The 55916-nt window shown below is 48.5% G+C and carries 61 protein-coding genes and 7 pseudogenes (1 of these 68 running past the window's edge); 30 read left to right on the forward strand and 38 right to left on the reverse strand.

What is annotated here, in order from left to right:
* The 3 genes from M3G15_RS06155 to M3G15_RS06165 all read left to right on the forward strand — a co-directional run.
* A partial coding sequence (locus M3G15_RS06155) for a potassium/proton antiporter (protein ID WP_260070385.1) occupies window positions 1-1332 on the forward strand: 1332 nt, incomplete at its 5' end.
* 189 nt (window positions 1333-1521) lie between these two features.
* The gene (locus M3G15_RS06160) at window positions 1522-1881 is read left to right on the forward strand and encodes a hypothetical protein (protein WP_260070386.1); all 360 of its coding nucleotides are present in this window, start codon (window positions 1522-1524) and stop codon (window positions 1879-1881) included.
* A 225-nt stretch (window positions 1882-2106) separates the two neighbouring features.
* Window positions 2107-2523, forward strand: a complete 417-nt coding sequence (locus M3G15_RS06165; protein WP_260070387.1) for a hypothetical protein — start codon at window positions 2107-2109, stop codon at window positions 2521-2523.
* Window positions 2524-2958: 435 nt separating this feature from the next.
* On the opposite strand, the gene M3G15_RS06170 is transcribed toward M3G15_RS06165, so the two are convergent.
* Genes M3G15_RS06170 through M3G15_RS06175 form a run of 3 tightly spaced genes read right to left on the reverse strand, consistent with a single transcriptional unit; the run spans window position 2959 to window position 3838 of the window.
* Complete coding sequence (locus tag M3G15_RS06170) at window positions 2959-3288, reverse strand: alpha/beta hydrolase fold domain-containing protein (protein ID WP_311202261.1); 330 nt, start codon at window positions 3286-3288, stop codon at window positions 2959-2961.
* A 12-nt stretch (window positions 3289-3300) separates the two neighbouring features.
* Window positions 3301-3561: an alpha/beta hydrolase gene (locus tag M3G15_RS21625; RefSeq protein WP_397376594.1), complete on the reverse strand. Its 261-nt coding sequence runs from the start codon at window positions 3559-3561 to the stop codon at window positions 3301-3303.
* Entirely contained in the window at window positions 3515-3838 is a 324-nt protein-coding gene (locus M3G15_RS06175; RefSeq protein ID WP_260070388.1) for a hypothetical protein, read from the reverse strand. Before M3G15_RS06175 ends, M3G15_RS21625 begins: the two co-directional genes overlap by 47 nt.
* Before the next feature lie 35 nt (window positions 3839-3873).
* On the opposite strand from M3G15_RS06175, the pseudogene M3G15_RS06180 reads away from it, so the two are divergent.
* Both M3G15_RS06180 and M3G15_RS06185 read left to right on the forward strand, forming a co-directional pair.
* Window positions 3874-4177, forward strand: a pseudogene (locus M3G15_RS06180) (ATP-binding cassette domain-containing protein); the annotation flags it as partial.
* 284 nt (window positions 4178-4461) lie between these two features.
* Window positions 4462-4647: a hypothetical protein gene (locus M3G15_RS06185; RefSeq protein ID WP_260070389.1), complete on the forward strand. Its 186-nt coding sequence runs from the start codon at window positions 4462-4464 to the stop codon at window positions 4645-4647.
* A 162-nt stretch (window positions 4648-4809) separates the two neighbouring features.
* On the opposite strand, the gene M3G15_RS06190 is transcribed toward M3G15_RS06185, so the two are convergent.
* The gene (locus M3G15_RS06190; RefSeq protein ID WP_260070390.1) at window positions 4810-4953 is read right to left on the reverse strand and encodes a hypothetical protein; all 144 of its coding nucleotides are present in this window, start codon (window positions 4951-4953) and stop codon (window positions 4810-4812) included.
* An 809-nt stretch (window positions 4954-5762) separates the two neighbouring features.
* Here M3G15_RS06190 and M3G15_RS06195 point away from each other — a divergent pair.
* From M3G15_RS06195 to M3G15_RS06215, 5 genes are read left to right on the forward strand one after another with little or no spacing between them, the layout of a single operon-like run.
* Window positions 5763-6473 (forward strand): lantibiotic protection ABC transporter ATP-binding protein, encoded by a 711-nt coding sequence (locus M3G15_RS06195; RefSeq protein WP_260070391.1) that lies wholly within the window; start codon window positions 5763-5765, stop codon window positions 6471-6473.
* A gap of 1 nt (window position 6474) precedes the next feature.
* A complete protein-coding gene (locus M3G15_RS06200; RefSeq protein WP_260070392.1) occupies window positions 6475-7206 on the forward strand; it encodes a lantibiotic immunity ABC transporter MutE/EpiE family permease subunit in 732 nt (243 codons plus the stop codon).
* A gap of 1 nt (window position 7207) precedes the next feature.
* A complete protein-coding gene (locus M3G15_RS06205; RefSeq protein ID WP_260070393.1) occupies window positions 7208-7972 on the forward strand; it encodes a lantibiotic immunity ABC transporter MutG family permease subunit in 765 nt (254 codons plus the stop codon).
* A 33-nt stretch (window positions 7973-8005) separates the two neighbouring features.
* Window positions 8006-8665 carry a response regulator transcription factor gene (locus tag M3G15_RS06210; RefSeq protein WP_036644107.1) on the forward strand — a complete coding sequence of 220 codons (660 nt, stop codon included), beginning with the start codon at window positions 8006-8008 and terminating at the stop codon, window positions 8663-8665.
* A complete protein-coding gene (locus tag M3G15_RS06215) occupies window positions 8656-10053 on the forward strand; it encodes a HAMP domain-containing sensor histidine kinase (RefSeq protein WP_260070394.1) in 1398 nt (465 codons plus the stop codon). The genes M3G15_RS06210 and M3G15_RS06215 overlap by 10 nt, the downstream gene beginning before the upstream one ends.
* A 400-nt stretch (window positions 10054-10453) precedes the next feature.
* Here M3G15_RS06215 and M3G15_RS06220 read toward each other — a convergent pair whose 3' ends face one another.
* Window positions 10454-10846, reverse strand: a complete 393-nt coding sequence (locus M3G15_RS06220) for a hypothetical protein (protein ID WP_260070396.1) — start codon at window positions 10844-10846, stop codon at window positions 10454-10456.
* A gap of 12 nt (window positions 10847-10858) precedes the next feature.
* Window positions 10859-11854, reverse strand: coding sequence for a helix-turn-helix domain-containing protein (locus M3G15_RS06225; RefSeq protein WP_260070397.1), 996 nt, complete (start codon window positions 11852-11854; stop codon window positions 10859-10861).
* 175 nt (window positions 11855-12029) lie between these two features.
* Between M3G15_RS06225 and M3G15_RS06230 the strand changes: the two genes are divergently transcribed.
* The 4 genes from M3G15_RS06230 (at window position 12030) to M3G15_RS06245 (ending at window position 14272) form a co-directional block, all read left to right on the forward strand.
* On the forward strand, window positions 12030-12365 hold the full coding sequence (locus tag M3G15_RS06230; RefSeq protein WP_009223475.1) for a helix-turn-helix domain-containing protein: 336 nt from the start codon (window positions 12030-12032) through the stop codon (window positions 12363-12365).
* Window positions 12366-12402: 37 nt separating this feature from the next.
* Window positions 12403-12747, forward strand: a complete 345-nt coding sequence (locus M3G15_RS06235; RefSeq protein ID WP_260070398.1) for a helix-turn-helix domain-containing protein — start codon at window positions 12403-12405, stop codon at window positions 12745-12747.
* 146 nt (window positions 12748-12893) lie between these two features.
* Window positions 12894-13034, forward strand: a complete 141-nt coding sequence (locus M3G15_RS06240; RefSeq protein ID WP_157273302.1) for a hypothetical protein — start codon at window positions 12894-12896, stop codon at window positions 13032-13034.
* Window positions 13035-13039: 5 nt separating this feature from the next.
* Entirely contained in the window at window positions 13040-14272 is a 1233-nt protein-coding gene (locus M3G15_RS06245) for a hypothetical protein (RefSeq protein ID WP_009223473.1), read from the forward strand.
* A 113-nt stretch (window positions 14273-14385) separates the two neighbouring features.
* On the opposite strand, the gene M3G15_RS06250 is transcribed toward M3G15_RS06245, so the two are convergent.
* The 9 genes from M3G15_RS06250 to M3G15_RS06290 form a co-directional block, all read right to left on the reverse strand.
* Window positions 14386-14718, reverse strand: coding sequence for a nucleotide pyrophosphohydrolase (locus M3G15_RS06250; protein WP_009223472.1), 333 nt, complete (start codon window positions 14716-14718; stop codon window positions 14386-14388).
* Window positions 14719-14897: 179 nt separating this feature from the next.
* Window positions 14898-15362 (reverse strand): DoxX family protein, encoded by a 465-nt coding sequence (locus M3G15_RS06255; protein WP_036644103.1) that lies wholly within the window; start codon window positions 15360-15362, stop codon window positions 14898-14900.
* 41 nt (window positions 15363-15403) lie between these two features.
* Window positions 15404-15865, reverse strand: coding sequence for a DUF2269 family protein (locus M3G15_RS06260; protein WP_009223470.1), 462 nt, complete (start codon window positions 15863-15865; stop codon window positions 15404-15406).
* Window positions 15866-15871: 6 nt separating this feature from the next.
* Window positions 15872-16486, reverse strand: a complete 615-nt coding sequence (locus M3G15_RS06265) for a TetR/AcrR family transcriptional regulator (protein WP_009223469.1) — start codon at window positions 16484-16486, stop codon at window positions 15872-15874.
* 217 nt (window positions 16487-16703) lie between these two features.
* Complete coding sequence (locus M3G15_RS06270) at window positions 16704-17090, reverse strand: retropepsin-like aspartic protease (RefSeq protein ID WP_009223468.1); 387 nt, start codon at window positions 17088-17090, stop codon at window positions 16704-16706.
* A gap of 2 nt (window positions 17091-17092) precedes the next feature.
* On the reverse strand, window positions 17093-17335 hold the full coding sequence (locus M3G15_RS06275) for a hypothetical protein (RefSeq protein WP_009223467.1): 243 nt from the start codon (window positions 17333-17335) through the stop codon (window positions 17093-17095).
* 114 nt (window positions 17336-17449) lie between these two features.
* A complete protein-coding gene (locus tag M3G15_RS06280) occupies window positions 17450-18340 on the reverse strand; it encodes a LysR family transcriptional regulator (protein ID WP_036644101.1) in 891 nt (296 codons plus the stop codon).
* A gap of 49 nt (window positions 18341-18389) precedes the next feature.
* A complete protein-coding gene (locus M3G15_RS06285; RefSeq protein ID WP_009223465.1) occupies window positions 18390-19601 on the reverse strand; it encodes an MFS transporter in 1212 nt (403 codons plus the stop codon).
* 73 nt (window positions 19602-19674) lie between these two features.
* On the reverse strand, window positions 19675-20334 hold the full coding sequence (locus tag M3G15_RS06290) for a type 1 glutamine amidotransferase domain-containing protein (protein ID WP_009223464.1): 660 nt from the start codon (window positions 20332-20334) through the stop codon (window positions 19675-19677).
* Window positions 20335-20878: 544 nt separating this feature from the next.
* On the opposite strand from M3G15_RS06290, the gene M3G15_RS06295 reads away from it, so the two are divergent.
* The 8 genes and pseudogenes from M3G15_RS06295 to M3G15_RS06330 all read left to right on the forward strand — a co-directional run.
* Window positions 20879-22108 (forward strand): IS256 family transposase, encoded by a 1230-nt coding sequence (locus M3G15_RS06295; RefSeq protein WP_260070399.1) that lies wholly within the window; start codon window positions 20879-20881, stop codon window positions 22106-22108.
* A gap of 264 nt (window positions 22109-22372) precedes the next feature.
* Window positions 22373-22658, forward strand: a pseudogene (locus tag M3G15_RS06300) (nucleotide pyrophosphohydrolase); the annotation flags it as partial.
* 5 nt (window positions 22659-22663) lie between these two features.
* Window positions 22664-22777, forward strand: a pseudogene (locus tag M3G15_RS06305) (HPr(Ser) kinase/phosphatase); the annotation flags it as partial.
* A 66-nt stretch (window positions 22778-22843) separates the two neighbouring features.
* The gene (locus M3G15_RS06310; protein WP_260070400.1) at window positions 22844-23254 is read left to right on the forward strand and encodes a hypothetical protein; all 411 of its coding nucleotides are present in this window, start codon (window positions 22844-22846) and stop codon (window positions 23252-23254) included.
* Window positions 23255-23714: 460 nt separating this feature from the next.
* Entirely contained in the window at window positions 23715-24083 is a 369-nt protein-coding gene (locus tag M3G15_RS06315; protein ID WP_260070401.1) for a hypothetical protein, read from the forward strand.
* Window positions 24055-24462: a hypothetical protein gene (locus M3G15_RS06320; protein ID WP_260070402.1), complete on the forward strand. Its 408-nt coding sequence runs from the start codon at window positions 24055-24057 to the stop codon at window positions 24460-24462. Before M3G15_RS06315 ends, M3G15_RS06320 begins: the two co-directional genes overlap by 29 nt.
* A 61-nt stretch (window positions 24463-24523) precedes the next feature.
* A complete protein-coding gene (locus tag M3G15_RS06325) occupies window positions 24524-25045 on the forward strand; it encodes a hypothetical protein (RefSeq protein ID WP_260070403.1) in 522 nt (173 codons plus the stop codon).
* Window positions 25046-25133: 88 nt separating this feature from the next.
* Window positions 25134-25406: pseudogene (locus tag M3G15_RS06330) on the forward strand (transposase); the annotation flags it as partial.
* 159 nt (window positions 25407-25565) lie between these two features.
* Here the strand turns inward: M3G15_RS06330 and M3G15_RS06335 are convergent.
* The 6 genes and pseudogenes from M3G15_RS06335 to M3G15_RS06360 all read right to left on the reverse strand — a co-directional run.
* Complete coding sequence (locus M3G15_RS06335; RefSeq protein WP_311202262.1) at window positions 25566-26447, reverse strand: IS3 family transposase; 882 nt, start codon at window positions 26445-26447, stop codon at window positions 25566-25568.
* On the reverse strand, window positions 26426-26716 hold the full coding sequence (locus M3G15_RS06340) for a transposase (RefSeq protein ID WP_035300391.1): 291 nt from the start codon (window positions 26714-26716) through the stop codon (window positions 26426-26428). Before M3G15_RS06340 ends, M3G15_RS06335 begins: the two co-directional genes overlap by 22 nt.
* A gap of 279 nt (window positions 26717-26995) precedes the next feature.
* The gene (locus M3G15_RS06345) at window positions 26996-27445 is read right to left on the reverse strand and encodes a hypothetical protein (protein WP_260070404.1); all 450 of its coding nucleotides are present in this window, start codon (window positions 27443-27445) and stop codon (window positions 26996-26998) included.
* Window positions 27446-27522: 77 nt separating this feature from the next.
* On the reverse strand, window positions 27523-28335 hold the full coding sequence (locus M3G15_RS06350) for a hypothetical protein (RefSeq protein WP_260070405.1): 813 nt from the start codon (window positions 28333-28335) through the stop codon (window positions 27523-27525).
* A 1045-nt stretch (window positions 28336-29380) separates the two neighbouring features.
* Entirely contained in the window at window positions 29381-30601 is a 1221-nt protein-coding gene (locus M3G15_RS06355) for an IS256 family transposase (RefSeq protein ID WP_260070406.1), read from the reverse strand.
* A gap of 359 nt (window positions 30602-30960) precedes the next feature.
* Window positions 30961-31239 (reverse strand): annotated as a pseudogene (locus M3G15_RS06360) (ATP-binding cassette domain-containing protein); the annotation flags it as partial.
* Window positions 31240-31843: 604 nt separating this feature from the next.
* Here M3G15_RS06360 and M3G15_RS21630 point away from each other — a divergent pair.
* A pseudogene (locus tag M3G15_RS21630) lies at window positions 31844-31936 on the forward strand (IS3 family transposase); the annotation flags it as partial.
* Window positions 31937-32094: 158 nt separating this feature from the next.
* Here the strand turns inward: M3G15_RS21630 and rbsB are convergent.
* The 6 genes from rbsB to M3G15_RS06390 are packed head-to-tail and all read right to left on the reverse strand — an operon-like array spanning window position 32095 to window position 37915.
* A complete protein-coding gene (rbsB, locus tag M3G15_RS06365; RefSeq protein ID WP_009223461.1) occupies window positions 32095-33045 on the reverse strand; it encodes a ribose ABC transporter substrate-binding protein RbsB in 951 nt (316 codons plus the stop codon).
* 34 nt (window positions 33046-33079) lie between these two features.
* A complete protein-coding gene (locus M3G15_RS06370; RefSeq protein WP_016314441.1) occupies window positions 33080-34039 on the reverse strand; it encodes an ABC transporter permease in 960 nt (319 codons plus the stop codon).
* Entirely contained in the window at window positions 34029-35537 is a 1509-nt protein-coding gene (locus M3G15_RS06375) for a sugar ABC transporter ATP-binding protein (protein WP_009223459.1), read from the reverse strand. Before M3G15_RS06375 ends, M3G15_RS06370 begins: the two co-directional genes overlap by 11 nt.
* 16 nt (window positions 35538-35553) lie before the next feature.
* Window positions 35554-35949: a D-ribose pyranase gene (gene rbsD, locus M3G15_RS06380; RefSeq protein WP_016314443.1), complete on the reverse strand. Its 396-nt coding sequence runs from the start codon at window positions 35947-35949 to the stop codon at window positions 35554-35556.
* 3 nt (window positions 35950-35952) lie between these two features.
* A complete protein-coding gene (gene rbsK, locus M3G15_RS06385) occupies window positions 35953-36891 on the reverse strand; it encodes a ribokinase (protein WP_260070407.1) in 939 nt (312 codons plus the stop codon).
* 37 nt (window positions 36892-36928) lie between these two features.
* Entirely contained in the window at window positions 36929-37915 is a 987-nt protein-coding gene (locus M3G15_RS06390) for a LacI family DNA-binding transcriptional regulator (RefSeq protein WP_009223456.1), read from the reverse strand.
* A 235-nt stretch (window positions 37916-38150) separates the two neighbouring features.
* Here M3G15_RS06390 and M3G15_RS06395 point away from each other — a divergent pair.
* Window positions 38151-38345 (forward strand): annotated as a pseudogene (locus M3G15_RS06395) (LacI family DNA-binding transcriptional regulator); the annotation flags it as partial.
* 75 nt (window positions 38346-38420) lie between these two features.
* Here M3G15_RS06395 and M3G15_RS06400 read toward each other — a convergent pair.
* From M3G15_RS06400 to M3G15_RS06420, 5 genes are all read right to left on the reverse strand, one after another.
* Window positions 38421-38831 (reverse strand): hypothetical protein, encoded by a 411-nt coding sequence (locus tag M3G15_RS06400; RefSeq protein WP_009223454.1) that lies wholly within the window; start codon window positions 38829-38831, stop codon window positions 38421-38423.
* Window positions 38832-38897: 66 nt separating this feature from the next.
* Window positions 38898-39815, reverse strand: coding sequence for an HPr(Ser) kinase/phosphatase (gene hprK / locus M3G15_RS06405; RefSeq protein ID WP_260070448.1), 918 nt, complete (start codon window positions 39813-39815; stop codon window positions 38898-38900).
* 20 nt (window positions 39816-39835) lie between these two features.
* On the reverse strand, window positions 39836-40630 hold the full coding sequence (locus M3G15_RS06410; RefSeq protein ID WP_260070408.1) for an AAC(3) family N-acetyltransferase: 795 nt from the start codon (window positions 40628-40630) through the stop codon (window positions 39836-39838).
* Window positions 40627-41448, reverse strand: coding sequence for a sugar phosphate isomerase/epimerase family protein (locus M3G15_RS06415; RefSeq protein ID WP_260070409.1), 822 nt, complete (start codon window positions 41446-41448; stop codon window positions 40627-40629). The genes M3G15_RS06410 and M3G15_RS06415 overlap by 4 nt, the downstream gene beginning before the upstream one ends.
* Window positions 41449-41510: 62 nt before the next feature.
* Window positions 41511-42080 carry a TetR/AcrR family transcriptional regulator gene (locus M3G15_RS06420; protein ID WP_009223450.1) on the reverse strand — a complete coding sequence of 190 codons (570 nt, stop codon included), beginning with the start codon at window positions 42078-42080 and terminating at the stop codon, window positions 41511-41513.
* Between the two features lie 227 nt (window positions 42081-42307).
* Here M3G15_RS06420 and M3G15_RS06425 point away from each other — a divergent pair, with 227 nt between their 5' ends.
* Window positions 42308-43756: an MDR family MFS transporter gene (locus tag M3G15_RS06425; RefSeq protein ID WP_260070449.1), complete on the forward strand. Its 1449-nt coding sequence runs from the start codon at window positions 42308-42310 to the stop codon at window positions 43754-43756.
* A 32-nt stretch (window positions 43757-43788) separates the two neighbouring features.
* Here the strand turns inward: M3G15_RS06425 and M3G15_RS06430 are convergent, their stop codons facing one another.
* Window positions 43789-43971, reverse strand: a complete 183-nt coding sequence (locus tag M3G15_RS06430; protein WP_260070410.1) for a hypothetical protein — start codon at window positions 43969-43971, stop codon at window positions 43789-43791.
* Between the two features lie 207 nt (window positions 43972-44178).
* On the opposite strand from M3G15_RS06430, the gene M3G15_RS06435 reads away from it, so the two are divergent.
* The gene (locus M3G15_RS06435) at window positions 44179-46413 is read left to right on the forward strand and encodes a bifunctional 2',3'-cyclic-nucleotide 2'-phosphodiesterase/3'-nucleotidase (protein ID WP_260070411.1); all 2235 of its coding nucleotides are present in this window, start codon (window positions 44179-44181) and stop codon (window positions 46411-46413) included.
* A gap of 92 nt (window positions 46414-46505) precedes the next feature.
* Here the strand turns inward: M3G15_RS06435 and M3G15_RS06440 are convergent, their stop codons facing one another.
* From M3G15_RS06440 to M3G15_RS06450, 3 genes are all read right to left on the reverse strand, one after another.
* Window positions 46506-46997, reverse strand: a complete 492-nt coding sequence (locus tag M3G15_RS06440) for a pyridoxamine 5'-phosphate oxidase family protein (protein WP_009223445.1) — start codon at window positions 46995-46997, stop codon at window positions 46506-46508.
* A 342-nt stretch (window positions 46998-47339) separates the two neighbouring features.
* Window positions 47340-48290 (reverse strand): SMI1/KNR4 family protein, encoded by a 951-nt coding sequence (locus M3G15_RS06445; protein ID WP_260070412.1) that lies wholly within the window; start codon window positions 48288-48290, stop codon window positions 47340-47342.
* 97 nt (window positions 48291-48387) lie between these two features.
* The gene (locus tag M3G15_RS06450) at window positions 48388-49308 is read right to left on the reverse strand and encodes a PadR family transcriptional regulator (protein ID WP_260070413.1); all 921 of its coding nucleotides are present in this window, start codon (window positions 49306-49308) and stop codon (window positions 48388-48390) included.
* A 417-nt stretch (window positions 49309-49725) separates the two neighbouring features.
* Between M3G15_RS06450 and M3G15_RS06455 the strand changes: the two genes are divergently transcribed.
* Both M3G15_RS06455 and M3G15_RS06460 read left to right on the forward strand, forming a co-directional pair.
* Window positions 49726-50355 carry a TetR/AcrR family transcriptional regulator gene (locus M3G15_RS06455; protein ID WP_050769687.1) on the forward strand — a complete coding sequence of 210 codons (630 nt, stop codon included), beginning with the start codon at window positions 49726-49728 and terminating at the stop codon, window positions 50353-50355.
* Window positions 50356-50543: 188 nt separating this feature from the next.
* Window positions 50544-50780: a hypothetical protein gene (locus M3G15_RS06460; RefSeq protein ID WP_260070414.1), complete on the forward strand. Its 237-nt coding sequence runs from the start codon at window positions 50544-50546 to the stop codon at window positions 50778-50780.
* Here M3G15_RS06460 and M3G15_RS06465 read toward each other — a convergent pair.
* The gene (locus M3G15_RS06465; RefSeq protein ID WP_260070415.1) at window positions 50728-52674 is read right to left on the reverse strand and encodes a heavy metal translocating P-type ATPase; all 1947 of its coding nucleotides are present in this window, start codon (window positions 52672-52674) and stop codon (window positions 50728-50730) included. The genes M3G15_RS06460 and M3G15_RS06465 overlap by 53 nt on opposite strands.
* A complete protein-coding gene (locus tag M3G15_RS06470; protein WP_260070416.1) occupies window positions 52658-52897 on the reverse strand; it encodes a heavy-metal-associated domain-containing protein in 240 nt (79 codons plus the stop codon). The genes M3G15_RS06465 and M3G15_RS06470 overlap by 17 nt, the downstream gene beginning before the upstream one ends.
* A 991-nt stretch (window positions 52898-53888) precedes the next feature.
* Here M3G15_RS06470 and M3G15_RS06475 point away from each other — a divergent pair.
* The gene (locus M3G15_RS06475; protein ID WP_260070417.1) at window positions 53889-55142 is read left to right on the forward strand and encodes a saccharopine dehydrogenase family protein; all 1254 of its coding nucleotides are present in this window, start codon (window positions 53889-53891) and stop codon (window positions 55140-55142) included.
* A gap of 1 nt (window position 55143) precedes the next feature.
* A protein-coding gene (gene nspC / locus M3G15_RS06480) for a carboxynorspermidine decarboxylase (protein WP_260070418.1) crosses the window boundary here: on the forward strand, window positions 55144-55916 show its 5' portion. Its footprint extends 355 nt past the window's final position; only the first 773 of its 1128 coding nucleotides appear in the window; it begins with the start codon at window positions 55144-55146; its stop codon lies off the right edge, out of view.

Here is a 55916-nt window from a genome sequence, read left to right on the forward strand (position 1 = left end):
AGTAAATTTATTTACTATGACAACGCCGTGATCACCCAGCTTTTTGGCATCATGGCACTGATTGTCATCTTGTTTGAAGGCGGGCTGCAGACCAAATGGCAGAACGTCCGTGGAGTGTTGGCTCCTTCCTTGTCACTGGCGACCCTCGGTGTTGTTTTGACCACGCTTGTCATCGGGGCCTGCGCGAAATACATCCTGGATGTCAGTTGGCTGGAAGGCATGTTGTTTGGCTCGATCGTCGGTTCGACGGACGCCGCGGCTGTATTTGCGGTACTAGGTGAGAAAAATATCAAGCAAAGGCTCACCTCCACCCTTGAAGTCGAATCCGGGTCGAACGACCCTATGGCCGTCTTTTTAACCGTCTCGGTCATCCAACTGATCCAATCACCGAACGCCAGTATGTTCACGATGATTTTGAGTTTTTTCTGGCAGATGGGATTGGGGCTAGCGATGGGCTTGCTCTTAGGAAAAATCGCGGTTTGGTGCATCAACAAAATCAACCTCGACTCCTCTGGGCTGTATCCCGTGTTAGCAATGGCTTTTGCGATTTTCACCTACAGTTCCACGTCTCTGCTCAAAGGGAGCGGACTCCTTGCCGTCTATGTCATGGCGATGTGGGTTGGCAATTCAGATCTCACCTACCGCCACTCCATCTTCCGGTTTAACGAAGGCTTTGCTTGGATGATGCAAATCCTCATGTTTATTCTGCTAGGACTTCTGGTCTTCCCCTCTGATCTCATTCATATCATCTGGCAAGGCATGGCGTTATCCATCTTATTGATGTTTGTCGCCCGGCCGATCGGTGTCTTCCTCAGTACGATGTTTATGCAATTTAACGTGAAGGAGAAGATTCTGATCTCTTGGGCCGGACTACGCGGCGCAGTGCCGATCGTGCTGGCCACCTATCCACTCATTGCCGGCATTGAAGATGGGCACCTCTTTTTCAATGTCGTCTTCTTCGTTGTGTTAACCTCCGCTTTGATCCAAGGAGCGACAATTTCCCCTTTAGCGAATCTTCTGGGCCTGTCCGAAGGCAAAAAAACCATTGTTCCTCATGCGCTAGAGCTTGTATCCATGGGGAAAACCAATCACGAAATTGTAGAAATCCAAGTGAGCGAACATTCCGCCGCAGACGGACAAGAGCTCAGGCAGCTTAAAATGCCGCAAGATTCGCTGGTCAACGCGATTATCCGCGACCAGAAAATGATCACCCCAAGGGGCCACACCCGCCTGCAAGCCGGTGATACCTTGTACGTTCTGGCGCGAAAAGGACAAACCGAGGAAATCAAAGCGCTGTTTCACGAGCAGGTGCTATTGCAGGAGAATAGTTGAAGAGGGAGAGGGGACAGACACGGCCCTATTGGACAGGTCGAAAGCGCAGCCTCCGGTGTTCCGGGGGCTGTTTTTTTGCTTGTACCGAGGCCCGAAGAGATGGAACGCCTGTGAAGAAATGACTTGGTATCCATTATCCATTGCCTTATACTAAATTTAGTTGCTAATATTTAGGAGGTCATAGGTCGAATGCATAAATACAGTAATATCATTTGCAGCCTGATTCTCGCTGCTGCTTTTTTAGGAGGATGTTACATCTTAGCTGAAAGAGGAGAAGACAAGTCAGAGCAGGAGGTTCATGCTAAGACGGTTATCGGGAATAAATCGATCCTAACCGAAAGCGAATTAGCCGATTATTTAGGCATTACCATGAGTGATTTGCAGGACCTCCTGGAGTTGGATCGGAAGAAAAGAGAGAATTTACAGGGAGCACGCTCATATGATACCTACTCGATTTTGCCTAGTATGGAGCTTCCTAACCGGAGTCACCTTTTTTTGAAGAGCGAAGTGGATAAGTGGGTGGAGTATCAAGTCATGCACGGATTGTGAGGCGGGAATTATGAGGAGAGATAAGAGCGTTGACGTTTTTCTTAGCATCATCCTCGGTATTCTTACGGGATTAATGCTTGGAACCAGCGAAAATTATGGGGTCACCATATTGTTAGGGTGCATTTTTTGGTTGCTGACTTTTATTTATGCGAAGCTTCCCACTTCAAAGGCCTCAAATGATCCAACAGAACAGAGAAGAAAAACGGGCACGAAGGAGCACGACACATGAAACGAAGAACCATGCTGCTCTTGATTCCCCTTGTGATTCTCGCCATGGTAGTGCTTTTCCTCAACCTGTATCCCACGCTGGTCAGAAACACGAAATATGATCTTCAAATTGGATACACTCAAAATCAGGAATTTCCTAAAATAAACGATCATTCGGATCATTTTAAGAACAACGCCGGGCTCATCGCTATGGCCATCTACCCGGATAAGAAGGAAAGTCTGCGCCAGGCTCAGTTATATGTCACCAAACGCGGAGACAGCGAAATTCTTCAAGTTGAGAAAATGAGAGAGACAGCTGACTTAGCGGCTTTTGAAATGCGGCTGAAAAATCTGCAGTGGGAACCTGGAGAGTACACGTTATACTTCAAACGCGGATCGGATATTCAGATGAAGCTTGATTTTACGTTGGAGTAAATCAAGCTATCACTTTTAAGTTACAACTATTGCAAATCTGTTCCATCATACCCATGTACTAGATTTGTTGATATAATATGGTTGTACAACAGACTTGGGTGGGGAAGTATTGCCTCCAGAGCGGGGGTGATGCTCATGCAATTTTCGTTATCAGAAGTGCTTATGCTTGGCATGTTCGTGCTAGCTTTGCTCACTTACCTGCATAAACGAAAATAACCCGCCCAGGTTAGCGCCAAGGGTGCGGGTTATTGATCCAAACACTTTGGAGGTTTCCCACCCAAAATGTTGTACCGGGAGTCGGATGGCCGTCCGGCTCCTTATTTCTATCCTAATCATATCACGGCTGTTTCATTCCTGCAATTTACGAGTTAGCCAGTGCCGTTCTATTAGTGAACTCCACTTTCGAAGAAATCACATGAGGAAATCACCGTCAATTTAATTTTTATACACCCTGTCCAGTGCATCGAATATCATTTTTTCCGCTTCTTCAAATTGGTCATCCCGGCTCACTACAAAACCATGGCTGCTATCGGTCATTCTTCTTGCCGTCACGGGTACACCTGCCTGTAATATCCTGTACGCATACTTTTCCGCATCTTCTCCACGGTAATCATCCCAGCAAGAAATAATTAAAGCTTCAGGTAACCCAATCAGCATTTCGTCCGGTGCAAAGATCAGAGACGCGGTGGGGTCCAGTCTGTAATCCTCGTCAATATAAGCGTCGTAATACAGTTGAGACAGTCTGCATACGCCGTCGATCGAGATCCTTTTCCTCGTCTACAAGAGCACTGTTATACAGGCTGGCAATGGAGAGCGGAACATTCTCCGGGTCTTTATACGCATTGCGCTTAAGCGGCTGAGGGGTATACAAATTAAGGGAAGGGTAATCAAGGATTTGCAGTGCAATCTTAAAATTACGTTGTTCAAAAGGGTAATTGCAGCAGCAAGGTTCCCGCCGGCACTATGTCCGCACAATACAATTTTCTCCGGATCAATGTTCAATAATTTTACTGTTCTTGGTGATAAACCCTCCGCCATGGATGTTGACAAAAAGGGGATACGGGCCTTTCTGATCGGAATCAGGATAATAGACGTAAATATGGGTTTCCCCGTCACGTGTCGGAACCATCATTTCTTCCGTCTTACCGACCTTGTATTTATTCATCAACTCTTCGCTGACTTTATCCTCATCGCTTCGCAACATTTTGACTAGCCGTTCTTGTTCCTTCGATAGCGTGGACGTACCCGCATAGGCCGTTACTGAAGGCATACTCAACAAGAAGGTCAATAATAGGATAGAAACACTTAATTTCACATTCCTTTTCTTTCTAATAAGGGAGACCTTGAGCGCGAACGGATTTAACCCAAATCGGCGTCCTGATTGAGTCCCCTCCGCTTTACGAGAAGAGAGAACCTTAGGGTGCGGACGACGCTTCTCCGCCTGCCGGACTCACGGATGAACGAGGTTCTGCACATCGTCGGATTGATCAACATTGGGAGAAAACGCTCCGGCCAGTTCTCCATGGGGATGAAGCAACGGCTCGGCATCGCCATCGCCCTGTTTAACCACCCCAAGCTGCTGATTCTGGACGAGCCGACTAACGGTCTCGATCCTATCGGCATTCAGGAACTTCGGGAGCTGATGATGATTTTTCACGTATTGATATTCCGTCCATAACTACACAGGACTGTCCTAATCATACTTAAGGCCGGCAGACAGTTGGGGAAGGGCTTGCCCGCCTTGATGATTATGAGTTAGCGTAAATATTATTTGCAAAAGAGCGAGTCGATAAAGGATTCGATTTCTTTATCGAAGGAATGAAGAAATTATCCCGAAACGCTCTCAATCTATCAAAATTCATGACATTATCCCCAAATTTGTTAATTAATTAAATTATTGTTATAATGAATCGAGTTATGAACGGGGAGGGAACTTTCATGATTGACGATCACGGAAAACCTTTTTCTGATTCTGCTGATCCACACGGTGCTAAAGCTAATTTTGACACAAATGAAAAAAAGTTGCATTCTCATGGTGTTCCTGGACTTGGGAGACAAATTACAAATTTATTGATTTTAGTTGGTGTAATTGCAGTAATTATTCTGCTGAGCAAAATCTTATAATTACTATATTTTATTTTGTTTCTATGGCAGGAAGGCAAATCCTTGAGGTCTCATTTGGTGATTACCTGGATAATAGGTACATGTTGCTTCTGGCATAAATCAACAACTCCTTTTTTTTTTGATAACATTTTGCTTTTGGGTATTAAAAAAACTTTAGGGCCACTATCTTTTTAAACAAACATATTTGATCTCCCCCTCCCACTGGAGCGTTCCCATCTTGATCACTTCGCCGACCAGCAACCAGACGATCTTTGTGAACGTCGAATACAGATGGAGCGTGCCGTCGTCCTTCCATTCGGAGCTCATCCCCGCTCCATGGGTCAGCCCCTCTCAGTGACAACGTCGGCAAACAGCCCCCGTATAACTGCTCCGCCATGTCATAGGCTGACTTCCGACTGCTGTCGCCGGAAAGGACAAAATGCACGGTGACCGAAAACCTCCGCTTGAAGCAGCGATTAAGCTCGCGGTTCTACTCCGACTTCAACAGCCGCACGAATAGACTCGGCGAAGACAAACCTTCAGAGCCCCGCTCGGTCTATATCGGCAGCTCCACTCGGCCGTCTCTCTTTTCGACGAGTCCTCCGATTGTCCACTGTTCACACGCCTTTCCCATATAGCACCTACCTAGTCTCATCAACCGATGCAAGGGGCTCGTCCGAAGCAATAACTGGCTGTATGATTTCTGAAACTGGCGAGAAAAAAGCAGGACCGAGAAAGTCTCATTCACGGCCCTGCTTAAGGATGAAGATTTATCTTTCGACACTATCATTGTATCTCAGTTCAGCGACCGTCATCGGCCTTTAAGCGGACAAACAACGGAACGAAAGAGGTCGGATAGAGGTCAGGAAAAGAGTAAAAAATGGTCGATTGGTACCTTCCACCTCTATGTATTGAAAGAAAACCCAATCCCTAATCATTTAGTAATCTCCCTCCTCCAATTTGGATCTTCCTGTACTGCATAAACCCATCTTAAAGTACATATCTAAACTGCCAAGTTAAAAGATATAAACAATTCATAAAATAGTTCTGTATGAAAAATAACCGCAATTCCTTATCAAATTCTTAGAATTGCTTTATAGACTTGGTTCCAGAATGAAAGAAAAGGATGAAGAAGCATGAACAACAACCTTATTCTGCAGACTCGGAACCTAAGCAAAACCTTTAGAGGCCAGCAGGCGGTAAACAACGTTTCCCTCTCCATTCAGGAGAACTCCGTTTACGGGCTGCTTGGTCCCAACGGGGCCGGAAAATCCACCCTTCTTAAAATGCTGACCGGCATGCTGCGGCCGACTTCCGGCGAGATTGACTTTTTAGGCGCCCCCTGGTCACGCGAACATTTATCCCAAATTGGCGCTCTCATTGAGTCGCCTCCGCTCTACGAAAACTTAACCGCCCGCGAAAATCTCAAAGTACGGACTACACTTCTTGGTCTACCGGATACTCGAATCGACGAAGTGTTGCAGACGGTGGGTTTAACGAACACCGGGAAAAAACGCGCCGGCCAGTTCTCCATGGGAATGAAGCAGCGACTGGGAATCGCCATTGCCCTGCTCCACCGCCCCAAACTGCTGATTCTGGACGAGCCGACCAACGGTCTCGACCCGTTTGGCATTCAGGAGCTGCGCGAGCTGATTCGCTCTTTTCCAAAGATGGGGATTACGGTCGTCTTGTCCAGCCACGTCCTGTCCGAAGTGGAGCAAATCGCGGATCACATCGGCATTATTGCCGGAGGCGTGCTGGCTTATCAAGAGGCAGTTACTCCGGGAGAACATCTAGAGTCCCTGTTCATGCAAATTGCTCGTGAGCACCAGAAAGGAGACGAATAAGATGCAAGCATACCTCCGTGCGGAATTTCTTAAAACCAAACGAACTTTTACGAGAAAACTAACCTGGTTGGCTCCTCTGCTAACCTTGTTGCTATGCACAGGATTGATGGCTGGGCCGTTCTTTCAAATCGCCAGCTACAACTGGTGGTATACCCTTTTGCTTCCCGGAGCGCTCACTTTGATGTGTACGGGTGTTATCCAAAAGGATAGCAAAAAGCTGAAATACCGGGCGATCTTCGGATTGCCGGTGTCTCTGTCGAAGGTTTGGCTCGGTAAAATCGGGGTTATCGCTGGGCTGCTTCTTGCTTCTTCGGTCATTTTAATGCTCGGAGTTGCGCTCAGCGGTCTGGTCTTCCCTGCTGGATTGACTTTGGCGGATCACGCCTTGGCCAGCTTGTTGCTCTTTCTGACCTTCCTATGGCAGATTCCGCTCTGTCTGTTCTTAACCGACCGTGTCGGAATGTTTGCTACGATGATTCTTAATGTGCTGGGAAACATCGCCTGCAATATTCTGTTTGCTACTACAGCGTTCTGGTGGGCTGTCCCTTATGCGATTCCGTCTCGGCTGATGTGCGCCACGATCGGCGTGCTTCCTAACGGACTTCCGGTCCCCGAGGGCGATGCCTTGTGGGATAAGAGCGTCATTTTGCCAGGGGTGCTGATCACGCTTGGTCTGTTCTTCCTGCTATGCATCCTGACGATGCGATCCTTTCGCCATCGGGAGGACAAATAAGATGAGCACCTATTTCCGTTGTCTCCGATCTGAATTCATCAAGCTCAAAAGGCAACCAACCCTGTGGGTGCACTTGCTCGTCCCGCTGGCCGGGATTGTGATTTTCTTAGGTTATTACGCCTATACTCCGTTTACGCCGGCTTCTAAAGTGAGCGCTTATTTGCAGGTGCTTGCGGTTTCTTTTCCAACAATTATAGGTATCGTCTGTGCCATCGCTGCGGACCAGGAAGCTGCTGCCGGAAATTATCAACAGCTTCTCACCCTGCCGAACCGCCTCATCGCCCTGGCTGGTAAGCTGACCGTACTTCTACTGCTGGGCTTGGGCAGCACAATTCTGGCTTCGGTGGGGTTCGGAGTGGGCTTCCTTTATCTTTTGTCTCAATCGCCCTATGGGCTCGGGTTCTATTTAGAAGCTGCTTGCCTCCTGTTTGGAAGCAGTCTGTTTCTCTATGCCTTGCACCTCTACGTGAGTCTGCGATTTGGCAAAGGCGCATCGATCGGTCTTGGGATTCTGGAGAGCCTCGTGTCTGCCCTCCTGCTGACCGGCCTTGGGGAAGATAACTGGATCTATATCCCTTGCGCCTGGGCTGCCCGGTTCGTTAGCCTTTGGATGCAATTCGGGTACGCAAATGCTGCCTCCCTTCCGATCCCGGCGGACTCTTTGCTTGAACCCGGAATCCTTGCCTGCGTCACAGGGACCTTGGCGATCATGGTATTATTAGGAGTGTGGTTCCGGCGATGGGAAGGTACGAAGTCGCTGGAGTAAACTCAGATCTCATCAATAAAGAAGGGATAGAAGATGGCCCATATTCTTGCGGTAGATGATGATCCGGCCGTGCTGACCTTAATTCGGAATATTTTGCAAAAAGAAGGACATCTCGTCACAGCTCTCTCCTCTCCTTCTGAAGTGTTGGCGCTGCAATTGGGAAGCTATGACCTGATCTTGCTGGACGTGATGATGCCAGAGCTGGACGGGTTCACCCTCTGCCGGCAAATTCGCAGCAAGGTCGACTGCCCAATCCTGTTCCTGACCGCCAAATCCATGGAGAATGATCTGGTGGAAGGCCTGAGCATCGGGGCGGACGATTATATCGTCAAGCCGTTTGGGGCAGGCGAGTTACGGGCGCGAATTGCCGCCCACCTCCGCCGGGAAAGCCGGGAACGGCGCAGCGTGCTCTGCATCGGCGAAGTTCATTTTAACCTGTCGGGCAAGGAGATGCGGGTGCAGGATACCTTCATCCCGTTGACCAAAAGCGAATATGCGATCTGCGAGTTTTTGGCGTTAAATCGGGGGCAGGTGTTCTCGAAAGACCAAATTTATGAATCCGTGTTTGGATTCGACGGAGAAAGTGAAGCTTCCACCATCGTGGAGCATGTCAAAAATATCCGCGCAAAATTAAACCAAATGAACGTCAATCCGATTGAAACCGTGTGGGGGATAGGATACCGATGGAAGTAGCCCGCGTCACGTCAGGACCGAAAGAAACCAAGCTGCGTACGCTGTTTCTAAAATATTTAGCCGCTTTTTGTCTGGGAACGATTGGGCTTGCCCTGTTGCTATCCTTGATCTTTGTGGGGCTGCTGTTCACTGGAGCCGTTCTCCCAGCAGATTATGCCGAGAAGCAAGTGCAGGAGGCTAAGTCTCGCCTCATGGCGGGACAGGAGCTGCAGTTGGACGCCCCCTCTGCGTTGTACCAATTTGCGAAGTACACAGTAGATGGGAAGCTCTTGGAGCACAGCTTATCCGCCAAGCAGGGAGAGGCGGCGTGGAAGCGTCTGGAGGGCGATCAAGCGGCAGGTTACACTTTTCCTTATCATTATGTGAAAGTCACGTATGGCCAAGAGGTTTATATCTTCCGGTATTCTCTCGCCGCCCAGTTTAACCAAACGGCCCTGCGCCGCGTGCTGCCCAGTGCGGAACTGGCCTTTTTCGCCCTGTTCTGTGTCCTCTTTCTGCTTCAAGCCGTTCTGTTGGCCTCTTCGTTTGGTCGAAAGCTAGCCCGCAAAATGAGCGGACTGCAGGAAGCAACCCAGCGCATTCAGGAGCAGGAGCTGGACTTCTCCATCCAATACAGCGGGATCGCTGAAATTGACCAAGTGCTTCGATCCATGGATCAGATGCGGGATGCCCTGAAGAGCTCGCTGGAGCAGCAATGGAACCTAGAGCGCCGCCGCCGGGCTCAAATCTCAGCGCTCGCCCATGACGTCAAAACCCCACTCACCATCGTTCGCGGCAATGTCGAGCTCCTCTCTGAAACGGAACAGTCGGAGGAGCAACGAGAATACACCGAATATATCGCCCAAAGCGCCCGTCAGATGGAAGCTTATATCAAGACCTTGATCGAAATCACGAATACGGAAACTGCGGCTTCCTATCAGCCCGTAAACCTCGATCTGAAAGAGTTCATCCATACGCTCGAAGCGCAGATTCAAGCTCTCGCCGCAGTTAAAGAGCTTTCCGTCGCAGTCCACTTCGTTGACGCACTGCCAGACGAGCTCTATGCCGATCCTGGCTTGTTGGAGCGCGCCCTCATGAACGTCATCGCCAACGCCATGGATCACACCCCGGCGAAGAGTAAAATCACGCTATCGGTGGAGGCTGCGGGCGATCGGATTCAATTCCGCGTGACTGACGAAGGTCCGGGCTTCTCGCCTGAAGCGCTCAAGTACGCCACCGAACAGTTCTACATGGGCGACCCGTCCCGCCGAAGCGACGGACATTACGGCATGGGCCTCTATATCACCCAGTTTGTTGCCCAATTACATGGGGGTGAACTGCATATCGCTAACTCCCCGGTGACGGGCGGGGGCGAGGTGACGATGGAGGTGCCGGTGAGGGGGAATTAATCGGCGTTTTCGATGTTTGAATTCACATCAGTTCGTATCACAAAGGCGACTTCCTGGGTGTTGTCTCCCTAACTGCATACCAGCCTAAAGCCTCTCATTACCGCACCCAGTTCATAATCTTCGCTGGCCGAGCTTGCGTTTCCATAAGGGTTCGAAAAGAGCTCATACCTCGTAATCTGTCATGTTCATCGTTCTTTTCAATGAATTCACTTCCCGTGAGTTAGAGTAATATAGAAAAACCGATCTTATCTCCTCAAAGATAGGATCGGCTTCTATCATACCATAAATGTATAAATTTACCTTTATGATCAGTCACATTTCTATCCTTCAACCACCCAGCCCGTGAATCAAGGTCTGTACGATCGGAACGTTCCCCGCCGCCACAACGCCAATCCAGCCACTAAGCACGATCCACGATAATACTCTTAATCTCATAGCTCTTTTCCACCTCACAGAATAGATATTTGTACTTCTCTTGAACCTCCCTGGATGCCTCATGTCGGAACTGCTCAAACAACCGAGCATATCGAATCAACATCGATTCATGGTTGAACCTCAAAGCAAGCTCCATTCCTTCAAAAAGCTGCCGAACCCCCATCTCAACCCGCCGCGTGCGAAATTCGTATTGAGCCAATTCCCACAAATACCGGACGTACTGATCCGCCACAATCTGTGTATTGTAATGACCAAAACGGCATGACCGTTCTTTGTATGTCAGATGTGCCCCGAACCGCTCGAGCAGATGATCCACGTTCAACTCAAACTGGTTAGCCGCCTGCAAAATCCGGTACATCGCTGGAACAACCTACTGCACATGCGATGCGACCCATTCCGTATAATCCGCCAGTACCTGTATATCGCCTGACATTAAGCGGTACACATAGGCATTGGCCCGGCCCCATTCCTGAAACTGTTCCACAACCCGTTGCTCTTCCTCGTCTTTCACGTCAATTCCATGTAGAGCGCCACCGCTGTATAAAGTCACATACTCCAAAGCCCGAGCATATTCTTGTCTGGCATCACACACATTCGCTCTCAACAAATACGCATACAACAGATAAAAAAGCTCCGTCCGAGACGCCCCCTTATCCATCGCCTCCTTCCGTTTTCGATTTACCCGATGGCGGTATTGAATCGTCGCTTTCTGCTCCAGCTTCTCTGCCAGGGATTCAACCCGATCCCACCGATGCAAAGAAGCGTACACATCCGCCAAATCCTTCAATGCATCTAGCTGAACCCCTTCGTCCAGTCGGTCCACATAGTCTTCGAACAAAACGGCGGCGCGCAAATTCTCCTCTTGATCTTCTCCGAGATGAATCGTAAACAAGCGATACCGGCTTAACGCCAATCGCTCGGAATGCTGGTACTTCTCGCATTCAGCAACACACTGGTACAGCAGAGCAGCTGCCTTTCTTTTTCCCTCTCGAAAAAACTGCTCCGCCATCTCAAACAACACTGGCATATAAGATAATCGATCCGCCACCGCCTGCACCAGTCGCTTCAGGCACCCCAGCTTGTTCAACTCCGCGCACCGCCGAATAAACGGGCCCAGCCGCCTCCAATGCAACGGCATACCACGCAGACATTCTTCTAAGTAAATCTCGTAAAGGGCCCCTTCCTCCAACCCCATCCCCTCCGTGATGAGATCCAAATTATGTATAGAAATTTGCCGATACCCGCTCAATATCGCACTGATCGTTCCTTGATTAATCCCGGTCATCTCGGAAAACTGCTGACGCGTCAGCCCAGACCAAATTAAATAGCTCTCTAACTCTTGTCTAACCGTGGTTGCAGGTTTCATGGGAATACCTCCCCCGCGTCCAAATCATCCTTTTCATCCTGATTGTATAGCCTTTTTTAGACACAGTCAATAAAAATAGTACTTATATATACTATTTTAAAATATTTATTTCTAGTATACTTATCTGTATTTGCCTAACCACCTTACCTACCCTTAAAAGAAGAGGTGGTAATCTATGAATCTACCAGAAATCGTTGGAAAACGAATTCGTGAATATAGAAAACAAAAGAACTGGACTCAAGAACAACTGGCTGAAGCCGCATCGCTTCACTACAGTTACATAGGCGGAGTAGAACGAGGGGATCGCAATATCTCGTTGGAGACGTTGGAGAAAATTGCTGTTGCCTTGGATGTCCCAGCTGGAGACCTATTTCGTACCGAAGTGGTACTCGATAAACAGCAGTTACTTGATGAGCATATGAAATTGGTTAGCAGCAGAAGTGCAGAGGAGATTGCGTTGATTACGAAGATCACGCGAGATGTGATTTGGGGGATGGGGATGAAGAGTTAGAAACTTTCTTAAAAAGCTTCCGCTCTGAGGTGATGTTGTGGCAGTTTTGCGCATTTTTCTAGGAAATCGAATCCGCGCCATACGAAATGCAAAAGGCCTCACTCAACAAAACTTGGCGGATTTGTCCGGTTTGGACTATAGATACATCGGAGCTATTGAACGGGGAGAACGAAACTTCTCAATCAATACCCTGGAGAAGGTCCTCTCTGCACTAAAGATTTCTCTGAATGAACTTGCTTATTCGGGTGTTGAGCAGAGTGAAAGGGATTCTGTTCGGTGGGAAGCTATCGACCAGTTCATTGCGAGTACTGAGGGATTGGCTGAGGAGCAGATTGAAATATTACAGCGGGTGAATCGGGAAGTTTTGAGGGCGTTTAAATAAACCTTCTCATAGGGATAGTTACTAGTTATTTATAACGTAGATTGAATAGAAATCTCTTGCCCTCTATTTTTTCAGAATCTGCCACTTAATTGTATAAACATGGAAGTAGAGGTATAATAAAAAATATTTTAACTAAGGGTGAGATTATGGCAGCAAAAAAAGTGGAAGACTTATTAAATAACCCTGATATCGATGCATTAGTACAAGCTGTTGAAGAAGCGACTAGGGCCACTGTGATGAGTTCAACTCGGTTCATCGAACCAGCGGGAAATTTAAAGAATGGATAGAAGAAGTGGGACTAAACTCAACTAAAAAGATCGCTTGGTGGAGAAAGGTTTTTGGTGCTCAACCCGAAAGGTCGCCATTAAACAAGCAAAAGAGCCAGCAACTAATTGCTGAATTATCTCAACAGATCAATAATCTTAACGATATTCTGCATTCCGAAGATGACGCAGATATGAACTATAAATGGTCTTCTAGTGATGCTATTGAAACCGAGGACTCTGGGGAAGCAGGAGTTGGCTTTAAAGGATTACAGTCAAATCTTAAGGTTTCCGATAAAATCAAAAGCGATAGTAGTGTAGAAGTAACTGAAGCATCTCGTCGCTCAAAAGTAAATTACTTACATAGGCATATGCTTGATTTCCGGCGTTTATTTAGAGAAATATCAGAGTTGGCAGGAACTGATGCATTTCTAATGCTGGATGACTTATATCATATTAGAAGATCCGATCAAGCTAATGTATTAGATTATTTTCATAGAGCTACAAAAGGAAATCAAGTCTGGCTTAAAGCAGGAACAATAAGACACCGAACAGATTGGTATCTACATAGTGACCCCCCAAAGGGTCTAAAACTAGGTGATGATGCCGACGAGATAGATTTAGACATCACTTTGGAAAAGTTCTCGATTGCAAAAACGTTCTTATCCAATATTCTACATGAAATTGCTGAAGAGGCTGGAGCTCCAAGTCCTAGAAACATTATGGCCGACACCGCCATGGATAGATTGGTTTTGGCAAGTGGGGGAGTTGCACGTGACTTCCTAACTATCTTCCGTAGGTCCGTTGAAGTAGCACGTGAAAGGGGTGGAGGATTTAGAGGACCAAAAATTGGGGCAGAAGATGTCAATCGTGCCGCTGGTGAACATGACTCCTCTAAAAGAGAAGAGTTAAAAAGGGATACTAATGATGAAAGAGAACGCCTTGAAAGACTGTTTGAGAGTGTAAGAGAATTTTGTTTTAATACAGGGTCAAATTGCTTTTTAGTTGAACGAGATTGGAATCAAGATGGAGCAAAAGATATTGAAGAGTTAGTTGACTTGCGACTCATTCATCGTATTAATCCTAGAGTTACTGTTCGAGACAGAGCAGGGAGACTTTATATTGCATACATGCTAGATTTAAGCCAATATACTGGTGATAGGAAGCGACGTGGGCTTAATATGATCTCATTTTGGTCAAAAGATGGTTCTGAACAGTTAAGAAAAGCTAGGTTGATTTTTGCCGAGAGGCCGATAAAGTAAAAATTCCTGGGCATCCTTATTGGGATGCCTTTTTAACAATTCAATTAACTTAAGGATATTTACTTAATTTGTAATTTAGTTCAAAATCTTTATTATTTATACTATTCACACTCCTATAGCTCGTTATATTTATTCATTTTCCCAAAAGACTTGTCCACCGGATACTTCTCTCCATTCCGCCGCATCTTGTCCCGAATGATTTCCTCGATATTGAGGCCCAGCGCATCGGCCAGGTACACTGAGTAGATCAGCACATCGGCCAGTTCGTCGGCGATGTCTTGTTTCTTCTGCGATACGGCATCTTCGGACGTTCTCCACTGAAAATTCTCTAACAACTCGGACGCCTCAAGACTCAGTGAGATCGCTAAATCTTTCGGATTATGAAATTGCGCCCAGTTGCGCTCCTCCCGAAAAGCAAGCAGCATTTGGATCAGCTCTTCATTCATGTTTGTACTCCTATCATTCTGTCATTTGATTGAGCCACTCCATCCACGCAAAAAGAGGCGGTTCTCCCCTTCACTCGGGGCCCGCCTCTAGTCGTCTCTTGGTGTGGCCATGCTTTGGCCCTTGGTACATTCTTCCTAATACCAAGTTATTATAAAATGGAAAGTTCGTCAATTACCGCCTAAATACGTCTCATACTACGACGTCGTAAGTAATAGATCATAATCGCCAATGTCGCCGCCAAAAAAACAATCTGCATCAACGTACGAGGCAACAAAGCTTGATGAGCTTCCGTCGCCATGCCAGATAGGGCGTAGTAAACATTTGCCGGAAACATACAGATGAGGAGAAGCGAGAGACCTCCCGCCGCCCAAGTGACTGTCGGACGCCACAACAAACCAAGTGCCCCGGCCAATTCCAACACTCCGGTGAGCGTCACAATAAACCCAGGGTAAGGCAAAGCAGGCGGCACCATACTGATCAACTCCTCCCGCATCCCCACAAAATGAACGGTGCCGGTCAACACGAACATCGCCGCAACTCCGCCCCGAAGGGCGACAGGCCAAGGACGCAGTCGTTTCACTCCCGCCGCTCCCAGGACAAGAACCACCAGCGGGACAACGATAAGGGGGATGAGAGGTTCCACGCACAGACCTCCTTTTTATCATTTTCACAAAAATCGTGCCCTCAGAAACCTTTGGAGATCATCAGATACAGAATCCCAAGCGGAAGCAACGTCGCGATCGTCCCGTAAACCGTCCAATTCCGAGAAGCCTTATGGTAGGCTGCTGAAACGGTGCCCTTCTCGATACCATCGGCGCTGAGTCGAATCATTTTGCTTTGCATGGGAATGAGGATAAACAACCAAATCAATCCGCTCAAGGCAAACAAGCCGAGGGACACGGTAAGCCAATTCAGCCCGGCCAAAGAGTAGCCCAAGCCGCCCGTCATCATGCCGCCGGAAAGGACGATCAGGACCAGTCCAGGAATCGTAAAAATATAATCTGCGATCATCACGTTCTTAGCCGCATAGTGCATAATTTGTGGATTCCCCGTCCGGTCTGCCCGGATTTTCCAAAATGCCGCCGTGATGATATTTCCCACCAACAATAAGACACCTAATACATGCAAGGTTAACCATACTCCCATAACCGATCACCCTTTCTGTTCCCGTTTTCTGACGGGGTTCAAAATGTTCGTCATCAGTGAAGTTAAGTCCTGTGCATTAACCAGCGCGTGCACGTTCGGAATTCTGGCGCGAATTCGGAATCCCAGCGTCATGAGCGTGAACAACTCTGCGGTTTTGCCCGCCTCGACCGTGTCGGGAATAACGCCGTGCTGCTGACCCGTTTCAATCCAGATCTGAGATAAGTAAACGGTCCGCTCATAATACTGCTTCAGAGCCTCTGCAACGGTCGGGTCCTCTTCCTTGCCAAACAAATACACGAGCACTTTGTTGGTCACATTCTGCGGGTTTTCGAATTCAACAATGCTGTCCTTAATCTTCTGCATCGGATCATCGAAGTTCCGCCGACCTTGCTCAATCTCATGCATGAAGCGTCGGTTCGTTTCTTCAAGCCCTTCTTGCAGGATCAGCACAAAGATGTCGTCCTTGCTGTTGACATAATGGAAAATCGCGCCTTTAGACAGGCCAGATCTGCCCATGATGTCCTGCGTTGTAATCGAATGGCATCCCTTCTCCTGAATCAACTCTTTCGTTGCATCAATCAGCCGTCTTAACGTCCGTTGTCTGCGCTCCTCCTGTTTCAACTCGAACCCTCCGGAAAATTCTTCAAATTTGATGTATCTTCATTATAAATACCGACCGTTGGTTTGTAAATAGAGGGCTCCAGTATTTGTACTCTACAATTCTGTTTTTGATTTCGAACCACAATCCATTTACACAAAAAGAGGCAGTCCCCTTTGATTGGGAACCGCCTCATATTAATTATTGGATTATGCCATGCTTCAGCCAATAATTAATAACTTAACTGATTGACTCAGGTAATCTGAGTTCAAGCTTGTCCAAATCAACGACAAAACCGTTTGCTTGTAAAATATCCAAGCCTAGCAATCCCTGATGTGACTTAGGCAGCATGCCTACATCAACTTCGACTCGCTCCAATCTAAGAGAATCTATGATAATCTCGTCAAGAATTTTCGTGTAAAAAGGGACAGTTCCACCAATTCCATACGCCTCGTAAACCGGATCACCATTTTCATAAGTAACCCCAATTTTCTCCAGGACATCCGGACTGAATACCGTATGCGAAGAACCTGTGTCAACAATAACGTCCGAGATTTTCATAGATTGACTACGATATTGTACGGTCAGCTCTACCGTAAGCAAGTTGCCATCATAATGGATATCCATACTTAATGCCTCATTCTAACCAACGGGTTATTTCGTATATGGATGACACATTCTTCGTTTGAGGTGTGATACACAATCTGACCTGGCTCCACATTAAAGAACGCCTTGTTAGCCTCATGGTCAGGAACAGTTCTTACAGGGGCGACTTCTGTAACAATCTTCTTTCCCTCTTCCTCGCGATAATCAAGAACGGAAAGAAGGACGAATTGATCGGGAAACAGCTTTCTTACCTCCTGCCACTGCATCGTAAACCCTCCTTATTCAATGGATATCCGCATAGCCGATCGCGCTAGTTGATTATAGTTTACCATAATTCTCTGGCTTGCCTTAGCATTTTATATTGTCGGGAAATAGTCTTTTTAAATCGTATCGATATTATTTTGTAAATTCTCCTTTAATGCATCAATAATCATTATCGTCGTGGGATAATTTCGAAATTTGATATGATAAGCCAGATATAGTTCATTCGTTACTCTAAACTCAGGATAGATTATTTTTACGGTATGATTGTGAATAGATTTTTCTAGCATATAATTTGGAAGAATGCTGATTCCAGCTCCATGTTCTATCGCCGTCAATATTGAATGAAGATCCGGGAGAACATGTTTGATTTGCATTTGCGGTCTTTTCTTAAAATATTCTCTCCAAAATCTTCTGATGATCGGTAATTCACTGCCATAACTGAGCCAATCTTGTGAACACAACCAGGCTTCAAAGCGTTCCTTATCTTCATAATGATGTTCTTCAAAGTGATAAGGTGCAACCAGTACAAATTCTTCTTGAACATAATGGATATATTCAATGCCAGGGGCAGGGATTTTTTGGGACGTGATAATCATGTCAAGTTTTTCCTCGATCAGTAATTCAAGAATATAGGAGGCCACCCCAAAAGTTGCATTAACTCGAAATGGAAATTTATTTAAATTACGAGCTAAATTCTCACGGAAGTATTCGTATCCTGTACCGATTTTAACCATGGGGACGGTTAATGAGTTTTCCATTTTGAATTTTTGTGTAGTCTCCTCCAAAGCTTCAATAAGAGGAACCACTTGTGTGTAAAGCTCTTTCCCTTTTTCGGTGGGAATCATTTTTCTTGCAGTTCTCGTAAATAATTTTTCGCCAAGCTCAGCTTCCAATGCGGCTAAATGCTGGCTCAATGCAGGTTGAGTCATTAACCTTATTCTTGCCGCTTCAGAGACTGATCTATATTTATAAATACTGATAAAGCTACGGTACCATTCAAAATCCACAGCTCTTCCCCCTTTACCAAAGGATATGTGAAAAAGGGGTAAGCAAAGCTTACCCGAAAATTTGGGGCCTAATAATCCTCTTTTGTTGTTGAGCACCCCAAAGAGTAAATAAGATGCCTGCGACTGTAACGATCGAAGCGACCCATGGAACAGCTACTAGGCCTCCCCCAAATTGTAAATCAATAACCACACCTCCGATATACGCACCAAGCGCATTTCCTAGGTTAAAAGCGGCTATATTTAGCGTCGACGCTAGCGTTGGTGCTTCCTTGGCCGTATTCAGCATATGAAGTTGTAATCCTGGTACGGTTCCAAAAGCGGCTATTCCCAGTATAAAAATAGTAATCAACGCAGGTACTTTATACTGATCCGTAATTGAAAATACCGCCAAAACTATGGCCAACACAACGAGTATCCCGAGGAGTGACGGCATTAATTTGCGGTCAGCTAATTTTCCCCCAATAATATTTCCAAGCGTGATGCCGACCCCGAACAACACCAGGATATAAGAAATGAAATTTGTCGGGAACTTGGTAATATCAGTTAAAATCGGTGAAATATATGTGAACGCTGTAAAGACTCCTCCGAAACCAAACGTCGTCATTAAAAGAGCCACGTAAACTGCTGGTCGACGCAGCACACCAAGCTCCTGCTTTAGACTTGATGAAGTTGCTTCAACTTTGGGAACAAGTACAGCAATTCCTATCAAAGCGATGAGGCCTATTACAGTAATCGTCCAAAAAGTGGATCTCCATCCATAGGCTTGGCCGATAAATGTACCGATAGGGACACCCAAAATATTTGCAAGGGTTAGACCGGTAAACATGATGGCAATCGCTCCAGCCCGTTTTTCCTTAGGAACCAGCCCGGCTGCAATAATGGATCCAACACCAAAAAAGGATCCATGAGTTAACGCAGCCACGATCCGAGCTATCATTAAAACTCCATAGTTTGGTGCGAGGGCAGCCAATAAATTACCTGCTATGAATAGAATCATAAGAAACAGAAGCAACTGCTTTCGCTTCATTCGATGAGTCGCAATAGTAATGATGGGAGCTCCAAAAGCCACACCTAGTGCATAACCGGTAATCAGCAACCCTGTTAAAGGGATGGAAACCTTCAAGCTTTCCGCCACTTCAGGAAGTAAACCCATAATAATAAATTCAGTCATCCCAATCGCAAATGCCCCTATTGTTAGCGCAAGTAACGCCAATATCGGACTTTTACTTGCTGATTTATTTTCAATTTCTACTGCCTCCAAATAAATAACCCCCTTTTATTATGGCAACAAAGAATGCATGAGGCCACTATTTCAAAATAGCAGCCCCATTCCTTTATCCTAATTTTTCAATGACGGCTTTAGTTACAGCCAGAGTAGACTGAGGATTTTGACCAGTAATCAAATTTCCATCAACTTCATGATGGGATGTCCAGTTCGGTGCTGCACGAAAAATAGCTCCCAATTCACGAAGCCTGCTCTCCAGAAGAAAAGGAAGAACGTTGTCTAAGCCGGTTTGGGCCTCTTCCCCATTAGTAAAAGCATTTACCCGTTTGCCCGCCACAAGGGGCAGTCCATTCGATAGTCTGACTCCCGTAAGTCCTGCGGGGCCGTGACACACTGCAGCAACTATTTTCCCTGCTTCATAAAAGTCACGGATCAATTCGTGAAGATGTTGATTTTCCGGCAAGTCATACATCGTTCCATGACCACCCGGCAGGAAGATAGCATCAAAGTCACTAACAGTTACAGCATGGATAGGAACTGTGTTTTCAAGTTGCTTTGCAGATTCCAAAATTTCTCTTGGAGTTTCCTCATTCACGCTGTTTGGATCGACTGGACTCCGCCCTCCAAGCGGGCTTGCTACTGTAACCTGGTAGCCCTGCTGAATAAATTCTTGATAAGCTTCAGCGAATTCGGACAACCAAATTCCAGTTTTTCTTCCTTCATGGATATCTGAATGGTTAGTGACAACAATCAATATCTTTTTATTCACTTGGCTTCCTCCTTTTATAAGCGTTGACTGACTACAGGAATTATTCTACGGTTCAATAACTAATAAAACAAATTAGATTAATGCTATATATCCATAAATAAAATTATAGATAAACCGGAGTAAAGAGAATTCAAAACGAGGACGTAAAGTATCATGCGCCCAATTACAAGATAAGGGCCCGCCAATCGATAGGCAGTGGGCACGCTGTGAGCAGGATATCGGCGGATTCCCTAACTTGAAGGCATGTTTACCACAGGCACCGGTCAGGGATTTTTGTATCTGATGCAGTGGAATCGAGCCAACCCGAACCTCTCACTCCAAGGCTGCATGGTGACTCAAGCGGTAGTCGCCCTTATCTTTAACCTCGGAGCGCTTTATTTTCTTAAAAGGAGAAATGTTTATCATTGGACAAGCTAAATGTAAATATAAAAACTGACGCGGAGGACGCCGTCCATGCCATCCTATGCCAACAAACCAGCCTTAATCTCTGAAATTCAGAAAACCGCTCGATTATTTATCGATTGAGAAAGGTTGGATGGAAAGGATGAACACAGTGGCCCCAAAGTTCAGCAGAGATCAAGTGAAAGCCTTCATTAAAGACAACGATTTAAAAACAATGGCGGATGTTCAGTCTGCCCTAAAAGAATTGTTTGCCGACACGCTGCAAGAAATGTTGGAGACGGAGCTTGATCATGAGCTGGGCTATGCTAAGCACGACGTTGCAAATAAGCAGACAAAGAATAGTCGCAATGGGAAGAGCAAGAAGATGATCACCAGTGAATACGGTGAACAGGAGATTCGTGTGCCCCGCGATCGTAACGGTGAGTTTGAACCCATGATCGTAAAGAAGCATCAGTCGAATGTAACCGGCATTGAAGAGCAAATCATTGCGATGTATGCCAAAGGCGTTAGCACTCGGGACATCCAAGATCACTTAGCTCATCTGTACGGCATTGACGTGTCTCCGACGATGATCTCGAACGTGACCAATAAGCTCATCCCCCTCGTTAAACAATGGCAAAACCGTCCGCTGCAAGGCGTGTATGCCGTTGTATTTATGGACGCCATTCATTTTAAGGTGAAGCAGGACGGCGCGATCGTAAATAAGGCAGCCTACATGGTCATCGGCATCGATCTCGACGGAAACAAGGACGTTCTCGGCATGTGGATCGGGGAGAATGAGTCCTCGAAGTTTTGGTTTAGTATGCTCAATGATCTGAAAAACCGCGGCGTTCAAGACATTCTCATTACATGTGTGGATAATCTCACCGGCTTTTCGCAGGCTATTACCGCTTGTCCGAATACGGAAATCCAAAAGTGTGTGATTCACCAGATTCGCAATTCAACGCGCTATGTATCCTACAAGGATCTGAAAAAAGTAACAGCAGATTTGAAGCCCATCTACAAGGCTGCAACGGAGGACATGGCCTTAGTAGAACTTGATCGATTCGAGGAGACCTGGGGCAATAAGTATCCGCTGATCGTGCGTTCTTGGCGCACAAACTGGGATGAGATTGCAACTTTCTTCAAGTATCCTCCGGAAATTCGTAAGCTCATCTATACGACCAACATGATTGAAAGCTACCATCGTCAACTACGTAAGGTCACGAAGGGAAAGAGCATATTCCCATCTGACGAATCCTTACTCAAGATGCTTTATCTCGCTACGATGGATGTTACTCGCAAGTGGACAGGCCGTGTCCAGAATTGGGGACAGATCTTGCTGCAGCTCTCCGTTTTCTTTCCGGATCGCATCGGCCCCCATCTACGTTAATTGATTCCGGCATTTTCACTAGGAGGGTTTACACAAAATTCTTGACAGACTCACCAAAATATAAATTACCTTGAGCTTTTGTATACTAAAGTTCAAGATAATTTGTTGATATATACACGTCATAATGGGCTATCTTATACCTCTGAGGGACGCATAACAAATGAGTATACGGAAGACAAGCAATTTGAGATGTTCGCGGAAGCAGTGGGCGCTAAATAACTTCAGCATCCATGACTTGGACCATTTCAAAGTAACCCGGAGTGGAATTGGGCGCAATTCCACAATCCGAAGGATTTGGCGATTTCGCTAAGCCTCGAGGCATCCGAGCTGTTGGAGAATTTCCAATGGAAATCGTCTGAAGACGCGGTATCGCAGAAAAAACAAGAAATCGCCGACGAACTGGCCGACGTGCCTGATCTACTCGATTTATCTGGCCGATGCGCTGGACCTCGACATCGAAGACATCATTCGGAACAAAATGCGGCGGAACGGCGCCAAATATCCGGTGGAGAAGTCTTTTGGCAAGATGACCAAATATAACGAGCTATAGGAGTGCGGGACGTCGCCGGCCTGATCGAAGCCGCCGCGAACAACTGGTATCTGAAGCAGCTCGGCTACAGCGCGGTAGATGAGTTTATGAAGCGGATCGAGGAGGAGATAGGGTCGTAGGGGCTGCTGGCGAGCTCCTATGATCCCAACGAACCCAATGGTGAGTGAGGGAGGTTCAACGCAAAGATGTTGTGGAAAGTGAACGGAGTCAGTGTGCTGTATGCTTTTTCTCTATGTGTTCAAGTGGAGCTTCTGATGAATGTGTATCGGCTGGAAAGAGTCACTGGAATCGCCCATATGGATCGTTATGTTCCTGTGGCGGTGCTCCTTCTCTTTGTTCTGTTCTCCATCCTATCTTATGTTCTGACGAAGTTCCAGCTGAGCCCAGGAAAACGAAAGTACCTAACAACGATCTTGTGGATTCCTTATTTCCTGCTGTTCATCAAAGGATTTGCCTCTGCCTATCCGATCACCGATCCCCAAGAGGTGCCGCTTCCGGGGATGGGGTTGGTCATGATCGCGGCGTGTGGGTTGTATCCGTTCTATATTGCGGGTTTGATGTTTTGTGAGGATCTTAGAGCAAGAGAGGTCTGGTAGTGTTTGGCAAGGTTTAGTATTAAGCAGTAAGAAATGGGTTTAGAGGGACACATTTTTAGGAGATTAGAGAAAATTTAAGGTGCCTCATAATAATTAAATCTATTTGCATTTTATTAATCCAAAATCTACCATAAAAAATTTTTTTAAAGTTATAAAAACTATTTTGCCTGTTACGCAATCAAAAACTAATTTTGGGTGATTGAATTATATCCTTATAATTTTAAATTCGTAGATGGAGCTTCTCCAATAACATTAATTTCGAATATGAACTGTCGAAAATTGACACATTTTTTCTAATACATATAAAAACATCTTTTTTTCGACAAATGACAATGATTTACTTTGTTATAATATATATGGGATTATTAAAAAGTCATAAAGAAAGATAGAAAGGAGGGGTGTAAGTACCTAGGGCATGAATGTTAATAACTTAAAATTATTTAAGGAGGAGGCTAAGCAAATGTTGGAAAGAATTAAAAATGAATTTAATTTAGAAAACAAGCTCGCTTATTTATTCGCCGTACTATCAGCGGCACTAATTTCGTCTTTATTATACGCTACTAACGCTTACGCTGATTTACAGGGTATATTTTATCCAAACTCCAGTAAGGCTACATATGGCACTGCAAATAACGGTTCAGGTTATACTGATGATTTGGCTTATTCCTATTGGAGGTCAGAAACTGCGCAAGGAAATAGTAATACACCTACTACATTGAGATTTTTTAATGTAAAAACAAGTAATGGGGCTAGTAAGCCATTTGGTGCTCAATATGGCATTTATAAAATCGTAGATCTACGTGAAAAAAGCAAAAGATTTGATGGATAATATTGATCTGCACCTACCAACTCTTTTACCTGATAACTTTAAACAAGAAAGTGTTATTTATAATGAACCACCAGCAATAATTAGGAATTCACTGCATAATTTTGATGAAGATTCCGTAAAAGAAGTAACAATTAGGTATAGAGATCAAAAGGACCCAACAAAATGGATAGATTATACCACTAAAAAGATGGAAATTGAACTAGTTGACAAAAACGTTCAACAAATTGAAATTAACGGAGTTCAGGGACAGTATTTAGAAAGTAAAGAGAAGGGAATTAGAGTGTATAATTGGTTTTCAAATGGAGCAAGTCATTTCGTTGTTGCTAAATATGGAATTGAGGAATCACAAATTTTGAATTTTATAAATTCGATAAAATAGTTTTAAATTATCAGAACCTTAAAACTAGGTCCTGATAACAATTTTAGTACAAGGAGGAACCATGAAAAAAGAAAAAGTTATGGTGGTTGTTTTATTGCTAATGACAATTTTAGGTTGTTCTTCAAAAGATAATCTTACAAAAACGAATGACATGATAAAAGAATATATTGATACTGCAAAAGTACCAGTTATTCAGGGTTTGGAAGTAAAAGAAGTCCTTGTTAATCTTGACAAAGAGACAGAAGAAGGGCTCCGAAATACTGTCATTATTTCGTACACGGATGAGAAGGGAAAACTCACTAAAAATGTAAATACGGATTCAAACGTATCGATATTTTATGGTCCTTATGATGGTGAGAAAGTTTTAACGATATCCATAAGCAAAGTTGAAGTTGAGCACGCTAATGAGATGCAAACTAAAAATATAAATAACCTTGAGCTATTGTATACAAAAGTTCAAGATAATTTGTATATTTATACACGTCATAATGGGCTATCTTATACCTCTGAGGGTCGCATAACAAATGAGTATACGGAAGACAAGCAATTTGAGATGTTCGCGGAAGCAGTGGGTGGATGGTAATTAACTTCAACTAACCAGGGTCTGTAAAATAAACTGTGTAAACTCTCCAACCAATCTATTAAACTAGGAGAAAGGTTGGATGGAAAGGATGAACACAGTGGCCCCAAAGTTCAGCAGAGATCAAGTGAAAGCCTTCATTAAAGACAACGATTTAAAAACAATGGCGGATGTTCAGTCTGCCCTAAAAGAATTATTTGCCGACACGCTGCAAGAAATGTTGGAGGCGGAGCTTAATCATGAGCTGGGCTATGCTAAGCACGACGTTGCAAATAAGCAGACAAAGAATAGTCGCAATGGGAAGAGCAAGAAGATGATCACCAGTGAATACGGTGAACAGGAGATTCGTGTGCCCCGCGATCGTAACAGCTCTCCGTTTTCTTTCCGGATCGCATCGACCCCCATCTACGTTAATTGATTCCGGCATTTTCACTAGGAGTGTTTACACAAAATTCTTGACAGACTCTCATTATTCAAGATGGACTTTCCCTAATTTACTTGACACGAAGTTAAGACCAATCTGTTATGAATGTTGTTTTTCATATTCCACTGGGCTCATATAACCCAATGCGGAATGCATTCTTTTCGTATTATAAAACATTTCGATGTACTCGAAGACTGCATTTCGTGCTTCCTTTTCATTGGTGAACTTTCTTGTTTCCGGCATCAGTTCGCGTTTTAACGTTTTGTAAAAGCTCTCCATCACGGCATTGTCATATGGATCTCCCAAGCGGGACATGCTGAGGATGGCTCCATGTGCTGCCAAGGTGCTTTGGTAACGTCGGCTTGTATATTGCGAACCTCGATCCGTATGTACAATCAGTCCTGCTGACGGACGTTCCCTTCCAACGGCTTGCAAAAAGGCGTCTATCACCAACTGTTCGGTCATTCGGGTGTTCATTGCCCAACCGACAACTTTCCTTGAAAATACATCAAGATAAGTGGCCAGATAGAGAAATCCATGCTGAAGGGGAAGGTAAGTGATATCTCCAACCCAGAGCGTGTTTTTCGTTTGGGCTTCAAACGCACGTTTCACTAAATTGTCCATGATTCCCGATCCTTTTGATTTTCGTCCGATCCGACTTCGTTTTCGATAAGAAACGGCAGCCAGTCCCATCCGCTGCATCAGGCGAGCGACACGGTTCTTGCTGGTAAACAAGCCGCGTTTGCACAACTCTAAAGCGATCCGGGGACTGCCATATCGACCCTTGAATGCTTTGTACACTTGCAAAATGGCTTCCTCGAGAATTTCCTGGTCGATGGTTCGTTGACTTTTTCTGCGTTTCTTCCAGTCATAATACCCTTGGGGGCTGATTCCAAGCACTTTACACATGAGCCGGACGGGATAGGTTTTTACGTGGCTTTGAATAAACCGATACTTGGCTACTCGGGCTCCTTCAAGAATGCCTGAAACTTTTTTAAAATCTCATTCTCCCTTTCGAGTTCTTCCAAGCGCTTTTGTAGCCGTCTGATTTCGAGATCCTTGTTGGCGATTGGTTTCCCGTTACCTGTAAATGCTTCATCACCGTGTGTTTGATATTCATACACCCATCGGCTCAGCATCGTAGGAAGAATGCCTAAAGCCTTCGCAACATGGGAGACCTTCTTTCCTTCATCCATGATCTGCATCACGGCAGCTATCTTGAAGGCTTTGTCATACTTTTTACGCACCATTGAAAAACACCCCCTTTACACAAAGTTATCCTTAGTCTTAACTCCGTGTAAAGAGGATTGATGAAAGTCCAAGAATTGGTGATTTTTTTCTTCTTTTTAACATTCAATAAAAACGGAGCGTCCAGCGGTCAGCTTTCACTGACTTTTTGGACAGCCCCTTCGGTTGCAAAATGCACAAATGACATAAACATTATCCCATTCCCGTAGTCGCTTTTACCGCAACCAAACAATTATACAAACACTCGCTTGACTTGTAAATATAAGGAAAACTTAATCTGATCAGTGCACATTTACTTCTGACAATACAATTCCTTCTTCAAAGGAGTTCACTTCGTTGTGCCAACGAAGAATAACATTCTTTAAGTTCTTATAATTGGGAACTTTGTTTTTTGTAACTAAAGGAACTACTTCATTAACATTAAAGTAATTGATTTTCTTTATTGTATTAGAGGGATTAAAATTCCCATTATCTCCTTTGTAATTAATCTCTACCTGCAATTCAGATACTTTTTCATTTCCAATGTACTTGACAGTAGGGTTTTCGATGTAATGATTCCCTTCCTTTGTGAATCTTATAGTCACTTCCCAATTTTTTGATTTTCCAGAGTATAATGCTTCACTTATAGTCGTCGATCTACTATTTATTAACAATAAACAGGCAACAATTAAAACAATACCGAATACAATACTTGATAACATAACTTTCCTTTTTCTTGATAATTTAATCAATTTTTTCGCCACCCTAAATAATGTCGAAGACAAGCGAATTGAACTTTGCATTCAATTCGCTTGTCTTGTGATAAAAATTAGTAATTTTTATGATACCAATCCCATTGATAGCCATAATCATTAGAAGAGTCATAAGCCCAATCATAAGAAATACCGGCGGAAGGTCCAGACTTATCAAATGACAAAGAGCCATTAGCAGCCAAATATTTATGAAAATATTTTCCTACAATAGAGGAAGAGTCGATTTTTCCACTTCCATTATGGGCTTTTCCAATTTTTATTTGCGACCATCCTTTATTACGATCAACTATAAAGGTTGTCCCATTTTGCTGAAATGCTTGTATTAAATTTACTGACCATCCAATTCCTGCTCCGGGAGTATACGTGTTATATCCAGTAATTTGGTTTCCGGCAGTTTCGGCACGTATTGCTGGATTTGATTGGCTAAATCCAAAGGTTTTATAAGAATACTTAGCTGTTGATGGATATGCATCGAAGTCATCTGTCCATGCTAGTCCCCATTGATCATCAGAAGTAAAAGTAGGTCCATAATTCCAATCCCAATTGTAATTTACCAAAAAATCAACTTTTCCAGCTGCTGCAGTAACTTGACTCAAAGAGATCATATGAGTAAAATTTGTGCCAAGTTGTTGCGTAGTTATTTCACCGTCACCAATGTAAGAGGATTCTGCGTAATGACCAGCATACGAACCATTTTGTGCAACTATATCCTTCTTTTGTTCAAGTTCAAGATTTTGAATTACAATAATAGGATATCCGTGATCTTGAAGATACTCGTTTAACTGATCTTCATTCATATCTGCTTTTGCGTAGGTAGTAGAAGATGATATTACTCCGAATGCAATAGCCAATATTGCAAAGCTTTTCATAAATTTTTCATAAAAGTTACCCTCCCTTTTTATCGTGCTAATAATTATTGAGGCTTTTTATGATTCAGCTGGCCAGCTTATCACCAATTTCTTACAATTATATTTTTTCATATATTGGGCGTTTTTTCAAGTTATTTTTAATATTTTACTATTATTTATAGACTATACTATTATTTGGGATTGTTTTGACTTTTTTATCCAAAAATATTTCAGGATGATAATACTTTGCTTCCTCGTTATTTGCTATTGGTTTGCTAAGTTAAGAATCCGACCCTGCTAGTAAGTAAGTTGATGTGGAGGTATGGTCTATGGAAGATTGCCAGAATGAATTGGACATGTTTCAAGCTGCTCTTGAAATTGAGTCAGTAAGCTGGGCACGGGAACACGCATCTTTCAGCTACCAATACTAAACAGCGAAAAGCCCCTTTTTCTGCCCCCGCCAACGGTTGAGGGCTTTTCTTTTGTAGATGCGTACGCACATGATATTTGAAGAAAATTTCTCGCAGGTCTCAATCTTTTATCTTTCACGGTCTGAAGGAAATCGCATGATCAGGCACTGGTGGGTGGCTACATGATAAAATAAAAAGGACGGCATGTTCAGTTGCCTCTTCAATTGAGCAAATGCTATTCCTGTAATTTGTTGTCACTGTCTACTCGTCACATGTGGGGTGCTGTACACTAAAATCGGGATGGATTTTATTGCAATTTTCTATCATCCGAATGTTGAGAAAGATAGTCCTTTAAGATACATGTTCTATTTCATAAAAAGAAACATTGATTCCGCTAACGGTGAATGATAGCCCAATTAACCGTTCATTGTTTAAATAGACCTATCTACCGTCAGTACTCATTCCATGTGGTGTAATTCAAGGGAATTAACAATTGGGGGACTGTTTTATGAAAACCGTATTTTTGGTAAAGCCGAGTATAGAATATTAAGACGAATACATTGATTTCAACGAGGAATGGAAGTCTAGCGGGGGTCTGTCAAGATTTCTGTGTAAACTCATTCCAAGCAATCCCCCCGAGGGGGGATTTGGCGCTTCTAACGTAAATAGTTACTGACCCGATCCGGAAAGAAGACCGAAAGCTGAATGAGCATCTGCCCCCAGTTTTGGACACGGCCTGTCCATTTTCGTGTCACATCCATCGTGGCCAGGTAGAGCATCTTCAGCAGGGCTTCATCGGTAGGGAAAATACTCTTCCCCTTGGTCACCTTGCGAAGCTGCCGATGGTAACTCTCAATCATATTTGTGGTGTAGATGAGTTTGCGGATCTCAGGCGGATACTTGAAGAAGGTGGAGAGCTCCTCCCAGTTGTTGCGCCAAGAGCGTACTATAAGCGGATACTTAGCGCCCCAGACTTCCTCGAAGCGCTCCATCTCTAGCAGCGCTCCTTCCTCGGTTGCGGCTTTGTAAATGGGCTTGAGGTCGGCAGTCACCTTCTTCAAATCCTTGTACGACACGTAACGAGTGGAGTTGCGGATCTGGTGAATGATGCACTTTTGAATCTCGGTCTTTGGATAGCCGGCCGCAATCGCTTCGGAGAAACCACTCAGATTGTCCACACAGATGATGAGAATGTCTTGGACACCACGATTTCGCAGGTCATTTAGCACGCTGAGCCAGAACTTACTGGATTCATTCTCCCCGATCCACATACCGAGTACATCCTTGTTTCCGTCCAGGTCGATGCCAATCACCATGTAGGCCGCTTTGTTAACTATGGCTCCGTCCTGCTTCACTTTAAAGTGAATCGCATCCATGTAGACGACCGCGTAGACGCCTTGAAGCGGCCGATTCTGCCATTCCTTAATGAGAGGCACGATTTTGTTGGTGACATTGGAAATGAGCGTAGGCGAGACTTCGATACCGTAAAGGTTTTGCAGATGGTCTTGAATCTCTCGTGTACTGACACCTTTGGCGTACAGGGCGATGATCTGATCTTCAATGCCAGTTACATTCTTCTGGTGTTTCTGCACAACAACGGGCTCGAACTCACCCATCCGATCCCGTGGAACTGCAATTTCCTGCTCTCCGTATTCGCTGACCACCGTCTTCTTGCTCTTGCCATTTCGGCTATTTGGCGTCATCTTGGCTTTGACCTCGTGCTTCTCGTAGCCTAAGTGCGTATCGAGCTCTGCTTCCAGCATTTCTTGAAGAGTTTCAGCAAACAGTTCTTTCAAAGCATTCTGCGCGTCTTGTGCTGTTACCAGCTTGTTCTCCTTAATGAAGGCTCGCAATTGCTCTTTCGTCCAAAGTCCCATGTATTCTCCCCAACCTTTCTATGTCTTCCATTTTACTGGGTTTAGGAGTTTACACAAACTATTTTACAGACTCTCTAGCGGGGAATCATATAATAAATTCGTGCTGAACATCATTAACCCAAACAGATACGTACACGTCATTAGATACACATAATACAAAATCAGAATATTACCATCTTTTTTATTCACATTTATGGTATCTTCATAAGAAAATAGATTGAGTCGTTTCTTCTTTACTTCCATTAGATCTCCTAAGTAGTTATTTTTCTGTCTCAACTATCAAAATTATTTTCTGATACTAATCTAATTTTCTAGCTGAAACTAACAAACTAACAGTTCACTGGTTATGGGATTTATATTTAAGTTTGGAAACGTAGACTATAATTTTCTGTTATATTCACAGCATTGTTTATTTTTCCATTACTTATTTGTAGAACTCGGTCAGTACTATAGATGATTTTTTTGTGATGTGTTGTATAAAGAATAGTCGAGTCATTACATTCTCTACGAAAGTTTTCCCATACGATTTGTTCTGTCAAATCATCGAGCCCGGAAGTAGGCTCATCTAAAATGATTAGTTGCGGTTTAGATAAGATTATTCTTGTCAATTCAAGACGTTGTTTTTCTCCTTTAGATAGGGTGTTTTTATCGACTAAGGTATTTAATTCCTAATTGCTTCAAAGCTGTCAAAATAAAGATTAAATTTAGATTGTTTGTACATCGTAAGCAATCTCCTAAATTCTGGAACTCATTAACTATTATTTTGAACCAACAAGTAATTCATATCAACACATTGAATGTGTTTTTAATTTTACAAATTAGTGAATATTTCCATATTTAATGACATTATTCAGTAGAACAAGAACCGATCAATCCGATAAGTAGAACATTCTCTTTTCAATCCAAGATTTGCTCTGCTCTTCATATTCAGGAGTATTTATCTTGTCCTGATGAGGTATTCATATTTTTTCACTAAAACGGCAACATTCAAGACTCCGAATCCAGAAGAAGCAGAAAGCCGGCCCTACCGGACCGGCTTCTCCCTCCAAATGGCTCGTCCACCCTTACCTCACAAACCGCCCGCTGCACACAAATCGCACCGTTTCCTGACGTTGGTTCGTGTTCACAATTAGATAAGGATAGAAAAGTTTGGGGGCAACCACAGTTCGAGCGTTATTCATTCACATGACCCGCATTGGGGCGCAAGCCTGTCCATTCTTTTCTTAGTTCAAAACAAACCTCGCTGATTATATTGAATTTTACAATCACGAACGTTTGCAGAAAAAACGCGGCGATCTCTCCCCGATAAAATACCGGAAATCAATCGCCGCTTAAACCACACTATTCGGGTGAACCTTCCCCCAGACGAAATGTTTTTCATAATCTAGCTTTTGCTAAAATCGGCAAACCGCTCCGGCTGATGGTTAAACTATTTGCGCAGCTCGGGGCTTGGGGCGATCTCTTTCACCCATTCGCCAGCGGCGGCTTCCGCGTTATTGCTTAGTCACAAGCTCCAGCTCGACCGGAATCGAGCTTTCTACCTGCTCGCCTGCGGCCACTTTCATCGCCGTTTCGATCGCCTTCTGACCGATCAATTCCGGCTTTTGCGCTACCGTAGCCGCCATCGTGCCGCTATTCACGGCGCTTACCGCGTCGTCCGTGGCGTCGAAACCGACGACGATAATGTCTTTTTTGCCTGCGGCTTCAATCGCCTGCAGCGCCCCGAGCGCCATTTCGTCGTTGTGGGCGAATACCGCCTGAACGTCGCTGTTGCTTTGCAAAATATTTTCCATAACCGTCAGCCCTTTGGCCCGGTCAAAATCGGCCGGCTGCGAAGCGACGACTTTCACGCCGTCTTTGCCGTCCACGGCGCTGTGGAAACCTTCGCCGCGATCCCGCGCTGCCGATGTGCCGGCAATGCCTTGCAGTTCAACGATGTTCCCTTTGCCGCCGAGTTTTTCAAGAATGAACTCCCCGGCCATTTTGCCGCCCGCTACGTTGTCGGAAGCGATGTGCGATACGACGGTACCGCCGTTTGCCGCCCGGTCTACCGTAATGACCGGAATATTGGCGTTGTTGGCCGATTCTACCGCCGTCACGACGGCGTCGCTATCGGTAGGATTAATGAGGATCACATCCACTTGTTGCTGAATCAAATCTTCGATGCCGCTGATTTGTTTCGAGGTGTCGTCTTGCGCATCGACGACGATCAGTTCCGCGCCGGCGGCCTGAGCCGCTTTCTCCGCGCCTTCCTTCAAAGTGACGAAAAACGGATTGTTTTGCGTGGAGATCGACAAACCGATTTTCACTTTGCCGCCGTTATCCCCCTTGCCGGCGGCATTCCCGGCGTTGCCTGCCGTCCCGCCTTCATTCCCTGTCGTGCACGCGGCAAGCAAGAGAAACAAAGCAAGCGTTAGCGGCCATACGATACCATACTTTTTCATTTTTCCAGGCTCCTTTTCGTTTAATTTTGCGCTTTTACGCTGTTCTTGTTTTCGAACGGTCGAGAAGCACCGCGATCAGAATGACAGCCCCTTTTACGACTTGTTGATAGAACGACGATACGTTAAGCAAGTTCAGACCGTTGTTCAGCACGCCGATAATGACGGCGCCGATCAATGTCCCGACGATCCAGCCTTTGCCGCCCGACAAGCTCGTTCCACCAAGCACGACCGCCGCGATGGCGTCCAGCTCATAAGAGACGCCTGCCGTCGGCTGCGCGGAGTTCAACCGCGAGGTGAGGATGAGGCCGCTGATCGATGCCAACATGCCGCTGATCGAGTAGACCAGCAATTTGACTTTGGATGTGCTAATCCCCGATAGCCATGTCGCCTCCTCATTGCTTCCGACCGCGTATACGCGCCGGCCGAAAGTGGTATGTTTCAGAATGATGTATACCACTGCAAACGCGAGAACCATCCAAATAATCGGTGTCGGTATTTGCAGAAAGTACCCTTTTCCAAGCAGAGCAAAATCTTTGTTTAAGCCGGTAATCGGCTTCCCGTCGGTGTAAACGAGCGTAAGTCCGCGGTAAATCGTCATCGTAGCCAGCGTGACGATAAACGGAGCCAGCCGTCCTTTCGCCACGATAAGCCCGTTGACCGCGCCCATAGCCGCTCCGGAGGCAATCCCGACGGCCACGGCCAGCCAGGTGTTCATTCCGCCGGCCATAAGCCCCGCCGTAAGCGCACTGGATAGAGCGAAAATGGAGCCGACCGATAGGTCGATGCCGCCGGTCAGAATAACAAAGGTCATCCCGAACGCAATCAGAGCGTTGATCGAGACCTGGCGAAGCACGTTAAGCAAGTTGTTGACCGTCAAAAAATTGTCGGCAAAAATCGACAGCGCGATCATGATGAGCGCCAGCCCGATAAGCGGCCCGATCCCTTGCAAGTTGAACCGTTTCAACGTTTGGGCGCCCGGCGTTTTAGCTAGCATATTGTTCTCCTCCCCCTGTGGCACAGATCATAATTTTTTCCTGCGTTGCCTCTTCTCTCGTAAAATGCCCCGTCAGCTTTCCTTCATGCATGACCAGAATTCTGTCGCTCATGCCCAGAATTTCCGGAAGCTCGGACGAAATCATCACAATCGCGACGCCCTCGGCCGCAAGCTTGTTCATCAGATCGTAAATTTCCTTTTTCGCGCCGATGTCTACGCCTCTTGTCGGCTCATCCAAAATGAGCACCTGCGGATTCGTCGCCAACCACTTGCCGATGACGACCTTTTGCTGATTGCCTCCGCTAAGCGAGCCGACCGCCTGCGCGCCGCTTGACGTTTTGATGCGAAGCCGCTGAATCATCGTGTCCGCCAGTTCCCGTTCCTTGGCCTCGCTGAGAAATCCGCCGTTTGAAACCGCTGTCAAATTGGTCATCGACAAATTGTCGCGGACGCTCATTGCAAGAAGCAGCCCTTCGTCTTTCCGGTCCTCCGTCACTAGCGCCAATCCGGCCCGGATCGCATCGCTCGGCTTGCGGATTTGCACCTTCTTGCCGTTGATGGCAATCGTTCCGCCGTCGATGGGCGATACCCCGAACAACGCTTTGGCCAGTTCCGTGCGTCCCGCTCCCATCAGGCCGGCGATGCCAACAATTTCACCAGCCCGGACGGAAAAGGAGATGTCGTGCAACACACCTTTTTGCGAGAGGTTCTCCACCCTAAGCTTCTCTTCGCCAAAATCGATGTGCGCTTTAGGGAAACGGTCCTTGATTTCCCGGCCAACCATCATTTTGACGATTTGATCCATGTTCGTCTCGGCCACCTTCTCCGTTCCGACATAGCGGCCGTCCCGCATCACCGTAATCCGGTCGCAAATCTGAAAAATCTCCTCCATCCGGTGCGAGATGTAGATCATCCCAACCCCTTGCCGCTTCAAGGAAGCGATCACCTGAAACAGCCCTTCAATTTCCCGGTTCGTCAGCGCAGCCGTCGGTTCGTCCAGCACCAAAATTTCCGTATTCATCGACAGGGCCTTGGCGATTTCGACCATCTGCTGCTGGCCAACGGACAATTCTCCGACTATGGCCTCCGGAGGAATCATCAGCCCAAGCTGCGACAAATACCGGGCCGACTCCCGCTTCATTTTGCGCCAATCGATCAGCCGGGTGGGGCCAAGCGTAAATTCCCGTCCGAGAAAAATATTTTCCATCACCGTCAAATGCGGGATCAGATTCAGCTCCTGGTGAATCATCACGATGCCAAGCTCCTGCGCGGCCGACGGCGACAAAATGGACCGCTCCTTGCCCTTAACCCGCACCGTTCCGCTGTCTTTCGTATAGATGCCGTTTAATATTTTCATCAGGGTCGATTTTCCAGCGCCATTTTCCCCCATCAAGGCGTGCACTTCGCCGGCTTCAAGCGTAAATTTCACCTGCTCCAGCACTTTTACGCCGGAAAAGCTTTTGTCGATTCCTTCCATCTCCAAAAGCGGCGTATTCATCTATAGCCCCCCCATCCTAAAAAATGACTCCCGCGTGCAAAATTACGTTGGCGTACGGCGTACATTCGCCGGTACGAACAACCGCTTTGGCCTCGCGGGTCAACTGCTTGAACCGCTCGTGCGTTACGTTGCCTTCGGCCGCCCCTTCAAGCAGAAGCGCCGTCTTTTCGTACAATTCCGGGCTGGCCTCCTTCATTTCAGCGGCGACCGTGTACCGCTCCACCTGCATTTCCTCCAAAATCGTCTCCAGCGTCTCCACATATCCGGGCACCCCGCGCTTCAGCGCCAGATCGATCCGTCTTACGCCGGGAGGAATCGGCAGCCCGCAATCGGCAATGACGATGGTGTCCGTATGGCCGAGTTCGCTGATCACTCTTGACAATTCGCTGTTGATGATTCCGATTTTTTTCATCGCTCATTCTCCTGTCTTGTTTTTCAGCTTTGCGGCGAACCGCTCCGCTTCCGCTTCGGAAGGCATGCCCGCCTGAGCGCCGAATTTCGTAACGGCGAGCGCAGATACGAGCGCCGCATATTCAACCGCTTCGCGCAAGCTCCGTCCCTTAGCGAGCGATACGGCCAAACCGGCATTGTAGCAGTCACCCGCTCCCGTCGTATCCACCACCTTAACCTGATGGCCCGGGACGGTTCGCACCTCGCCGTCCTCCGTCAAATAAGCGGAACCGTCCGCTCCAAGCGTCGTAATAATGTGCTTAGCTTCCATCTCTTTCATACGCCGCATCGCCGCCGCAAGCTTTGTCCCGTCCGCATCCATACCGGTGTAACGGCTTAGCTCCGTACGGTTTGGCGTAACGTAGTCGACATAGCCGAACAATTCCGGCGGCAAAGGCTGCGCGGGCGCGGGATTCAGCACGACCGTCTTGCCGAACGACTTCGCTTTCTGCGCCGCGTAGAAGACGGTGTCCACCGGAATTTCAAGCTGCAGCAGCACGATATCCGCACGGCGAAGCTTGTCTTCGTTCTCATCGATGTCCTCCGGGCTCACCCGGTAGTTTGCGCCGGGCACAACCACGATGCTGTTGTCTCCTTCCGCGACATAAATCGAAGCTACGCCCGTCGTGCAGCCGGGCAGGCGCTTCACGCCGCTGATGTCAACGCCATCCTGCCGCAGAGCTTCGAGCAGTTCCCGGCCAAAAGCGTCCTCGCCAACCGCGCCGATCATCGCCGTCTCCGCGCCAAGCCGCGCCGCCGCAACCGCTTGGTTCGCCCCTTTCCCCCCGGGGATGAAGCGAATCTGTTCGCCAAGCAGCGTCTCCCCAACCTGCGGATGCTGGCGCGTTTCCACCACAATATCCATATTCAAGCTGCCAATGACCGCCACTTTCGGTTTATTCATCGCACTCTATCCTTCCTGAAAATTGGGTATCTTTATCTTATTTAGGATCAAACGCCAACGTCGAGTCTCTGGCGATCAGCTTCACGTCAAGCTCGTAAAGCCGATCCTCCTCCAGCGTGCCTTCGATCTTCTTGATCAGCAGGCGCGAAATCAGCGCGCCCATTTCATAAATCGGCTGCGCGATCGTCGTCAGCTCGGGCACCGTAATTTCCGTCGTCTGGATGCCGTCGAAGCCGCACAGCGCCACCTGCTTGCCAACTTTGATGCCCATGCGGTTAAGCGCTTTCAATGCGCCGATCGCCATCAGATCGTTGCCGGCAAAAATGCCGTCGATATCAGGGTGACGCCGCATCAGCCGCTCGGTCGCGTTCATCCCGCCGCGAATCCGAAAGTCGCCTTCTTCAAGCAAGGTCGGCGTGTACCAATTAAACCGCTGCACCTCCTCTTCAAAGCCGATCAGCCGCTCCTTTCCGGTGATCAAATGCTGCGGGCCGTAGATGTGGGCGATTTTCCGGCAGCCGATCTCAAGCAGATGCCGAACCGCCATCTCCGCGCCTTCTTTGTTTTTTGATCGGACGACGCTGGAGCTTTGCTCCGACGGGCCGCGGTCCAGGCAAACGTAAGGAATGCCGAGCTTGGTCAGCATTTCCGCATCGCCGGGTCCAAACGTCTGGGAAGCGAAAATAAAGCCGTCGATATATTTCTTCTTGAGCGTTTCGATATATCGTCTTTCCTTATCCCCCTGATCGTCCGAATTGCCCAAAATCACCGTATATCCGTAAGTGGCGGCGACGTCCTCCACCGCTCGGGCCAGATCCGAGAAAAACAGGTTCGAAATATCCGGCAAAATGAGCGCAATCGTCTTCGTCTTCTTTCCGGCCAGCCCCCGCGCCACCTGATTCGGCGCATAATCGAGCTTCTCGATCGCGGCTTTGATCGACCGCTGCGTTTCCGCGTTGACATAACCGCTTTTGTTCAAATAACGCGATACGGTCGAGACGGACACGCCAGCCAATTTGGCCACATCACGAATCGTTGCGATAACAATCCCTCCCGCCGCTAAACATGGTATCGGTACCACAAAAATTTAAATAACATATTACGGAAAATTTATACATATAGAATTAAGATTTGTTATTTGAATGTGGTAACGGTACCACATTTCTTGCTGTAAATATACCATGCCGGCGAAAAAAAAGCAACCCGGCTTGTCGAATCCACAAACAGCAGGTTGTAATCTTCGTTTTTAGCGAGGTGCCATGGTTACTATTAAAGATATCGCGCGGGTCGCCGGCGTCTCGCATACCACCGTATCAAGAGCGCTGAACGGAAACCCGCTGATCAAAAAAGAGACTCGTGAGCGGATTGAAAAAATCGCCGCCGAACTAAACTATATTCCCAATTACAGCGCCAAAAGCCTGGTGATGAAAAGGTCCTATACGATCGGCCTCTTCAGAAAGACAAAATCCCCCAAAATTGTGAACCTCTGAATCCATTTCTTACTGCTTAATACTAAACCTCGCCAAACACTACCAGACCTCTCTTGCTCTAAGATCCGCACAAAACGTCAAACCCGCAATATAAAACGGATACAATCCACACGCAGCGATCATGACCAACCCCATCCCCGGAAGCGGCACCTCTTGGGGATCGGTGATCGGATAGGCGGAGGCAAACCCTTTGATGAATAGCAGGAAATAAGGAATCCACAAGATCGTTGCCAGGTATTTTCGTTTCCCCGGGCTTCGCTGGAACTTCGTCAGAACATAAGCGAGGATGGAGAACAGAACAATGAGCAGGAACACCGCCACAGGTACATAACGATCCATATGGGCGATTCCGGTAACTCTTTCAAGCCGATACACATTCATCAGAAGCTCCACTTGAACAAATAGGGAAAAAGCATACAGCACGCTAACTCCATTCACTTTCCACATCATCTTTGCGTTGAACCTCCCTCACTCACCATTGGGTTCGTTGGGATCATAGGAGCTCGCCAGCAGCCCCTACGACCCCATCTCCTCCTCGATCCGTTTCATAAACTCATCCACAGCGCTGTAGCCGAGCTGCTTCAGGTACCAGTTGTTCGCAGCGGCCTCGATCAGGCCGGCGACATCCCGGCCGGGTTGGAGCTGGATTTCGATGTGCGGGATTTGGACCCCTAAGTATTCCGTACACTGCGGCACCGTCTCCAGTTCGTTGTTGAGGGCATGTTCCTGCCACGGCACCAGCTCGATATCCAAGACAATCCGTGTCTCATCCTGAAAAGCCCGACGTCCATACTGCCGTACCACGTTGATCAGCCCGATGCTGCGTAGAGCCAGGAATTCGCGGGTCGTTTCGTTATGGGTTCCGAGCAGCGTGGTTGGGCTTAATTTTTTTAACACGACAATATCGTCTGCGACCAAACGGTGCCCTCTGCGAATCAGGGTATGCGCTGTTTCGCTCTTGCCGATGCCAGACTTGCCGCGTAGCAGGATGCCGATCCCCGAGACGTTCACGCACACCCCATGGATCGAGATCTCCGGAGCCAGCGCCTTAACCAAATAACTGTCCAGCTTGGCGATAAACTCCGTCGCTGTCTCTTCCGTACGCAGCAACGGAATGCCTTCCTCCTCGCAGTACAGCTCTAAATATGGAATCTCCTGCTGCCCGGACGTCACGATAAAGCACGGAGGGTGATATTTCACGATGTTCCCGATCCGCAGCTTGCGTTCCTCCACGCTTAACGTCAAGAGGTAGTTGATCTCCTTACGGCCCAACACCTGCACCCGATTCATTGGAAAAAAATCGAAATATCCCACGAACTCCAGCCCCGGCCGATGCGTCCGAGGACGAGTAATCTCCCGATCCATCCGTTCCGCCCCTGCGAGCACTTCCAATTTAAACGTGTCCACCAGCTTCTGTACGGTAATCGTCTTCATCTGATTCTCCTCCTTCCGGTTCATTCCGACCGGCCTCCCATCCAGCGTCCCGGATCTTTAAGCGGTTCGTTATCGGAGAACAAATCCGGCTCCTCCTTCAACATTTCCGTAATCACTTCCGCCACGCCGGCCGCATCGCAGACCCGTACCACGGCATCTCCCAATTTCCCCTTGCGCAAGGCACCTCGATGCTCAAGCACTTCTTCCACCTTCCAAAAATGCTCCGACCAAGGCAACCCGCAATGTCTGCGGGAAGGGACCGGAATTTCTGCACCGTCCGGCGTGATTGTGTACAACATTTCGTGATCGTCCGTGAGTCTTCCCGGGATATCCACCCACTCCTCGACCCCATGGATGAAGGTATTCCGTCTCAATTCGACCCCAACGAGCAGAATTGTCGCTTTGCGGTCGAGCAGCTTCCCCCACGAGGATCCTCGGGCACAAGGCGTATCAAACAGATGATCCTCCGCCGTAAACGCCTTAGCGTCCCATCCTAACGCGGCGACCGAATGGGTGGGATGCCACGACCGGATGACGCCGGGTCTCTTGCGGAACAGCTCCGGCAGAATGCCAACGCACACCGGCGAATGCTCCACCTCAAATCGGGGGCGATCCTTATTGATATATGACCAAGTATGCGTGGGGAACACCAGCAGCCCCTGCGACATATACTCTGAAAACGCATCCAAAACTGTATCTGCGCCGCCCTCTACCTCACCTAGGCTTTTCATGGAGGAATGGACTAGCACGGTTCCTGCACTGTCCAACCCTAGGGCCTCCAGTTGGCGGATTAAACTCTCTTTCGTATGCCTCATCCTTGGCCTCTCCCCTCTCGTACAAACCTTGCTGCTTCAGCACACTGCTCCTCCGTCACCGCCTCCAGTGTCACGAAGCTAAGGGGCTTATGCTGCTCCAGCAGCCTCCAAAACAGCGGGTAGTTCAGCTCCCCTAATCCTGCGGCGGTTTCTATCAATTCGCCGTTTGCGCCGCGTCGCAGATCCTTGGCATGGGCGCTGACGATGCACGAGCCCAGCAGATCGAAGGCCGTCTGGATCACTTCGTCCTGGCGGTCGAAGTTAGCGGCATTCATCAAATTGCATGGGTCGAGAACGACGCCCACACAGGAGGAGGGGAAGCGTTCCAGCGTTTGCGCCATCGTCTCTGGCGAGTCGATCAAGTGCCCTTGGGCCGCTTCAAGGCCGATGGTGACGCCCCAGCGTTCGGCTTCATCGACCAGCTCCTCCAATGCGCGGTTGAGGCGCACCCAATACTCCGGCAATCGTTCCGGGTCCGCCGGCTTGCCAACCTCCGTCGCCACGATCGGCGCACCAAAATGCCGCGCATGGCGCAGATGCTCCTTGAACCGGTCCACATTGTGCCGGTAGCTCTCCTCATCCAAGTCGATCAGGCTGGCATAACAGCCCAGCACGGCGATCCGCACACGGTGGTCCGCAAACGCGCCGCCGATCTCAGAAGCCAAGCCCGGGCTTAATTTGCCCAGCGAGCAATCCACGTCCGAAATGGCTTTGGACAACGCCAACTGCACATAAGGAAATTCATAGGCGCCCACCTTCTCCGCCAGCTCCCGAAAAGGCTGCTTCCCCAACAAATGCGCCAAAATCCCTGCCGACACTTGCCTCTCCTCCTTTTTCTCATATCCCATAGGTAAACGATAGAGCACGCTCAACATGACCCTCAAGCCTTCGATGGACTGCTTCTTCGATACAATTGATTGATTTGGTTCGCTAGATAGCTCGGACTATAAGGGGTACCTTCCTCAATCCACCAGGTGACGATCCCCAGCGTCGATGCGGCAATGACCTCTATCGGAACTTGCTTGGAGGGATCTGCCGGCTTCCTGCGCTCCCGCCGCGTCGAAACGATGTTCATCATGATCTCGAACAGTTGATGGCGGAACTCTTTATTTTCGAGCAGCACTTGGAATAACGCCGCGTTCTCGTAAATCTCCTCCAGGAAGGAAACGAGCGGATTGTTGTCCTTCGTCGGGCCGCTCTCGGTGAGCGGGTGAATTCTCCGGGCCAACTCGTCTAACACTTCCTTCGTCAGCTGCTCCAGCAAATCCTCCACATCGCGATAATGCAAGTAAAACGTAGCGCGGTTTAACCCCGCCCGATCGGCCAAGCCTTGCACGGTGACTTTGCGCAGATCGGTGTTCTCTTGCAGCAATGCGATCAACGCCTCCCGGAACATTCGCTTGGTCCGAATGACGCGGGGGTCTACCTTGCGCTCCTTATTGCTCGACATTTCGTTTCTCCTTTGACGATCATCTGCAAATTATTCAACACAGACCCGGTCAACTGTTGATTAGTCTACACTTCGGCGGAATGTGTAAATGGTCTTTTGAATCGTTGCGTGGTAGTATTTTTTATCGACAGAATATCAATTACTTGACTACCCGTCAATGAATTCCCCTTTGTGAAAGGAGCAACACCGTGAACACCGCAACACCAAATGTGAATAAAAAAATCCTGATGCCCGTCCTGCTCTTGGGCTCGTTCTTATCGATCTTGAACCAAACGATCCTGAATGTCGCCTTGCCCGACTTAATGAAGGAATTCGCCATTTCGGCCACGACCGTGCAATGGCTGATTACCGGCTTCATGCTGGTGAACGGGATCCTCGTGCCGATTACAGCTTTTCTGATGCAACGATTCACGACCAGGCAGTTGTTCATTAGCTCCATGCTCTTGCTGCTCGCCGGAACGTTCATTAGCGCCGTCGCTCCCAGCTTTCCGTTTCTATTAACGGGGCGGTTGATTCAAGCCGCAGGGGCGGGCATTATCATGCCGCTGTTGATGATGGTCGTGATGGTGATCTTCCCGAAGGAAGGGCGCGGCGCAGCGATGGGACTCATCGGTCTCGCCATGATCGTAGCCCCGGCGATTGGCCCGACTTTGGCCGGCTTGGTGATCGAGCATTTTTCCTGGCGGTGGATTTTTATCGGGATGCTGCCGCTGGTTACCATCGTCATTCCGTTAGCGATGAAATACATGGTGAATGTCTCGGAGACCTCGAAACCTAAGCTGGACCTTGTCAGCATCATTTACTCGACGTTGGGGTTCGGCGGTCTTCTTTTTGGCTTCAGCAATGCAGGAAATAAAGGCTGGGGGAGTGCCGAAGTGCTGGCGTGTCTGATTGTCGGCGGTATTTTCCTGTTCATGTTCTGCTGGAGGCAGTTTACTTCGTCCACACCGCTGATGGATTTGCGAGTATTTAAGGAAAAGATGTACTCCGTCACCACGATCATCAGCATTATGATTATAATGGTGATGTATGCGGATATGATCCTGTTGCCGATTTACTTGCAGACCAGTCGGAGCTTCTCGGTGCTGGACACCGGCTTGCTGCTGCTGCCAGGGGCTGTAATTAATGCGTTATTGTCGCCGGTTTCCGGACGTTTGCTGGATAAATTCGGGGTCAAGCCGATTGCGATTATCGGGCTGTTGTTTACGATTCCGGCGATTTGGGGCGTTACGCATTTAACGGAAACAACGTCGTATACGTACCTGGTATTCCGTACGATTGTACTGCGCATCGGCTTGAGCTTCTTAACGATGCCGCTGAATACCGCGGGACTCAACGCTCTGCCGAAGCAGTTAAATGCCCACGGTTCGGCCGTAACGAATACGGTCCGTCAGGTCGCCGGTGCGATCGGAACAGCCTTGGTGGTCACCATTTATACCACGCGAACCAAAAGTCATGCCGCCGAGCTGATGCATTCCGGTCAAACCTTGTCTAAGGCACAGCTGAAAGAGATGTCGACCATTCTAGGAACCAACGACGCTTATCTTTGCATGGGAATCCTGAGCATCGTGATCCTGGCGGTGACGATCTTCATGCCAAATCGCCGAGGCGAAGCAAAGCTGAAGGGAACCCGAGGAATGCCAGAAACTGCACAACCGTCCGTAGAAGAAGTTTAAGGCGACCTAAGGTCGCCTTTTTTTAGGTTGATTCAGGATCCGGACGAAATAAATTGAATGACACCAATAAGGACCAGCGCTAACCAGACCGAACCAATGATCACGAGAATATTTTTGATGACCTTCCACCGTTTATCTTGAGAATAAAGGCGTTTCTCCAGCTCGTTTAGCCGTTGCTCAATTTCCAGTTCCGCTTTATTAGAATGCTCACCCATGACCCCCACCTCCCTTTGCTATATCATATCAGCCCTCCATAATATACACAATTTGTAAAATCCAGACCTGCGTTTCTGGTCGAAAATCCTCATGACAAGTCCTTCCAGATCCATTAAAATATTTAAGGAAAATTTTAAACGATTTTGTCGGCACATGAATTCACCCGACATGTCAGGGAGTACCCCAAATTCGAAGGAGGAGTGAACTTGATCAAATCCCGCAGTCCTAAATTTATCCTTGCATCCTTGCTTGCGGCCAGCCTGGCAGCCCTGCCATTCACGGCGTCTGCAGCAGACACGAGCAATGCAGCAACCGTAGAACTCCGCATTATGGAGACGACCGACCTCCATGTGAACATCGTGAACTACGACTATTTTGCGGATAAGCCTACCGATGAGTACGGCTTGGCCAAGACCGCCACGCTGATCAAGCAAGCGCGTGCGGAAGCGAAGAACAGCTTGCTGATCGACAACGGTGACCTGATTCAAGGGAATCCGCTGGGCGACTATGTCGCGACGGTAGACAAGCTGCAAGAGGGCGAGACCCATCCGGTTTACAAAGCGATGAATTTGCTTGGTTATGATGTCGGCAACTTCGGCAACCACGAGTTCAACTACGGTCTGGATTTCCTGAAGACGGCGGTAGCAGGCTCGGATTTTCCTTACGTCAACGCCAACATTTACTTAGATGATCAAGATCAAGACCCTTCGAACGACAAAAACGCCTTCACTCCATACATCATCCTCGACAAAGAGGTGACCGACAGCACCGGAGCGAAGCACACGCTGAAGGTTGGCGTGATCGGCTTCGTGCCTCCGCAAATTTTGTCTTGGGACAAGGCGAATCTTGAAGGGAAAGTTATCACGAAGGATATCGTAGAAACTGCAAAGAAATTCGTTCCTGAGATGAAAAAAGCAGGCGCAGACCTCATCATCGCGGTACCGCACTCCGGCTTCGAGGACATTCCGCAAACCCCGCTGATGGAGAACTCCGTCCTCTACCTGAGCAAGGTGGAAGGCATCGACGCGATCCTGTTCGGTCACGCGCATAAGGTGTTCCCGGACGCTTCCTTCGAAGGCAAAACCGGCGTCGACCTGGCCAAAGGGACGATCAACGGTGTTCCTGCCGTAGAACCGGGATATTGGGGCAACAACTTGGGAATCATCGACCTGACGCTGGAGAAATCCGGTGATACTTGGACGGTGAAGAATTCCAAAGTCGCTGTGAAGCCGATTTACGATACGGAGAATAAGAAGCCGCTGGTAGATGCCGACCCAACGATCTGGGACGCGATTAAAGAGGACCACGAGGCTACCCTGGAATACATCCGCGGCCCGGTGGGCAAGACAACGGCTCCAATTAACAGCTGGTTCGCCCTGATTCAGGACGATCCTTCCATCCAAATCGTGACCAACGCGCAAAAATGGTACGTCGAGAAGCATCTGCAAGGCACGGAATACGAAGGATTGCCCATACTGTCGGCAGGCGCTCCATTTAAAGCCGGCGGACGTCAAGGCGCGAACTACTATACGGATATTCCTGCCGGGGATATCGCGATTAAGAACGTAGCCGACCTGTACCTGTACTCCAACACAGTAAACGCTGTGCTGGTAACCGGCGCCGAGCTTAAGGAATGGCTCGAATGGTCCGCCGGACAGTTCAACCAAATCGATCCGAACAAAACGGAAGAGCAAGAATTGGTGAACTACGATTTCCCTACGTATAACTATGATGTGATCGACGGCGTAACGTATCAAATCGACGTGACGCAACCGGCGAAATACGATGCGAAAGGCAACTTGGTCAATGAAAAAGCCAGCCGGATCGTGAATCTGTCCTATAACGGCAAGCCGATTGATCCTGAGCAAAAATTCGTTGTCGCCAGCAACAACTATCGCGCGTCGTCCAGCAAATTTGCGAACCCGGACGGCAAGCGCATCATCCTGGCTTCGCCGGATGAGAACCGCCAAGTCATCATCGACTACATCCGTGAGAACGGCACGATCAACCCGACGGCAGACGGCAACTGGTCGCTCGCTCCGTTCGGTAACGCCAACGTGACGTTCGAAACTTCGCCAGCCGCTAAGGAAGCCGCTGCGAAGGCCGGCAACCTGGAGTATGTAACTAATACGGAAGACGGCTATGCCAAGTTCAAGCTGAGCTCGGCAGCGGAGTCGGTGAACCCGACTCCGGAACCAACGCCAACGCCAGAACCGACACCGGAACCTGCACCTGCACCAACACCGGCCCCTACGCCGAAGCCTGAACCTGCTCCTGCAACTGAGAAGGACATCGTCCACATCGTGAAGAAGGGTGACACGTTGTACCACATTGCACTGGAGCACGGCACGACGTGGCAAGCACTGGCCAAGTACAACAAACTGAAGAATCCGCACTTGATCCGGATTGGACAGAAGATTTTGATTCCGGTGAAGAAATAAGAACAGCGGTTTAAACCCAAAAGCCAAAGCCGCCTCCTGTAGGTCGTCATCCGACCCGCCGAGAGGCGGCTTTTCTTGATAGGTGTGCACACCTACAATTTCACCGTCTTGTTCAGCTCCGCTTCCGTTTCCTTGCCCGTCAGCTGGGAGAACATGCGCTTGATCACTTTGACGAGATTGCCGGTTTCCCAATATTCCGCCGCTTCGGCCTTCACTTTGATCAGGACTAGATTCGGATCGTCGCTGGTCGTATGCAGGAACTTGGCATAGGCGGCGTTCCAAAACTGCTTAATCTTCTCCCGGTCGTTGACCACCTCCGCCGTCCCGCGTACCGATACGTAGGAATCCCCAACGTACGACACGTTCACATGAGGATGATCCTTCAGCTGGCTGTATTTATCCGTCTCCTCTTTGGTGAGGAACCACAGATCCCCGTCAAATTCGACTTCCTGGGTTTTCATCGGACGCGCCACCAGCCCTTCCTTCGTCACCGTGGTCAGCATCGCGATGTCGATGCCCTTGATCAATTTCCGCACCGTCTCCACCGCTTCTTGGTGCGCCGTCTGGTTATTTGTCACTGTCATGTCTGTTCACTCCGTTTAGGTTATTTTTTCTTACCTGTTGTTAGATTGAACAGAACTTCTAAAAATAACCGCTAATCACGCTCCCGAGCTAACGGACCTCATTGGCGCTATTTATCCATTTCCCGAGAATTTCCCGTTGTAACGGACTCCAAGTACCTTATTGGGCTCTTTTTCTCATCATTCGAGTTCATCTTTGGCTAATAACGCCCCGTGAGTCCGTTAGAGCTGCGAACATCCCCTGCAAGGACATTTAACGTCTCTGGAGTCCGTTAGCTCAGTTGCCCATCCCAAAAAATCCCCCTGACAACACCTCTGTCCGGATTACATACACGAATAACATTTTTACTCTTGCGTTCCGCCCGTCAATCCCCGTACGAACGCCTCGAAGTTCGGCGCGAGAGGAGTGGCCTTCTTGCTGGCCTTCTCAACGTAAACCACCTCCGGCTCGCCAACGTTGGTGGATTCCCGATAATCAAGCATCACGACCCCGGTGTCAGACGGCGTATCGCAGAGGACCACACCGAATTCGGGATATCCTTCCCGCTCGATCGTGGCACGGCTTCCGGCTGCCCCGCACAGGGAGTGCGGTTTTTCCCGTCCGATGCCCATGATTCCCAGAATCTCGATGGTCTCGCCGGTTTGAGTCCGGAAGTATCGGTTCCGAGGGATTCCACCATTATGCACTTTCATCAGGTTCACATAAAAAGCCGGCAACCGGAAAACAAGTGACTCCTCCACAGACTCGACCAGCGCATCTGTAGGTGGCGCCGAGACGTACTTCTCTGCCGCAGGATTGTCATCGTCCCAGAAGCCCTCCGCGTCAAAATCCCCTTCGAAAACGACCGGTTCCGCCGCGATTTGCTCGCCCTCCGAACCCTTAGCTTCCGCCGCTTCAGACCCAGACGACTCCGATGTTGCTTCCTCGTCCCCAGCCTCGCCTGCAGCTGTCTTCTCTTCGATCCAACTCAAGAACTCCAACGTATCCTCGTCTCCCGGCTCCAACCGATCTGCCGTCTCAAACGCGATCCGCGCTTCGTCATACCGATCCAAATAGTAATACGCCAAGCCGATCCGATAATGCCACAACGGGTCATCCTGACCCTCATCAGCAATCTTCAGGAATTGCTCAACCGCCTCTTCGTACCGTTCCAGATTATTCAGCGCACGCCCCAAATGGCTGATCAGCTGATAATCTCTTTCTTCCTCCGGCACGTCCATGACCGCTTGAACGATCTTTTCGTATTCATCCTCTTCATGCCACGTTTGCAGCTGTTCCAATAGCTCTTCTCTCATTGATTGGCCTCCCAAGCGCATTGTCCATAAGAAAATTATACCATTCCCGGGACATGCATCACCAGCGAAGCCCATCGGAGTTGAAATGTTGCCCGTCTTAACTTTCTGCTAACCAATTCTCCGCCTCGGCTTGGCTGGCAAACACCCGAAGAGTATTCCCCCGATGGGACTCTGCGAGCAGGTCCTTCATCCGGCCTTTAATGAGGCTCCCGTCGGCAACCACAAGGGCAGTCCGAAGCGAGAAGTTCACAAATTTCTGCAGAATCTCTCCGGCCAATCCCGTTCTCAAGTTGAAAAAATCCTCGGACAACGCCTCAGCATAAACAATGAGCCGTCCGGCGTTGTGCTCGATGCACGCTTCGATGAGGCGAATCGCGTCCTGCCCGGTGGTGATCGGCGGTTCGGCGGACGTGACGACCACGATGGTTTGGTTATTTTTCTCCACAACTTGATAGTTCACAGGTTTCTCCCCTTTCTTATTCGAACGAATCCCCAAATCCTCGCGAAGTTGGCGGATCCAGTCCAGCTCGCTCCGGTATTGCTCCAGAACCCGTCCATGAATTTGATCCCAGAGATAGGCTTCCCGAGGGGTGCGACGCGGGGAAAACTCACCCCGGCGCAGCTTCTCCCCCTCTGCGGCGAGCAGCAGATAAATTTCGTGCTCATACCCCGTAAGGAGGGCGTTCAGTTCGTCTTCACCCAACGAATCCGCCCAGGCGAGGCGCACGAGGAAGGTATTTTTGAACTCCGGCAGCTCTGGCGGGGACAGTACCCAGGCCTTCAGTTCTTCCCGCCCGGCATCCGTGATCGTGTAGATCTTCTTCGATGGGGCGCTGTCTTGATGCTGGACCTCGTTCGTCACCCAGCCCTCCTCCAGCAGCTCAACTAACGCCTTGTAAATTTGATTGTTATTGCCCGACCAAGGCATAAACGGTGAATCCTGAATGATCTTCTTCAAATCGTAACCGGTCAGAGACCGGGCGCTCAGCATCCCCAAAATCGCGTAATTGATCGACATGTTGCTCACCTCTGTTTTGTTTAACGTATGTTAATAGTAACATATGTTTTCTAAAACGCAATAGTCTAGGGTAAGGCGTAGGGGGAGAAGAAACTGGGTGAGCTAAGAAGACGAAGGGTGCTCCGGTGGCTAGTAGAACTAATTGGTGCGGATGAGCTAAGGGACAGGAGAGCCGCTATTGGAGCAAAATAGGTTGGCTCCTAATACTTAACGGACTCCACAGACCTTATTCAGGTTGGTTTGGCCAAATTCTTGCCTGTACCCGACTCATAAAGGCACTCCGGTCCGTTAAAACGGGAAATCGCCGGGAAATTGAGCAATAAGGACATTACGGTCCGTAGCTGAAACGTCGGCTCGATGTCGTAGCCCCGCCATACATTTCTGGATGGGGGACTCCATTTTTGCTATACTAAGACTATGAAAACCACGATAACTACACCTAATCCGGAACCAAAGCTTACGAAAAAAGGGAGAGAAACGCGCAGCCGCATCATCGCTGCCGCTGCTAAACTGATGTTCGAACGCGGGGTCGCGGGGACGAGCGTGGAGGATGTGCAGAAGGAGGCGAAGGTCAGCTCTTCGCAGCTTTATCATTATTTTAAGGAGAAGCGGGATCTGGTGCTGGCCGTCATCCTATACCAGACCGAGCAGGTGTTAGGTGCACAAGAACCCTTGCTCAGCCATCTGGACAGCATGGAAGCCCTGCAGGCCTGGCGTGACGCCGTGATCCAATCGCAGATTGACCGGAAGTTTCAGGGCGGATGCCCCATCGGTTCATTGGCCAGCGAGCTGGCCGATATGGAACCAGCGGCCCGGTCTGCGCTGGCTTCCTGCTTCCTGCAATGGGAGCAGGCGATTAGCCAAGGGCTTCGTGCGATGCGGGATCGCGGTGAAATGCGCGCTGACGCCGATCCGGACCGGCTGGCACTGGCGCTGCTGACGGCGCTGCAAGGCGGACTGCTCATGACGCAGGTTCGCAAAGATATCTGCGCACTAGAGGCCGTGCTCGATGCGATGCTGGAGCATATCCGCTCCCATCTGGTCTAGAAACCACCCAGAAATGAAAATACGATATGAGGTACTCAGAAGGAGGGAAATTCGCCGTTTTCATCCCCCCGCAACCGGCGGAAAGCGCTTGGTTGCGGGGTTTTTGCGTTTTCGGGCCGGGGCTCGCCAACAAAATAAAAAAATGGAGTTGACAATCCAAAAAAAATCTAAACCCGCTGGGGGAAACCGTGAACCTCTTCGACAAGCTGTCCCAAGGTCCGGTTGTGCTGACCTTTCAGAACATCTTCCTGAATCAGTTCAATCTGAATCTGGCGGAATATAACGCCACCAACCTTTGGATTCTGCCGATTCCGTCTACGTTTATGATCGACGAGTCCTGCATCATCCGCTCTGCCTATGTCGAACCGTACTTCATGAAACGCCCCGATCCGGAGGATATCCTGGAGCGGTTGAGACAGTTGTAATCATCGCCTTAGGATCGACGTTGCGACGCATGTTCCGGTTGGTCCTGGTGCCCCTCCCTCGCCATGTCAGACGAAGGGCGTTCAGAATCACCAAAATCACGCTGAACTCATGAATAAACATCCCCGAGGCTAAATAAATATGCCTCGTTAATACCCCCGCCAGCAACAGAACCACGACCGCGATGGCAAACGATACGTTTTGCTTCATATTGCGGACCGTACGCTTCGCCAGCTGGCGGGCATATACGAGCTTATCCAGCCGGTCAGCCATAATGACCGCATCCGCAGTCTCTATCGCAATGTCCGTCCCCGCACCTCCCATCGCCAGCCCGATGTCCGCGGCGGCTATAGCCGGCGCGTCGTTGATGCCGTCTCCAAGCATCGTCACACGTCTGCCCTGCCGTTGCCATTCCTGGATCAACGCCACCTTATCTGCCGGAAGAAGCCCGGCGTGCACCTGGTCAATCCCAAGCCGGTCCGCAACCTGCTGAGCGGCATGCCGATTGTCGCCGGTCAGCATCACCACTCGCTTCACGCCTTTCCGCTTAAGCCCTTGGATCGCTTCCTGCGCTTCGGCTCGAACCGGGTCTGCGATGGCGATAACGCCAATCAACATTCCATCAGCAGCGGCGAACACAACCGTATACCCTCGCTTCTCTTGACGTTCTGCCTCGCCCCACACATCCTTGCTTATGGCAACGCCTTGCTGCTCCAACCATTCCCGCTTCCCGACCCGAACCGTCCGTCCGCGAACCTCACCACGAATCCCGCATCCTTTATGCACTTCCACCTGCTTCGGCCGACCCGCCGGCTCTACATTCCGAGCCTTCGCTGCGTTCACAATCGCTTGTCCAAGCTGATGCTCCGATGCCGCTTCCAATGCAGCCGTCAGCTCCAACAGCTCGCGTTCCTGCACGCCGCCATAGGTGTGTACCGAAACCACGGTTGGTCTCCCCTCCGTTAAAGTCCCGGTTTTGTCGAACACAACCACCTCCGCCCGGGCGAGGTTTTCCAGGACTTCCCCGCCTTTGATCAACAAGCCGTTTGCGGCGCCGTTTCCCAATCCGGCAACCATTGACACCGGTACGGAAATCACCAGAGCCCCCGGACAAGCGATCACCAGAAACGTCAGGGCAAGCTCGGGATTCCGAGAGACGATGAACACCAGAACCGCCAACAGCAACATGCCCGGCGTATAATACGAAGCGAATTTGTCCAAAAACTTTTGCGTCTTCGCCTTGGACTCCTGGGCTTCTTCCACCAGCTCGATGATTTTGGCAAAGGTGGTGTCCTCCCCAACCTGCTCGGCGATGACTTCAAGGTAGCCCGTATCCACGGTTGTTCCGCTAAACACGCGGTCGTGGACCTGCTTGGCAACGGGCACCGGTTCGCCGGTAATCGCCGCCTCGTTAACGAGGGCTTGGCCGGAAGCGACCTGGCCGTCGACCGCGATCTTGCTGCCGGACGACAGAAGCACCCGGTCCCCGCGCACCACTTCGGACGCGAGCACCTTGACCTGAACGCCGTCCCGCAGGACGATGGCTTCCGCCGGGGCCATATCGATCAGGGCTTTCAAGGCGGAGCGCGTCTTGCTCAGCGTGATGGCCTCGAGGTATGCCCCGAGCCGGAATAAGAAGGCCACCGCAGCCGCCTCGACGTATTCGCCGAGGATGATCGCACCAATCATCGCGATCGTCACCAATAGCTCGATGCTGAAGACGCGTATGAGAAGCGAACGAACAGCTCTCACTGCGATCGACCAACCGGATATCGCCGAGGCCAGCAGCAGCGCGGCGCTTCGGGCCACCTCCCATCCCAGGAGGTGGAACAACCCGGCCAGGGCCAGCAGAAGCCCCGACGCCAACAATGCCGCCACTTTACGAGGCTTGGCCATCGCCACGCCCTCCTCCCGCCAGCACTGGATACCCAAGCTTGGCCAGCATGCTCTGAAGCAGCTCCTCCTGCACCAGGTTCTCATCGAACCGGGCCTTTACCTGGCTGGAGTGGAACAACACTTTGACTTCCTGTACCCCCGGCTGTTTCGACAGCGCGCTTTCGATTTTCTTGATGCAGCTTGGGCAGGTTAACTCTTCTACTTTCCATTTGACGGTAATCATTGGACATATCCCCTTTCGGTTATCGATGGCTTCATCGTAACTCGGGAACCAGGGGCATTCCTTGATTCGCGTCAATTTGAGGACGACCTAGAGACCAGAAGACCCCGCGCCAGCCGACCAGCCGCGACGGATTGATCCGGGATGCTAGACCTCGCGATCATTGATCGGGATGCCATCACTCGCAACGGATTTTTTCGAGATGCCTCCTATTGCGACGGATGGATTGGGATTCCGCCTCTCAAGTAAGTGTAACGCTTGTGACAAACGCTATTTGCGCCAAAATAGGCTGTTTCCAAATGTAACGCTTGCCTAGCACTCTATTGGGTCCATTTTCCGTGTTCCGCGGCGTATTTTCCGTCCATAAGCACGCTGACAAGCGTTAGAACGCCAGCCCCCCTGTTTTTCGCCAAATAAGCTTCGTGGTAAGCGTTAGCGTAAACAAGTTCCTCCCTTACCAAAAAAATATTTAAAATTAGCTATTGCCCTCCGAATCAGTTCCTGCTAATATTAAGGAGCATGATTTTTGGAAAGGTTGTATTCAATATATCGCGAGTCTTTCCAAGCAGATAATTTTTGACCACTTCTCTCTGGGAAGTTAAGGCCATACGGACAGCCGGGTCAAATGCCGATTGGCAACTTAGTTGCCTTATTGATTGAGTTAAAAGCTCAAATTTTATAAGTTGGTTACTTTACAACCAGTGCATAATGCACATCAACTTGTGAAACGGTCAATAAGAGTGGTAAAGGCGAATTATTTGCTAAATAGACTCTGATCAAACATGATATATTGAATATTAAGAATTCCAGTGCGTGCGTTCGTACGAAGCCATTTCGTGCGGCGATGAAGACGGGCGTTCGTTCGTTGTGATGGAGCTTTTCTTAATATTGACTATATCAGAAGCAAGTGATGCGCGGGTTATGCGTTCAATCACTTGCTTTTTTTACGTTTCACAGCACTTGTCAAATTTTAAAGAAGGTAGGAGATGGACAAATGGGAAAAGCATTAATCATCGGCTGCGGCGGCGTGGCTTCCGTAGCGATCCACAAATGCGTGCAAAACAGCGAGGTATTTGAAGAAATCTGCATCGCCAGCCGCACCAAGTCGAAATGCGATGCGCTGAAAGCGAAGCTGGACGGCGGCAAAACGAAAATCACGACAGCTCAAGTGGACGCTAACAACGTCGAAGAGCTGATCGCGCTGATCAACGAAGTTAAACCGGACATCGTGATGAACCTGGCTCTGCCGTATCAAGATTTGACGATCATGGAAGCCTGCTTGGCGACCAAGACGCACTATCTGGATACCGCCAACTATGAGCCGGAAGATACCGCGAAATTTGAATACAAATGGCAATGGGAATACCGCGAACGCTTTGAGAAAGCCGGCATCACCGCACTGCTGGGCAGCGGCTTTGACCCTGGTGTAACCGGTGTATTTTCCGCTTATGCTCTGAAACATCATTTTGACGAAATCGAGTACATCGACATCCTCGACTGCAACGCCGGCGACCACGGCTATCCGTTTGCGACGAACTTCAACCCGGAGATTAACATCCGTGAAGTGTCCGCGAAGGGCAGCTACTGGGAGAACGGCCAATGGGTCGAAACTGAGCCGATGGAAATCAAACGCGTCTACAACTTCCCGGAAATCGGGGAGAAAGATATGTACCTGCTGCACCATGAGGAAATCGAGTCCTTGGCCCTCAACATTCCGGGCATCAAACGGATCCGCTTCTTCATGACGTTTGGTCAAAGCTACCTGACCCACCTGAAATGCCTCGAAAACGTCGGCATGACTTCCATCGAGCCGATCGAATTCGAAGGCAAGCAAATTGTGCCGCTGCAGTTCCTGAAAGCCGTCCTGCCGGATCCATCTTCGCTGGGACCGCGCACGAAGGGCAAAACGAACATCGGCTGCATTTTCAAAGGGAAAAAAGACGGCAAAGATAAAATGTACTACCTGTACAATGTCTGCGACCACGAAGAATGCTACAAAGAAGTTGGCTCCCAAGCCGTAGCTTACACGACGGGCGTTCCGGCCATGATCGGCGCAATGATGATCATCAACGGCACTTGGAACAAACCGGGCGTTTACAACATCGAAGAGTTCGATCCAGATCCATTCATGGATGCGCTGAACAAGTGGGGCCTGCCTTGGAAAGAAAGCTTCAATCCGGTACCGGTTGATGCCTATCCGGATGAGGAAGTGGCCGAAGAGCGTAAAGAAACGGAGTACGTTAGATAATATGCGCTTCGAGGAACTGCCAACACCTTGTTACGTGGTCGATGAGAAACTTTTGGAGCAAAACCTGAAGATCCTGGCCGGGATTATGGAGCGGACGGGGGCCAAAATTATTTTGGCGCAAAAAGCATTTTCGATGTACACGACCTACCCGCTGATCGGCAAATATTTGAGCGGCACGGCGGCCAGCGGCTTGTATGAAGCTCGGCTTGGCCACGAGGCGATGGGCAAGGAGAATCACGTCTTTGCCCCGGCCTACCGAGAGGATCAAATCGACGAAATCATCGAGCTGTGCGATCATGTGATCTTCAACTCGTTCTCCCAAGTGGAGAAATATCGCGATCGGGTGCTGGCGGCTGGCAAAAAAGTCGGTCTGCGCATCAATCCGGAATGTTCAACCCAAGTGGGCCACGATATCTATAACCCTTGCGCGTATGGCTCGCGGTTTGGCGTGACGATTGAGCATTTCCGTCCGGAGCTGTTGGATGGCATTTCTGGCTTTCATTTTCATACCTTGTGCCAGCAGAATTCGGACGATTTGGCCACGACGCTGGATGCGGTGGAAGAGAAGTTTGGTCCATGGCTGTCGCAAATGGAATGGATCAATTTCGGCGGCGGCCATCATATCACGCGCGAGGACTACGATATTCCGCTGCTGGAAGCGTGCATTCGGCGGATGCAGGACAAATACGGCTTAGAAGTGTATCTGGAACCGGGCGAAGCGGTGGCGCTGAACGCCGGTTACCTGATCACAACAGTGCTGGATACGATGAAAAA

This window comes from Paenibacillus sp. p3-SID1389 (assembly GCF_025151705.1).
Lineage (GTDB): Bacteria > Bacillota > Bacilli > Paenibacillales > Paenibacillaceae > Fontibacillus > Fontibacillus phoenicis.

What these genes read in the sequence shown, in the direction of transcription:
- M3G15_RS06205 (WP_260070393.1), top strand. Translation starts at nt 7,208, where the DNA reads ATGAGCACCTATTTCCGTTGTCTCCGATCTGAATTCATCAAGCTCAAA.
- M3G15_RS06295 (WP_260070399.1), top strand. Translation starts at nt 20,879, where the DNA reads ATGAACACAGTGGCCCCAAAGTTCAGCAGAGATCAAGTGAAAGCCTTC.
- M3G15_RS06270 (WP_009223468.1), bottom strand. Translation starts at nt 17,090, where the DNA reads ATGGATATCCATTATGATGGCAACTTGCTTACGGTAGAGCTGACCGTA.
- M3G15_RS06310 (WP_260070400.1), top strand. Translation starts at nt 22,844, where the DNA reads ATGTTGTGGAAAGTGAACGGAGTCAGTGTGCTGTATGCTTTTTCTCTA.
- M3G15_RS21625 (WP_397376594.1), bottom strand. Translation starts at nt 3,561, where the DNA reads ATGGCGGAGGGTTTATCACCAAGAACAGTAAAATTATTGAACATTGAT.
- M3G15_RS06465 (WP_260070415.1), bottom strand. Translation starts at nt 52,674, where the DNA reads ATGGCCAAGCCTCGTAAAGTGGCGGCATTGTTGGCGTCGGGGCTTCTG.
- M3G15_RS06420 (WP_009223450.1), bottom strand. Translation starts at nt 42,080, where the DNA reads ATGTCGAGCAATAAGGAGCGCAAGGTAGACCCCCGCGTCATTCGGACC.
- M3G15_RS06340 (WP_035300391.1), bottom strand. Translation starts at nt 26,716, where the DNA reads ATGGTGCGTAAAAAGTATGACAAAGCCTTCAAGATAGCTGCCGTGATG.
- M3G15_RS06190 (WP_260070390.1), bottom strand. Translation starts at nt 4,953, where the DNA reads ATGAGCTCCGAATGGAAGGACGACGGCACGCTCCATCTGTATTCGACG.
- M3G15_RS06215 (WP_260070394.1), top strand. Translation starts at nt 8,656, where the DNA reads ATGGAAGTAGCCCGCGTCACGTCAGGACCGAAAGAAACCAAGCTGCGT.
- M3G15_RS06210 (WP_036644107.1), top strand. Translation starts at nt 8,006, where the DNA reads ATGGCCCATATTCTTGCGGTAGATGATGATCCGGCCGTGCTGACCTTA.
- M3G15_RS06425 (WP_260070449.1), top strand. Translation starts at nt 42,308, where the DNA reads ATGCCCGTCCTGCTCTTGGGCTCGTTCTTATCGATCTTGAACCAAACG.
- M3G15_RS06195 (WP_260070391.1), top strand. Translation starts at nt 5,763, where the DNA reads ATGAACAACAACCTTATTCTGCAGACTCGGAACCTAAGCAAAACCTTT.
- M3G15_RS06445 (WP_260070412.1), bottom strand. Translation starts at nt 48,290, where the DNA reads ATGAGAGAAGAGCTATTGGAACAGCTGCAAACGTGGCATGAAGAGGAT.
- M3G15_RS06250 (WP_009223472.1), bottom strand. Translation starts at nt 14,718, where the DNA reads ATGAATGAAGAGCTGATCCAAATGCTGCTTGCTTTTCGGGAGGAGCGC.
- hprK (WP_260070448.1), bottom strand. Translation starts at nt 39,815, where the DNA reads ATGAAGACGATTACCGTACAGAAGCTGGTGGACACGTTTAAATTGGAA.
- M3G15_RS06315 (WP_260070401.1), top strand. Translation starts at nt 23,715, where the DNA reads ATGTTGGAAAGAATTAAAAATGAATTTAATTTAGAAAACAAGCTCGCT.
- rbsK (WP_260070407.1), bottom strand. Translation starts at nt 36,891, where the DNA reads ATGAATAAACCGAAAGTGGCGGTCATTGGCAGCTTGAATATGGATATT.
- rbsB (WP_009223461.1), bottom strand. Translation starts at nt 33,045, where the DNA reads ATGAAAAAGTATGGTATCGTATGGCCGCTAACGCTTGCTTTGTTTCTC.
- M3G15_RS06160 (WP_260070386.1), top strand. Translation starts at nt 1,522, where the DNA reads ATGCATAAATACAGTAATATCATTTGCAGCCTGATTCTCGCTGCTGCT.
- M3G15_RS06410 (WP_260070408.1), bottom strand. Translation starts at nt 40,630, where the DNA reads ATGAGGCATACGAAAGAGAGTTTAATCCGCCAACTGGAGGCCCTAGGG.
- M3G15_RS06450 (WP_260070413.1), bottom strand. Translation starts at nt 49,308, where the DNA reads ATGTCGATCAATTACGCGATTTTGGGGATGCTGAGCGCCCGGTCTCTG.
- M3G15_RS06400 (WP_009223454.1), bottom strand. Translation starts at nt 38,831, where the DNA reads ATGATGTGGAAAGTGAATGGAGTTAGCGTGCTGTATGCTTTTTCCCTA.
- M3G15_RS06225 (WP_260070397.1), bottom strand. Translation starts at nt 11,854, where the DNA reads ATGAAACCTGCAACCACGGTTAGACAAGAGTTAGAGAGCTATTTAATT.
- rbsD (WP_016314443.1), bottom strand. Translation starts at nt 35,949, where the DNA reads ATGAAAAAAATCGGAATCATCAACAGCGAATTGTCAAGAGTGATCAGC.
- M3G15_RS06355 (WP_260070406.1), bottom strand. Translation starts at nt 30,601, where the DNA reads ATGGGACTTTGGACGAAAGAGCAATTGCGAGCCTTCATTAAGGAGAAC.
- M3G15_RS06455 (WP_050769687.1), top strand. Translation starts at nt 49,726, where the DNA reads ATGAAAACCACGATAACTACACCTAATCCGGAACCAAAGCTTACGAAA.
- M3G15_RS06185 (WP_260070389.1), top strand. Translation starts at nt 4,462, where the DNA reads ATGATTGACGATCACGGAAAACCTTTTTCTGATTCTGCTGATCCACAC.
- M3G15_RS06240 (WP_157273302.1), top strand. Translation starts at nt 12,894, where the DNA reads ATGGCAGCAAAAAAAGTGGAAGACTTATTAAATAACCCTGATATCGAT.
- M3G15_RS06165 (WP_260070387.1), top strand. Translation starts at nt 2,107, where the DNA reads ATGAAACGAAGAACCATGCTGCTCTTGATTCCCCTTGTGATTCTCGCC.
- M3G15_RS06220 (WP_260070396.1), bottom strand. Translation starts at nt 10,846, where the DNA reads ATGTACCGGATTTTGCAGGCGGCTAACCAGTTTGAGTTGAACGTGGAT.
- M3G15_RS06370 (WP_016314441.1), bottom strand. Translation starts at nt 34,039, where the DNA reads ATGCTAGCTAAAACGCCGGGCGCCCAAACGTTGAAACGGTTCAACTTG.
- M3G15_RS06375 (WP_009223459.1), bottom strand. Translation starts at nt 35,537, where the DNA reads ATGAATACGCCGCTTTTGGAGATGGAAGGAATCGACAAAAGCTTTTCC.
- M3G15_RS06475 (WP_260070417.1), top strand. Translation starts at nt 53,889, where the DNA reads ATGGGAAAAGCATTAATCATCGGCTGCGGCGGCGTGGCTTCCGTAGCG.
- M3G15_RS06350 (WP_260070405.1), bottom strand. Translation starts at nt 28,335, where the DNA reads ATGAAAAGCTTTGCAATATTGGCTATTGCATTCGGAGTAATATCATCT.
- M3G15_RS06200 (WP_260070392.1), top strand. Translation starts at nt 6,475, where the DNA reads ATGCAAGCATACCTCCGTGCGGAATTTCTTAAAACCAAACGAACTTTT.
- M3G15_RS06275 (WP_009223467.1), bottom strand. Translation starts at nt 17,335, where the DNA reads ATGCAGTGGCAGGAGGTAAGAAAGCTGTTTCCCGATCAATTCGTCCTT.
- M3G15_RS06440 (WP_009223445.1), bottom strand. Translation starts at nt 46,997, where the DNA reads ATGACAGTGACAAATAACCAGACGGCGCACCAAGAAGCGGTGGAGACG.
- M3G15_RS06230 (WP_009223475.1), top strand. Translation starts at nt 12,030, where the DNA reads ATGAATCTACCAGAAATCGTTGGAAAACGAATTCGTGAATATAGAAAA.
- M3G15_RS06260 (WP_009223470.1), bottom strand. Translation starts at nt 15,865, where the DNA reads ATGGGAGTATGGTTAACCTTGCATGTATTAGGTGTCTTATTGTTGGTG.
- M3G15_RS06325 (WP_260070403.1), top strand. Translation starts at nt 24,524, where the DNA reads ATGAAAAAAGAAAAAGTTATGGTGGTTGTTTTATTGCTAATGACAATT.
- M3G15_RS06470 (WP_260070416.1), bottom strand. Translation starts at nt 52,897, where the DNA reads ATGATTACCGTCAAATGGAAAGTAGAAGAGTTAACCTGCCCAAGCTGC.
- M3G15_RS06430 (WP_260070410.1), bottom strand. Translation starts at nt 43,971, where the DNA reads ATGGGTGAGCATTCTAATAAAGCGGAACTGGAAATTGAGCAACGGCTA.